The sequence below is a fragment of the Lysinibacillus sp. NPDC093688 genome, from assembly GCF_050280145.1.
Classification (GTDB): Bacteria; Bacillota; Bacilli; order Bacillales_A; family Planococcaceae; genus Lysinibacillus; species Lysinibacillus xylanilyticus_B.
On record NZ_JBNNUX010000024.1, the window covers coordinates 1 to 57,671 of the forward strand.

The window sequence follows — 57,671 nt, forward strand, 5'->3', positions numbered from 1 at the left end:
GTCAGCAACAAATGTTTTATCTGTGCGAAAGCGAAGCGTCAGCAACAAATGTTTTATCTGTGCGAAAGCGAAGCGTCAGCAACAAAGCGCCCAGCCGGAACGGAAATCAACCACACGTTTTGATGATGATCCTTCTTAGTAGGAATATGGACGTATTTGGAAAAATTACTTTGACAGGTAGAGTAATGTTTGCTAATATTACTCTGACAGATAGAGCAATAAAAAATAAGTAGGTGACTTATGGTTCGGAGTGACATCATCCGCGGACACTTGGATTCCATTATTTTAAGGCTAATTTTAGAGAAAGATCGTTATGGCTATGAAATTTCTCAGGAAATAAGTATCCGGACAAATAATCGTTTTCAAATTAAAGAAGCAACTTTATACGCAGTTTTCCAACGTCTTGAGAAAAAGGAAATTATCGAAGCCTATTATGGTGATGTTTCACACGGAGGAAAAAGAAAGTATTACCGTATTACCCCGTTAGGTAAGGCTTATTTAAATGAGCTAGTAAAAGAGTGGTCGGAAGTAAAAGAAATTATCGACTTATTTATGGAGGGCTTAGAATGAAAAAAATAAAAAACCATATTGATGAGCTTTTTAAAGACATTCCTCGTAACAAAGAAACAGAGTTGGTTAAACAAGAAATCATTCAAAATCTTGAAGAAAAAGTATTTTATTTGATGGATCAAGGGAAAGAACAAGAGGATGCCATCAACAAAGCCATCGTAGAGTTTGGAGATATTGAGGATTTAAAAAAGGAATTAGGTGTGAAAGAGCCCGAAAAGAAAAACATGGCTAAATTAAATTTAGAATTCTCTATATGGGGTAGCGGCTTAATTATTGCATTTTTTATATTTATTAATCTTTACTATACGCCACATACAATATGGGCAATCTATCCAATCTTCGCAATATTATGGTGGCCCCTATCTATGTACTTCGTTTGGTCACGTAAGAAATGGAGTGAATAAAACATGAAGAACTTTATTAGCTTTTCGATTGTTGGTAGTTTAATGACAATGATTTTTTTAGGAATCGTCAATTATACGACTTCACCTCAGACGATTTGGTTTATGTACCCGTGCTTACTGATTTTGCTATGGCCAATTACGTTAATCTTTATGTCTAAAAGAATGTATAAACAATATTCTCTTGTTTGTAGTGCTATGATTATTGCTTTCCTTATCATTGAAAATTATTTATACTCACCCGATTATTTATGGTTCATTTATGCGGTTTATCCAATCATCTGGTGGCCAATTCTTATGTATTTAGAGGAAAAAGCAAAAACATTAAAAATTGCACTAATAGGCTGTGCAAGTACCATCATTTATTACTCCTTATTAAATATTATTTTATCCCATCCATACCCTTGGGCGATCTACCCATCATTTTTAGTAATTTGGTGGCCCTTAGCTTTATACCACGCACAAAGAAAAACATTTGTAGCATTCTCTGTTACCGCTACAGTTCTTATCAGTATCTTTTTTATTACAGTAAATGTTGTCTCGTCACCAGGAGTAATATGGGCGTTTTATCCAATCTTTGTAGTCCTATGGTGGCCCCTTAGCATGTACTTTTATGTTTATAAAAGAAAAATGTACAATTCAACAACTCTTCCTAAAAGAGTCTGAAAATTACGATTATATTTCATGTTCGCAGGGGGAAATAGATGAAAAAGATAATGAAATTTTTTTTGAGGATTATTCTAATCTTTCATCAGACTTACTCGTAGATGACTTATTGGCCTTAACGGATTATATATCAGATCGACTTGGCAAAGAAAAAGTAATAGTAATTGGCCATTCTTATGGTACGTATATTGCAACACAAGCTGCCTCTAAAGCTCCTGAAAAATATACAGCATATGTTGGAATTGGACAGATGAGTGATATAGTAGGAAGCGAAATTGACGGTTTGAACTACGTTATTCAGCAAGCAGAAAAAGCTGGGAATACAGATGATGTTCAATATTTACAAGAGTTAACTGAACAAATTAAAAATGGTGAGCTGGTTACTCCACGGAATTATGTTGCAAAATATGGTGGATCTTCGAGACTTATTGATAACCCTGATGGGAATATCATAAATATGTTATTCAGTCGTGAGTATAACTTATTAGATGTGATTCGTTACAACTATGGGCTATCCTATTCTCAAAAAACTCTAATTGAGGAATTAACGAAAAACCAAAACCCATTACCTACTAAAGTAAAAAAACTTGAATTACCATTCTATTTTGTTATGGGTAAATATGATTATAATACTTCATCTAATGCAGCAAAAAAATACTTTGATATGATTGAAGCCGATAAAAAAGAATTTATTGCCTTTGAACAATCAGCTCATTATCCACAATTTGAAGAGAAGGAAAAATTTTATGAATGGATGTGCGATACTTTTATAGAATAAATGCAATTGTATTAATTTCATAATCTTGAATCCAGTCAAATTATTAATGAGGGAATTCTTACAATATGGTTTTTTCAAGAAATTAATCTGCCTTATTTATTTAATAAGATCGTGTTTTGATTAATCCATTTTTCATATACCCTGGATATAAGTTGATTGGAGTGGAGGCTGGGCGACTCCTTGGGGATTAGCGTCACAGATGAGACCCTGGAGCGAGCCTTGCGAGTGAAGCGGCTCATCGGACGCCCCCAGGAAAGCGCTCAGTCGGAACGGAAATCAACTACACGTTATGGTGGGAGCCACTCATCTTGTTAATATCATTAATATAATCAACCTTTATTTCAACAGCAATCGAAGTTATCGATATAGTCAATAGCAACGTTTGCTGTAGCCCATATTATTTATTTACTATATAATTTAATCATTAAATATTTTAATGGGCTGTGATACTATGTCAAAAAAAGAGCAATTGCACAATGTAGAAATGATTATGAAAGAGATGCTTGAAATACAACAAAAATCAAAAACGTTTGTAAATCTCTTATCTGAGGGAGAATCATTGTCGCAAAACCAAATGATCCTCCTACTTCAGCTAAAGAGTAATGATGGTATGAAGGCGACTGAAATTGCTGAGTTCTTTAGTGTGACGCCAGGAGCCGTTACATCCATGTGTGATAAACTTGAGAAATTAGAATTTGTAGAACGGATTAGAGAACAAGAAGATCGTCGTGTTGTAAAGATGGTGTTAACTAATAGCGGTGAATTAAAGGTTCAAGATTTATTTTTAAAGTTTCCACAGGAAAAGCTGATAGACATGGCAAAAGTATTGCGTGAAGTTAATCAGTTAATGAATAAAATTTTTTAGGATTTCATAAAATTGAAATCCTTTTTTATTGTCCAGAAAATACATAAAGGCTCATGGCTAATTTTTTGCTCTTGACAAAACAAAGCAATATATATTTTAATTAATATATATTTTAATAATTGAAATATATATTAATTAAATTAACATGAGGTGATTATCCGTGATTCAAAAACTACGTACAGTAACCCTTACTAACGGCACTATTAAAGACTTAGCAGCAGACTGTGAGCAATTAAACATCCGTGGATTTGTTACTTTACATCAAGAAATACGCGTAAAAAAAATCTCTACTCATGGTCATAGTTCTTTTCATTCCCGCGTTGAAGCGCAAGTTTTAAATAGTTCAGGATCATGCTCTATAAAAGATTTTTGTGAAATTAATGAGGTTAAAAGTGCCGGGAGCTTAACTATGCGCAATGGGCGAGTAACAAAATTGAATAGTTCTGGGAAGTTGATCATTGAACAAAACTTACAAGCAGAACAGTTTCATGCAGTCGGTCTTGTTAAAGCGAATGAAATAGAGGCTAAACATTTTCAATTAAAAATGTCTGGTGGAAATGAGATTGGAAAGCTTATTGCAGATGTGATACATGTGGAAAAAGATACGTTATCTATATCTTTTCTAAAGAAAAAGCTGACTTGTAAATGTATTAAAGGTGAACAAATACATCTTTCCTATACAGATGCAGAAATTGTTGACGGAGATATTGTAGCAGTAGGCGATAATTGTCATATACAAACACTTTATTATACAAAAAGCTATTCGATTGCTAAAAACGCCAAGGTGCAGCAAATTATACGGAGGGAAAAGGAATGACATTCATAAATATCATACAAGGCTTTTTTTGCTCATTAGCCCTTCTCGTATTATCTGTCCTCTATGCAGGGCTGATCTTAAGTGCATTACTATCAATAGTAGGCGGCATTTTGCGAACATTCGGCTTGGAACAAATACAAATGAGCATTTGGAATGGTGTTGAACTTCCGATCGCTTTCAGCATTCCTCTAGCTATCCTTGTATCCTTACTCCTGTTCTTTTGTTCAATATATGTTAAACGCTCTATCCGATTTTGTTTTTCCAAACTTAAATTTTAAAATTAGAAGCACACCTTTTGTTTGATAGTAAAAGATGTGCTTCTAATTATTTATTTTACTTTTAGATAGTCAAAAAATATTTGTTTAATAATCGATAATTGTAACGAGGGTCGAATTCATCTCCCAAAAATAGAATCCCTTCAAACTTTTTTAAATTCCTCAATTGCTATCTCTTCAACAATCGCTTGTTGTTGTTCTTCATTAAGAGTCGAATACTTCGTCATATACTTCATTAGTATTTTTCTCATCTTGCTGTCCATTTAACTTTTTTCGTTAAATCATTGTGATTTTGTCATTAATTAATGCCTATTTAAATATATTAATTAATATGGTTAAAAATTCTCACTACGACTTATTACCAAAAGTGGATATGACAATTGTTAAATCGTATACCAAGAAATATAAGGTGATTGGAGTGGAGACTGGGCGACTCCTTGGGGATTAGCGATAGGGGAACGAGGGCTAAAACCATCACATCCTGTGATAACGCCTTCGTGACCAACATCGTGTTGGCCCGAGACCCTGGAGCGAGCCTTGCGAGTGAAGCGGCTCATCGGACGCCCCCAGGAAAGCGCCCAGTTGGAACGGAAATCACTCCACGTTCTGATAAAAGCTTATTTTTTTTTGCAAAATACTCTTCCTTAATGATTTGTGAAATAAAAAAATAGAACCTTCCATCCAAAATTAGAATGAAGGTTCTATTTTATTTTGTAGAAACAAACGCTTAAATCCTTTGTTTCTACACTAATTTTATTTTAAACGAAGCGCTTCGTCCGTTGCGTCGTTAATTTCTTTAAGAAACTCTGGATTTTCTGCTAATGACTTGCCGTATGATGGGATCATTTCTTTAATTTTTGACTCCCACTCGTTAACATGTTGAGGGAAGCATTTATTGATTACCTCAAGCATAACGTGTACAGCAGTAGATGCACCTGGAGAAGCTCCAAGTAATGCAGCAATTGAGCCATCAGAAGCACTTACAACTTCCGTACCAAATTGAAGCGTTCCTTTACCACCAGCTTCAGTATCTTTAATAACTTGTACACGTTGACCAGCTACAATAATATCCCAATCATCGCTCTTAGCATTCGGGATGAAATCACGTAGCTCTTCCATACGTTGTTCTTTAGATAGCATAAGCTGTTGGATTAAATATTTTGTTAATCCCATTTCTTTAACGCCTGCCGCTAATAACGTTGTAAGATTATGCGGTTTAATAGAAGCAAATAAATCCATATTTGAACCTGTTTTTAAGAACTTAGGTGAGAAACCTGCAAATGGTCCAAATAGTAATGATTTTTTGTTATCAATATAGCGTGTATCAAGGTGTGGTACAGACATTGGTGGTGCACCAACTGCAGCCTTACCATATACTTTCGCATGATGTTGTTCAGCAACTTCTTGGTTTTTACATTGTAAGAACAATCCACTGATTGGGAATCCACCAATATGTTTCCCTTCAGGAATACCTGATTTTTGTAGTAATTCTAGGCTTCCTCCACCAGCTCCAAGGAAGACAAATTTAGCCGTATGGTATTCCATTTTGCAGCCATCTTTATCGTGCACTCGTACTTCCCATGAACCATCGCTAGTACGTTTCATGCTTTCAACACTATGATTGTAGTTGATGTCAACGTCTTTATTTTTTAAGTGGTCGAATAACATACGTGTTAATGCACCAAAGTTAACGTCTGTACCAGTGTCAATTTTTGTCGCAGCGATAGCTTCATCTGCTGGACGATCTTGCATAATAAGAGGAATCCATTCCTTTAGTTTTTCTGGGTTATCAGAAAATTCCATACCTTGGAATAAAGGATTTTTTGTCATCGTTTCATGACGTTTTTTTAGAAACTCTACATTGTCTTTCCCTTGTACTAAACTCATATGAGGTAAAGGCATAATAAAGTCTTGTGGATTACTGATTAGTTTATTGTTCACAAGATAAGACCAAAATTGTCTTGAAACATGGAACTGTTCATTAACGTTAATCGCTTTGCTGATATCGATTGATCCGTCTTTTTTCTCTGAAGTGTAGTTAAGCTCACAAAGTGCAGCATGTCCAGTTCCCGCATTATTTAATTCGTGAGAACTTTCTTCACCTGCTTTATCAAGTGACTCAAATACTGTAATTTTCCAATCTGGTGCTAATTCTTTAAGCATTGTCCCCAAAGTCGCACTCATGATTCCGGCACCAATTAAGATAACATCTGATTTAGTTTGTCTGTTACTCATTTTTACCTTCCTTATATGTTAAGATTTGCAGAAAGGATGTAAGCTCTTTCTCCTGCTGTCACAGTAAGCTCTGGAGTAACTTAGGAGTACACCTTTTCTGTATCAATTATTACCTTATTGCAGTGTATCATAATTACATAAAGATTAAAATATCAACTATCTATATGAGAGTTATGTGCATTTTTCGAGCCTTCCCCTGAATAAATCAAGAGAAAAACCTACTATTCCCTCCCTAAGAATGGCTACCTTTATTTAAGCGCTATGGAATAATCGTCCTAAAATTGGCTAGCATTTTCATAAAATAACGAGGTTTTTTTAATTATTATATTTATATAATAACATAAAAATATGGAACCAGTCTTGTTTTTACACCGGCCCCACCATATAGAATTTTTCCTCACTATTTTCTAGTGTTCTGTTTAATTTATTTCTTTTGTAGTCTATCCAAAGAAGTCACATCTCATCCTGTTCCTCGACAGGACTTTTTATTTTCCAACCATCTATATTAAAACCACCCATCTGATTCATTACATGGTTAGCTAACTCTTCGTATGCCTCCAGCATCTTCTGTTTATCCTCTTCTAATAACGCTATTAAAAACATTTCCTTAAATATTGAATCCGGGAAAACATTTTTTAAATATTTTTTAATATAGGCTGGATCTATAAGATAAGAATGCACTTGATAGTTTGGAATGCTTTCTAATCTCAAAAACCGACAGTACTCAGAAAATAAATTAGCTAATGCGTTAAAATATACAAAGTGAAAATCCACTCTTTTTTGTTCAAAACAATCCTTTAAATTATCTAATGAATCCCATAGTGAATATTTTTTTAATTCTACTATTGTTTTATTTAATTCATCATACTCATTGTTTAGCCAATGTTCAGCTTCTATTTTTAATTCATTAAGTATCCCCGTGTTATCAAATAGAATCTTTCCTGTCATCAATTGAACCATGGACATTGTTCTTTGGTTTTGAAAATCTTGTTGAAAGTATTTGCGAATTTGTTTTGGTGGATTGGCGAAATATTCTATAAGAAAACCATTAATAAGTTTATTCCCTCTCTCTCGCCACTCAACATCATCCGATAAAATAATATGTACATCAATATCAGAACGCATTGAAGGATCTCCCGTTATGTAGCTCCCACATACAAGTGCCCCTACTACATCATTTCTATTTCTCCAGTCCTTTAAAAACTTTTCAAGCGCTATCTTCCATTCATCCATAAAGTTATCATCACCTTCTTGAAAAATTTATACTTTAGCATATGTAATATATTCAAAAAATTTTTTTATAAATCCTTTCAGAAGAGATGAACTCTGTATATGAAAAAAACACAGCCATATTTGCTGTGTTAACGATGTGCCACTTTTTCCTATTGTTAATACAGTTCAGGGAGATACTAAAGTGATACCGTGATTTTTATGAGAACACCTATCTAACCTTTATTTTTTTCTAATAGCTGCTCCATTTTATAATCAGCACGTTGTAAGACTTGCTTTATTTGTTTAATCTCTTTTTCTCTTTGAATCATCTGCTTATACTTATTTTGAAATAATAATTTCATATGTTGAAGGTTTTGAATTTCCGCTTCTGTCAATTCATCATTTTCATCAGTATTTTGCGACCATTCAAAAAGTATTTTAATTTCTTGAAGTGAAAAACCACATTGCTTTAGTTTAAGGATTGTACTACTGATTTCGATATGATCCACGTTATACTCACGATGTTTGTTATTTATTTCTGGACGTAAAAGACCCATTTTTTCGTAATAACGAATAGTGTCTTTACTAAGACCAGTACATGTAGCAAATTCACCGATTTTTATGATCATCACCTACTAGTAAATAAATTATTTATCAATTTCGCCTTGGCGTAATTGCGTCCGAAGGCTTAGGCCTTGTGCGAAAGCGTAGTGCTAACGCAGCGGCAGCAAAAGGTTTGTCTGTGCGAAAGCGTAGCGTCAGCAACAACAACAACACGATGTTGGTCACTCAGTCGTTGCCACAGGACGTGGCGTTCCTAGACTGAGTTCGTATATTTTAGTAGGTGTTAGGACACTCACTGAAAAGGAAGCACATCTGCATTCATCTCAACCCCTTCAAAGGTGGAAGTCTTTACTGAATGAAGATAACCATTAATAGCAGTATACAATGGAATATGAAGCGAACTAAATGGTGACTATATCTTAGCTGTTTATTTTTCACTAGCCCTTCCGCAACTGCTAATACATGTAACAGAACAAATTCAAGAATTAGTAACATTAGTACCAGAGATTTGTTTGGTAAAAATAGCGTTACAAAAATACTGATAGATAAGACCACAAATAAGAATGTTCGTACTTGATATCCGTTCTCTTTCCATTGCTGCAAGCCTGCAACCCCTGTCAATAATGCATATAACCCTATCAATACATAAGTAATAAAAGCCATTCACATCACCCCATTCTTTTAATACTTTCACTTTAAAAGATGGAGTTAACTCCATGTCAACAGATTTATTTGAGATTAAATAAGAGAATTGGATAAAAATTCAATTCCAACTATGAATAGACGCATTTTTTAGCCCGTCTCTGTGTCCTAGAAAATACAATTCTACTTAGAAAATATTAGCTAAATAGTTTTGAACAGATTCCGGTAATAGTTGAAAGAATAATCCTTCATATTTGATATCGAGTATACCAGCAATGAAAATAATAATAATGATGAATATTAAAAGGAGTTTCTTATTTTTAGAAATCCACTTCAATAGGCTCCCCTCCTCTTAAAAATAACGTTTATAGTTTGTCAGTTAAGTATATATTGATTCATGCAATATATAAACCTGTCCTTTTGATAATAAAATCATTCTCTGTCACCCAAATCGGAGATATTACATAAATTAAAATGATGCTGTTGATTTTCTTTTAGTCATGAATTCAATTTAGCTTCTTCGGGTAAACAATAATTAATTAAAGCTTGTGTCTCACCAATGATTGATTGAAATTTTATAAAGAAAGGGATAGCAATGGTAAACTTTAAATCATTTCGTGGTGTCGTTACGCAGATTGATGATTTCCCAATTGGGCAAAATGGAGAAAAGGAAGGCTGTTATAAACTTATGACGGTAGAAGATAGTACTCAGGGCATCGTCAATTTTGTCATCTCACCTTCTACTTACTTTGTAAACCAAGAAATCGTGGCTCCCGGCGATCAGGTTACTGGATATTATGATGGGAATGCACCTGTACCTTTAATATATCCGCCTCAATATCGAGCACTTGTTGTTGTAAAGGAAAATAACAATCAAAATGTTAAAGTCGACTTTTTTAATCAACAATTAGTGAGTAGTGATGGCCAATTACAACTAAATCTTTCTGCTTATACACTTATCTTGCTCAAAAATGGGCAGCCTTTTTCAAAAAGCCTAGTCAATCGAAACTTAATTGTGATCTATGGCCCTACTACAAGAAGTATCCCTGCACAAACCACACCGTATAAAATAATCGTTTGGTGTTAATTTAAGATGAGGAACATGTAGTTGATTCCGTTCCGTCCAGGCACTTTCCATGGGCGCCCCTACCCAATCAATACTATTCATGACATAAGTAAGTATCATTCCAATTTTCGTGATAATACAAAAAAATAAACTGAACATTATAAATATACACAAAATATTTCCCGGGAAAGGTGCTCAGTCACCCCATCTTTTGCAACATTTCGCATAAAAGATAGACCCACAGTGAATAACAAAAGAAATAAAATTAAGCGGCTTAATCCTTTTATTATTGGATTTAAGCCGCTTAAAAATTATATTATTTCTTCTGTCACTGTTTGCCTTGCATTTCGTGTAATTGCTGCTTGATCTGCTCTAAGTATTCTTTATTTTGTTGGACTGTATCCAAATGCTCACCATATTCCTTTGCATTCATAAATGCATTTTCTGCATGTTCGATTTGATTAAAAGCATGCTCCATCGCTATTTCCTCTGGATGTGACTTTACATGCTTCAACAAACGCTCTGCCTTTTGGACAGAGTTCCCAAACAAAGTGCTCGGATGATCCTTTTTCCAACTCATATCTGAGTGCTTAGCCAATTCTACCTCTCCCCTTCCTGTCACTTTAATAAATAATCTAGATATAGTATTGTAAAATGCGCAGAAAATATGTACGAATAAAGTAACGAATATCTATGCAATCTAACTTTAATTATAAATACATCCTCGAAAAAATTAATAAATCTACTTACAAAAGATATTCATTTGCATCCAAAAATAAAATTTTCCTTACGGCTCAGTTTGACTTCTCAAAAACACAAAAAAGAAGCACTAATGAATGCTTCCTCTTTTACTTATGATACGATTTCCCATGACTAGTATAAATGTAGAATCAAATCAATCAATCTCACCTATAATTTAGGTAGAAACCTTTCATTTCACTCAAGGAGAATCAACATGAACAACAATAAGGTCAACACAGAAATCATCCAACTTTCTAATCCATCCCAATGTATAAAGCATCCATTTTATCATAAACAAATCGTCTTTACAGGGGCGCTTTCCACTATGACACGTTCAGAAGCTGCAAAAAGAGTACGAGCTTGTGGAGGGATTATGCAAGGGGCTGTTACACAGGATACAGATTTCCTTATTCTTGGGGACAAACGTCGTGGTATAAGTACGAAACAATTAAAAGCTGAAAAGTTAATGAGCCTCGGCTTAGACATTCAAATAATTATTGAGGATGACTTTATTTGGCTCATTTCAATGCAAGAAGAGCAACCTCAAATTTAAACACCTTTCTTTTATCCCATCTAAAAAGGTATGAAAAACAACTATGTTCACATACCTTTTCACCTATTTTATTACCTCAAACTTATGATAAAGATCCCCGTAATCATTCCAAATGATTTTAGGCTCACAATTCCTGAAAGACTAGAACAATAATCTAAACAAAGTTTTAAAAATAGCAAGGCTTAGTTTACTACACAATCAATCTCTACTATAAAGCATATCTTATAGTATTCTAGCAAAAGGAGGTGATAAAATGGTGCAAATCCTTGATTACCAAGCAGTTGAGCCTCTAAGTACGTTTAACCCAGCAACCGCTTTTCCAATTCCACAGGCTCCATTTAAAATTCTTTTAGCTTCGATTCAAATAAACATCCCAGGCACCGCTTCAAGAAATAATAACGTTGAGCTACTTGCAAGCGTCGGTGTGGCAGGAGTTACAAATATTTCTCAACTTGTATTTAGAATCTTCCGTAACGGGCAAGAAATCTATAATACTCAAAATGGAGCAGAATCAACTGGTTCAGAACAAAATTACATCTTTACATTCCAAGCTATTGATTCCAATTTAATAGCTGGAGCTAACTTCTATCAGGTTTTTGTTGAGAACGTTACACCTGGCACACAAGCAAACATTGTTGGACCGATTTCTTTTAGTGGCCTAGCAATAAAAAGTTAACGATAATAGCTCTGACTTTGCATTGATTATGTTTGTGCCCAGCACAAATTTGTGGCATACATGATCAATTTTTTAAGAGCGTTGATTGATAGAGTAAGATGCATGCTTTAAAGCACATTATATAAGGATTAAAAATAATAAGCTGTATAGAAGTTATTAAAAATTCTAACTTTCTATACAGCTTATTTTATTCATTTGTATTAAAACTTATAATATCTAAGTGAGATATTATAAGTTATTTTAAAAGAAGCACATTACCTCAATAAATCAAAATTCCTTTATCTAGCACAGATGTATTTTGCACCTGATTTCCTAAAATATATAGCTTTTTCAAATTAGGCAAATTCACCAAAGGCTCTACATTTGAAAGAGCGTTATTTTCCAAATGAAGCTCCTCAATTTGTTGCCACTTTTCCATAAAACTTAATGATTGGAGTGAACTATCTTGTATAGTGAATGAACGCAGAGCTGAAAGGCCAGCAAAGTAAGGCATAACCTTATCGACTTCGTGTACCCAGTCACCATTATCTATTCGGAAGGATACATCATTCAAAGTTAAATGTTCCAGTTTGTTGTTATTAAACGAATTTTGACTATTAATTTGAAACTTACACTCATTACAATTTAACGTTTTTACATGCTGTAAATTGAATAATTCACTCGTCTCTTCATAAAAAGTGGTCTCATTTAAATTTATTGTTTGCAGATTTGCTAGACGATTTAAAGAACGGATGCCTATAAAGTCGCCATCCTCCATCGCCGTAAGTTGTTCTAGCTGTGGGTATCTCAGTAATTCTGCTCCATTCAAATACGACTGCGCCCCACTTATATCAACAGTTAAATCTTTTAAAGCAGGTGCCTCTAACTTGGGTAGGAAGGAGCTTGTTAATTCCGCTTTTTTTAAACGGGGTGCTACAATCGATGCTATTTGACCACTATAACCAGTTATCGATAAATCGGTCAGTGAAGTCAGGCTGTTCACAACATCAAGCAATTCTAATTCAGAAAGATAAGTTAAACGCAGCTTTGTTAATGAAGACTTATTTCTAAGGCGTTCTACATTCGTAATATCCATATTTTCAAGATCAAGCGATTGCAAGTTGGGCATGTTTTGTATAAAATCAAGCGTTTTTAAATTTTTCACCGCTGTAAGTTTCAATTCTTGTAATTGATTCAGTGAATAGAACGAGTTAAAATCTGTCGCTTCACTCATATCTATTGTTAACGATTCTAAATCAGTTAATGAAGACAACCACTTCAAATCATTGGTAGAACGTAAAGACAATGATTTTAATGGTAGTTTATTCAGAAGAGGGAAGTCTGTAACCGACTCAGTGAAATACGAAATTTCAAGTGATTGAAGATTAGGAAACGCTAATAATAAAGCAAGTTCATCATTACTTCGAATTTGGATAGAGAGTTCTACAACAGTAGACTTATCACTAAAATATTCAGCAATTTTACTAAATGATTCATTAAAGCTACCTGTATAGCTTTTTAAACCTTCCAGATGTCTGAAGCTTACCTCTTCACTCTGTGATATTTCATAATTGCCCATCAAATTCAATACCGCCAGACCTGTAAAGGCTTCGAAATCTTTTTGTTCGATTTTTTGTGTATTTAATAACTTATCCATAATAGTATAGTTAGAAATTTCGGCTTGCTTATTTGTAAACGGATCTTCAAGACTGTAATCAAAATGCCATTGATCTTCAGCATAGTATGCCTTTAAATAACGGATACTTGCGATTTCTTCTTTAGTCGGCATAGCTCCACCTTTATCAAAAATATCTTTTAAAAAGAATAAAAGAACTTCGCTTTCAGGCATTTCTCGAACAGGTATTTCCTTACGCTTACCATATTCTGTTTGATTGTTGCTCAAAAGAAAATAGCCCAGGAATACACAAAGGATTACAATCGGTATTATGAAAAGCACTTTTAAATTCGGTTTTGGACGTGTAGCTTTATTCGAAGAAGTTGTACCATAATAATTATTAATCGTCTGATCAACATAATAGACTTTATTCTCTTTCAACATTATTTCCGTTTCACAAAAAGGACATTTGAATGCTTGTTCTTCTTTATATTCAATTTTCCCATTACAATTCGGACAATTTAATTTAATGAATTCCACTGGCAGTCCCTCCCCAGCTCTATTTTCAATTAAGCTTAGTTGTCTAAAAAATAAATGTCAATATTTCTATTAAATACTAATTATCTTCCACCTTTAGACCTGCAACAAAAGGTCCCCAAGTAGTTATAAAAGGCGATTAAAGCTGCTCACCCTGAATATAATCCTTCCCAAGTAGCAGCTGCCATCAGAAAAAGTGCCATTGATCTTGGTAAAGTCGGCCAAGATCCACTTTACGGGTCTGGTGAAGTTAATATTTATAATTTCTTATCGAATAAACAGTCTAAGTAGAAATAACTAATAAAAACAGCTGAGAACCTCTCAGCTGTTTTGTTGTGATAAAAATAAAGTTATTCATATCCATCCTTATTTTAATCACTACAGATACAGTCCGCTAACAATAGAATCTTTTCTTCTTTGCTGTACACAACTACAGAATCTGAAGCATGACTCCCCCAACATGTTGTATGACACAAGTTACTCCGGAATATAATAAAAGCAATAACGATATTAGATCCTTTTTAAATAAACTTTATAAAAGACTATTTTAAATACTGAAAAACCTCATTTACTTATGATAAGGTTCATCGTGATGTATCTTAGTGCGGTTTGCGGTTTGACCCCTACAATTCATAGCGGAATTTTCAACTAAAAAAGTGACCTTACTTGTAGTACCGCTCTTGCTTAAAAGCTCTATCATCGAAAAAATTGACTAGATCATACTCTCTTGAAAACGAAAAAGCTTCTTACACATTTTCAAACTGAAATAAATCAACTACAATGGTATGTAAATGGAGAAAATTCTAAATTATACCCATTTATCTTTATTTTACAAATATGATATAGAGGAGCACGAAGATGAAAAAGAAGTTTTTATCCTTACTCATGGCCACAATAATGGTCCTATCAGTTAGCGTATCGGTGTATGCCGATACAACGTCGCCACCAGCGACAAGAGGAGAGATTGTAAAAACCTTGTTGATGGCAGCAGACGCTTATCAAAAAGGAATTAATAAAGAAGCCGTTATGCAAGGCTCTAAAAACGGAGATTTAAGAGAGAATGAGCCAGCAAAGAAGGTTGAAGCTTTAATCATGTTGAGCAGGGCATTCGGCGAATTGCCAAAGCCTGTCGGAAATGATCTACGCAGTGGAACATTTGGCGTCGAGTTCACCGATGTACCCGCTTGGGCTAAGAAAGATATCGATAAACTGGCAAAAGCAGGCGTACTGACAGGTAACCCTGACGGTACATTAGGCGCAAATGACACTATTACAATCGATGAATTCCAAAACATTATCGCCAGAATTTGGTCGCTTCAAGGCTCCCATTTAAATGACGATTTTTATGAAGCAATCAATAAGAAATGGTTAAATAAATCGGCAATTCCAGCAGGAGAAATCATGGGCGGCGTATTTTCCGAGCTGCACAAGGAAAATAGCGATAAAATCGAAAAAATAATAGATGAGCTCGCTGGCAAACAACTTGCAGAAGGAACAAAAGAACAAAAAATTGCCGACTTCTATTCGACAGCGTTGGATTCAAAAAATAGAAATAAACAAGGGATTGAGCCCATTCAAAAATATGTAAAGGCAATTGACGGGGCTAAAACGCTTGATGAACTCGTTCAAGCAGATCTTACCCTGGAGAAAGAATTGGGTCTAAGCTCATTATTCGGCTTTGCAATCATGAACGATGCAAAGAACAGCAGTGAAAATGCTTTGTATTACTCTGGTTTATCTACTGGTCTGGATAAGAACAGCTTTGTAACGGAAGACGTGAAAGCGAAAAAAGCCTATATTCAATATATGAACAAACTTCTTGTGGCATCGGGCGCGGAAAAGTCTGCTGCGAAAGGACTTGCCGAGAAAGTTTACGAAATGGAGAAAAGCTTAGCTTCTGTATCACTTGAACCTCATGAACAAGGCGACGTCAATAAATACTATAATCCGTATACAATCGAACAATTCGATGACATGTTCAAAACAATAGATATGAAACAAGTCTTGAAATCGATGAAAGTCGACAGTGCTGATAAAGTGATCGTAACCGATGTGAAGCTGGCGCAAAAAGGCACGGAACTCTTGACTGAGACTAATCTTAACGTACTTAAAGCTTACTCCAAAGTGCAATTGCTTTCGGCAACAGGCGGATTGTTGTCAGATGAATTCGCAGATGCTGCTATTGAGTTAGACGCAAGCATATACGGCGTTACAGGTAAAAAAACAGATAAGGAAATCGCAGTAGCCAAGACAACTGGCACAATGAGCGGATATTTGGAGCAAATGTTTGCCGAGAAACATTTTTCACCACAAGCTAAAAAAGACGTTGAGCAAATGGTAGAGAAGTTAATTGCTACGTATGAGGAAAGAATCAAATCTCTTGATTGGATGTCAGAAACAACAAAAGCTAAAGCAATTAAAAAGCTGAATACGATGATTGTTAAGATCGGTTACCCCGATAAGTGGGATACGACATTAGATAAAGTAGCTATCAAGACATATGACGAAGGCGGTTCGCTGTTCTCTAATACTTTCACAGTAACCAAAGCATACATTGATGACGCGAAAGCGCAGTTAGGAAAACCGGTTGATAGAACGCAATGGAGAACGAACGTATATACCGTAAATGCTTTCTACAATGCTTTTAATAACGAAATTACGTTCCCTGCCGGTATTCTCCAAGCGCCTTTCTATGATATTAACGCTAAACCTGAAGCAAACTATGGTGCTATTGGTATGGTCATTGGCCATGAAATCAGCCATGCATTTGATAACAACGGATCTTCATACGACGAAAATGGAAATGCAAATAACTGGTGGACAGATGAGGACTTTAAGAAATTCAAAGAGAAAAACCAGAAACTGATTGAGTTCTATAATGGAATTGAGATTATTCCCGGTGTGTTGAGCGACGGTCAGCTTACACTAAGCGAGAATGTCGCTGATTTAGGTGGCATGGCGGCTTCATTGCAAGTTGTATCAGAAATGAGTAATCCGGATTATAAAGCATATTTCGAAAGAAATGCAGAAATATGGAAATCCACAACTACAAAAGAATTTGCAGCGCTATTAAGCAAAAACGATTTACATTCAGCCAATAAAATCCGGGTAAACCGCACGATTGTGAACTTCCAGCAATTCTATGATACCTATGGAATTAAACCTGGAGATGGCATGTATGTAGCTCCGGAGGATCGAGTTACCATTTGGTAAAAATTAGAGCAGATAGAGCTAATTCCGATAGCTCTTACATCAGTGTATAAAAGCAAAGAGGCAGTCTAGGACGTCCTTATTAGAGTAAATACACCGAAATAAAAAGCCCAAGAATGGTAATTTTGAACTGCTCCCTGTCAAGTAGACAGTGGAAATAAGAAAAATGCTTTAAGCGGCTTGGGCCCTGTACTCTAAGGGGCTCAAACCGTTTAATGTTTCTTGGTAACGTTCGTTATTATAGAACGTGATGTACGTATCGATGGCATGCTTTAACGCTTCAAATGAATCGAATTTATGTAAATTTACTTCTCTACTTGTCCCCCAAAACGCTTCAATCGGTCCATTATCGATGCAGCGGCCTACTCTCGACATACTGTGAACCATTTCTGCTTTCTCCATGATTCGCTTAAACTCTTTTGATGTATATTGATATCCACGATCACTATGTAACAGTGGAAACACATCTTTAGACAATTGATTAACCGCCGGTCTGATCGTCTTAAAAACAAGATCATTATTATTCGAATGTCCCAATACATAACTCACGATGGATTTGTCATAGAGATCGATAATCGCACTTAAATAAGCCTTTTTCCCGTTCCCATACTTAAACTCTGTGACATCTGTACACCATTTCTGATTCGGTTTTTCTGCAGTAAATTCACGTGCTAACACATTTTCAGCCACATAATCCGGCTTAACTTTTCGGTACTTTTTCGGACGACGTCGAATAACCGCCTCTAAACCGCAAATTTGCATTAGGCGATATATTCGTTTCTTATTCACTTTCTCTAATCCTTCTTTTTCACGTTTACGGTTAATTGTCATCGTGATGCGACGATAGCCGTATATGCCATCTACTTGCTTATATAAGTGTTGGATTGATTCCACGAGTTGTTCGTTTTCCAGTTCTCGCGCTACGGGTTGACGATTTACCCATTTGTAATAAGCTGCACGGGATACCTTGGCGGCTTAAGTGCGATTTTTATACAACGCTTAAATATAAATCGAATGTGTCCTCAGTTTTATGTATTTTGTGCAACTTATACACAGAATACATAATTAATTAATATATCACAGGTTGCTATGCTATATTAATTAAGTAGTAAACAACAATTATTGACACCGAATAATGGTAATTTCAGATTGAACAAATTAGCATCATTGGGTGCCAAACCCATTAGAGTTCTTCAGGAACAAAGAATTCTACCGCAACATCTCCTTGTGAGATGTTGCCTTTTTTGTTTCCATGAAATTTTTTGGGGCTATCAATTAAAATCATGAACAAAAGCGCTTTGCCATAAACGTAAATAATAGCATTTTCGATGTTACCTTCTGCGAAAATTTATATTTTCTTACTCAATAAATTAGGCTGTTTTAGTAAAGATTGTTGCTTAATACCAACGTGATGTTTGTAAAACATATTTGTAGCTAACGTGTACAAAAAACAAAGAGGGACGATGTCTTTTTGTACATTCGCCCTCTAGGAATTCTCTAATCTAATAGCCCTCTTCGAATGAGATTTGCCGTAATTGGTTCCCGTCCAATTTCTCTCGCCCATATTGATAACTGACCTATGTGATGTATCTCATGAACGGTGACATGTCTTATAACTTCACCGTATTTGAAATTAAAAAATTTATGAACTTCAAGTTCTCCCGACCAGTCCATAACAAATTTCTCTATGTTTGGGCGACAAGTATCTGATAGTTCTTTAACTGCTTCAAGTGATGTATAGTCCTCGTAAAAGCGCTAATCTATATTTGGATTAGCGCTCTCACTAAAAACCGCACTTACTTATGATACGGTTCACCGTTGCACCTTTAATGGAGGTTATTTTCAAAATGTTAATTTTCTAAGTCGCTGCTGAGGAAGCAGCTGCATGGTCAGCCTTCACACAATCAATTGCAACAACGAACGCAATAATGATGGCCTCCATCTCCTCATCCAATATTTGAACCTTATAGCTATCTCCCCAAGTGAACCACTCCTTGTTCACTTTACCGATGACTACACCATGCTGTAAGACCTGAAAATCCATATCCCACCAGTTACCATGTATCTCAATGTCTGCTGCATCAATCGTATAGCGTGCTTTAAAGAAAGAAAATTCTTTCTTTATCGTTAACACCTCTCGACCATTTACCTCAACAAAAAACTTCGGTAAAAAGCTGAACACCTTTTTCGTAATAAGCGCTACTTCATCTCTTGTTTTATTCATAATGGAGAAAGTCTTTGGAATTTGCATAAAACTACCCTCTACGTAATAAACATCCTTCTCCTGCTGATCCTTTACCGTAAATTTGCCACTTAGACTGAATACCTTTTGCTTTATATAAAGTTGCTTCATTCTATACCTCCTTCGAAATAGCATATCAATATAGCGCAGATTTCCTCATAGCTATTAATAATTATAGAAATAATTTTTTTAGATTTGGACTTATAAATTTATTCAGCGCATTATATGTAAATACCTTCATAACAAACAAGATATGCAAGTAAAGGAGTTTGCATATCTTGCTAATCTATTCAACACTACGGTTCTTCGTAACAACACTAAAGCAGAGTTTCATTTTTTCATATATAAGTAAATTTTACAAAAAAAGTAGTTCCTTCAGATCCTGTTTGAAATTCAATTTTTGCGTTATGACGGGCAGCAATTGCATAGCATATGCCTAGTCCTAAGCCAGTGCCATTATCTTTGGTCGTGTAAAATGGAGTACCCAATTTCTCTACTATCGCAGGACTGATACCTTCTCCTTGATCCCGTACTGCAAGAATTACACAATTTTCATCTCCTTTGTAGGTACTGATGGATAGAACCTTACCTGTGCTCATTGATTCTAAGCCATTACGGTATAGATTTATTATCAATTGTCGTATTTCGTTACGATTTAAAAGTAAATCTGGAATGTCTTTCAGATTAAAATGAATAATTTTATTTTGATTAAATGCATCTATCTTTATTAAAGGAGTAATATCTCGAATAATAGAATTTAAATCTAACATCTGTAAATCAGATGTCTTTGTATTACCTATAGAAAGGAATTCAGTAATAATAGAATTGGCACGGTCAAGCTCTTCGATCATTACATTAAAGTAATCATTATGTTTTTCGAATTCGCTCTCTTTTTTTAATAGCTGCAAAAATCCTCGTACTGTTGTCATAGGATTTCTAATCTCATGGCTAATACCTGCTGCCATCTGACCTATTAAGTCTAGGTTTGATAATCTTTTCAATTCCTTCTCATATTTCTTTTTTTCGGTTATGTTTTTTAAAAGGCAGCAGATTCCCTCATCATATGGGTAAGCAACTGCTTCGTACCAATAATCACCATATGCTGAGGTCATTTCGAAATGTACTGCTATTCGCTCTGACATCGCACGATGAAATTCCTTATACATGACCGTATCTACACATTTCGGGAAAATTTCCCATATATTCTGGCCTAATACATCTTTTGCCGTTTTCCTTTGCGGCAAATATTGATGTTTATTCATGTAAAGAAATTCCCACTCTTTGTTCAATGCAAAGAATCCATCCGTTATACTTTCAATAACACTTGTAACCTTTTCATTAGCAGCAGCTAGTTCCCTTGTTCGCTCTTCTACCATATTTTCAAGTTGGTCCATATATAACAAGTTTGAAATTGTAGGGGCTGTGGCATCGACTATCGATTTTGCTAATTGAATTTGAGATTCATGGAAATTACCTGTTTCCCCTCCTAAATTGACAACTGTTATAACCCCTAATACTTCCCCCATTGAAACCAGTGGCATCATAAGTAGACTCATACTATCTATATTTGGAGTGAGAATTATACTTTTTGTTTCAATAATCTGTTGAATCATAGCTTCGTAGCTTTGGTTCATTCTTATGCTTTTAAGATTCTCCATCCAATTGGCTTCTGTCCAATCACAGTCTTTATTAAACTTCATGAATGTGATTGTGTTTTTTCCCAACGGATCCAGGATGTGGGCTGCACTTTTTTTGCTACCTAAAACCTTTCCTAAGTAGTAAAAACATTTATCAAGACTTTTCTGTACGGAGGAACACATCGACAAATCACGTGTAACATTGAGTAACAACTGCTTTTCTGCAATAAGGTTTTCCTTTTGCTTTAAATTATTTGCGTTTTGAATTGCAACTGCAGCCATATTCACATATGCTTCAACACTCTGAATTTCTGATTCTGTTAAATTCATCGGCGTTCCATAATCAAATAAAAAAACTAAACCAAATATCTCTTGCTCATATGAGATAGGCAGTGCTAATAAGGATTTAATTTTGAAGGCTTCTACCGATCTCGGGTCCGGCCGATTATCCTTTGAGGTATCAGAGATATAGATGGTTTTTTTAGTTTCAATAACCTCTTTGGCCAGTAAGTCTGTTTCAATATCAATTACCTGTGTATCGAGCGTCATGCCCTTCATATCTTCTGGTTTTCCTACAAATCCTCTAAATGTGCCATCTTTTTTTGGTAAATAAATACCAACCGAGTTACATTGCACGATTTCCTCGGATATTGCCTGCGTTACACGCTGTAAAACTTCACGTAGTTCTAACTTTGTATTAATTACTTTGGTTATACTCGCGAGCCTAGAATATCTCGTCTGTTCTCTTAACATGCACAATGTCTCCAATCAAAGCCTACTAAAATTAAAAGTATAATTTCTAGCTAACAGTCTAGTTCTAGATCAGTTTACTATTTTTAATTTTATATCTGTATCCTATTATACATGGAAAACCTCTATTACTTATGATACGGTTTACCGTGATAGCGCTAGCCTGTTTCGACCCGATGATAGGAACGACCATAAGGACTTCTAATAACTTCAATTCACTTTTGTTAGGTCCTGATATCCTTCCATTGCCAGTCACCTTCAATGGCTCTATCCACTTAACAGACCATTCATATGATACCAATGAATAAGAACTGATTAAGAAAATTCCGATGAAATTGATGAGACTATTGCTGAAGAAATTGAAGAAACTTACCTAGTTAATAGTAAAAAAAAGAATAATGATTATATTAAATTACATTTAACTAAAAAAGATAAAGTTATTTATGACAAGCTTATTTATGGTACTCCCCTCAATGAAACCACATCAAATAGTAATATTATCAATAATTATCGATATTTTTACAAACAAATTAAAAGTCAAAAAATCAATATTGAAGAACTTTACGATGGGTTAGCTAAATTAGATATTGTAGAAATAGCATTAGAGCGAGATGTTGATGATCCTCAATTAATATTTGAAAGTTTGAACTCTACTGGAGAAAAATTAGTGGAATCTGACTTAATTCGAAATTTCTTATTGATGGGTTTAGAAAATGATATACAAACTTACATTTACTTGCGAATAAAGTTACCATCCCACCAACCAATGCTCCTATCACAGCTCCTATTACACCAAACCATGAATTATTAATTGTAACCTCTACATTAGAAAACAATTTGAAAATTATTAAACCAATTAACAAAATTAGCATTACTAAAGCCAACGTTGAAATTTTTTTGTGTTTATGAAACCACAAGTTGGTCTTTAAAATTTTTTGATTGAGCATATTAAATCTCCTTTAGTATATAGATTACACATAGAGTTAAATGTAATTTAATTATAACAAAATATGGTAGTATATAAATATTGGAGGTGATAAAATGAGTGACTTAAAAAAGCCAGGAATGGATAATCAACCACCAGGAAAATACAAAAAAGTTGGTCCAAGAGGTGGAGAAGTATCTAAACCTCGTATAATTGAAATTGATAGAGGAGATCGACTTCCACCAACACAAGAAAAAGGACGTAAATGGGAAAAACAATGATAAATAAAATTTAAACCACCTAAAACGCTCACAAATCAACGTTCTAGGTGGTTCTTTTTAAAAACCGCACTTACTTATGGTACGGTTCACCTCACCAGTTTAACTGGTAATTTTTACGTATTCAATATTTAGTACCCAAAATCTAGCCTAGTTACTAATACCTTTAACTCTTCTTGTAACGGTCTTTTTCGTTTAAATATATACAATTTATTAATAGGATTAGCGACTAAATATTACAAAAGAATTTTATTTAGCCCTTTAAAATTAAAAAAGCGTACTAATATGAATACGTCATTTGCTATTTTTAAATTTGATTTAATCCGTAATAAATTTAATATACGCTCTATCATCAAAGCTTAATTGTCCTTCTTCTACACCTTTTGTTGATTTGTATTGCTTGTAACATAAGGGATCTTCTACTAAAATTCCCTTTAAATTTAGTTCGCTTTCTATTAGCGTACTAAATAGCCTTGGGTAACCATCACTTGCTAAAATAACTTCTGCACCACTCTCAACGGCATATACATTTAAATAGTTTCTATTGATTGGTTGTCCATTTAATACACCGTATGAAAACTCACTATTTTTATTTTCTAAATATAATTGTCTCTGTATAAATACGTTAATTGCTTCTCTACTTAATGTATTTATTTTATTTTTCTCTACTTTTAAATTATTTTCTATATACGAATCAATAAAGAGGGCACGTATATTAGCAATATATTCATCTACTATTTTCGTATGAGGGTAATATTGTGTATCGATCATACACTGGCAATCACCATACGACCAAACTTCTTTATAATATCCACTATAGATAATTAAAGATGCTCGTAAATACTCGTTAATTGATTCAGAAATGTTTCTTTTAGCGCACTCATTTTTAAATAACTTGTTAATACTATTAAATAAAGCTACAGTCGAAATATCTCTAGGTATATTTTTTAGCAAATTCATAACTAAATCTTTCGCATATACACCGCTTTTATGACCATTCCATAATAATTCTCCTTTAGACGTAACACCATCAATAACAGCGATAAAATCATTACTTATAAAAATACCATCTTCACACAAAAACTGGTCTACATGCTTTCCTACTAAATTTTTCTCCACAATATTCATTGTTTTTCACATTCCTCAAGGTAATTCATTAAAATAACAATGGCTGCTGAAGCACTTGGCATTGTTAAATATGATTTACCTTCAAAAATAATCATTTCTGGCGTTATATAGACTTCTTTTAATCGATTACGATCAATGAAAACTAGTTCATTACCATCCATTGCTAATTTAGTTTGCAAATAAGCCTTCTCTGTTTTTTTCGTAGCATTTATAAACATTTCATTTACTTGGTTTGAAGATTTAGTAGTTTTTATATAAAACAATAGCTGTGGCTTTCCACCTTCTACTAAATCTCTGTATATTGCAATAATGTTTTTAGATGAAAAATTAAAATCTTTACGTTCCAGCTTTAGTTCATCATGTATTTCTTTAATCATACTTTCAACTAAGCCATTCTCCGTAAATTCTTTGTCTTCATTAAGCGCGTACATTGTTTTTAATGATGCTCCAACACTATTCCCTAATGTTCCTTTACCAATTGAAACATTATTGCTGCGATTTACGAATACAATTTTACCGTCTGATGTTTCAACAAAGCCATTAAAACCTAAATGGTTTGAAAGCTTGGATTCTTTTAATTGATTTACGTAGGGGCCGAAATCATAAATTTCACGATTACTAGTTTTTAATCCCCATTTATAATCCATTGCACGGTTCGTAACTAAAGAATCAAAATAAGTAGTTCTTGTGGTAACCAGCTTTAAACTATTTGTTGCTTTGTCATATTCATAATCATTTAATCGAATATTTAACTGGTTATATACGTCTGAAAACTCATGTGCCTGCATAATCGTTTCATAATTTTCTTTGATGCGCTCAGGTAACTCGTATTGCTCTTGAGGTTTGTCTTTTATTTCAAATTTAGCATCATGTAAAATGCGCTCTATAATTACAGGAAATTTTGCCGTGCCATCTTTATATTTTTTTAACGTTTTTCTATATAAAAAACGGTTAATTTCAACTGTATTATCATACTTTATTAAATTTTTCTCGCAAGGATACTGCTTAATTAAGTAATTATAGTCATCTGAAAGCTTATTAAAATCCTCAATTTTTTTACGAATAAATCTAGAAACCGATGTTTTTACCATATTAACGATAAATGCAACGATAACGGCTAAAAATACCGTTACATCGACTTTACTAAAAAAGTTTTGACCATTTAAATCTAATGAGAAATAGATAGCTACTAAAATCGCTCCCATGAACAACACTTCAATAACTGTTTCGGTGAAAATTTTATTAATGATTCTATAAAAAGATTTCCTTAACCTTACGAACATGTTAGTCATAACTCCCTTATAAATATAGTTTATCTTGCATTATAATAAATATTAACTAAATTTTTATACCTAATTATAGCCTATTTAACTGTATATTAAATTACTCTATATTACACTTCTTAAATCGGTTGCAAAATACAGTTTATATATTGACAACAACTATTCCCCTATAAATACGATTATGTAATTGAATTTATCGTATGATGAATGAGCAGAAAAAAAATTTATTACAAAACTTCCCCCTTATAAAACCTATTAAATAGACTAAAAAAGGGACATCAAGATTATTTAATTATAATGATCTTGATGTCCCTTTTATTAACAGCACTTATTTATGATACAGTTCTCCGTATCTAGGCTATATGCAATTTCACCACAAACGGCCTATCTATTTTAGACTAATAGAGGATGCACTCTAAAATTAATATGTTCGTACCAAATATAATTTGCAATATATTGTTCGATTTCGATGAATGGGTTGGAAAACAGCATTGCTTTTTTATCTATTTCAGTTAAAAACCCGTTTGTTACCATATCATCATAAAACTCTTTCTAGGTGGATCTTTTTAAAAACCACACTTACTTATGATACGGTTCACCCTTCATAATTCTAAAACTCCTATAAACCTGCTCCACCAAAACAAGTTTCATTAGCTGATGTGGTAATGTCATCTTTCCAAAGGATTGTTGCTCATCAGCTCGTTTTAACACATCATCATGTAAACCAAGGGAACCGCCAATGACAAACGCGATTTTGCTTTTGCCGTAGGTCATGAGGGATTCAAGATCTGCCGCCATTTGTTCCGAAGTCTTCATTTTGCCGTTAATAGCTAAAGCGATAACGTATGTATCTGAGCCGATTTTAGATAGAATACGTTCACCCTCTTTTTTCTTGACGATTTCCATTTCTGCTTCGCTTAGCTGCTCGGGTGCTTTTTCATCTGGTACTTCGACTATATCCATTTTTGCGTAGCCGCCAAGACGTTTTACGTATTCGTCTATGCCCATTTTTAAGTACTTTTCTTTTAGTTTTCCGACTGATACAATCGTTATATTCACACGTTATCCACCTTTACATTTCATTTACAAACAAATTATCCACAAAAGTTATCAACATATCCACAAGCTATTCCTATATCTTGTGTAAAGTTATTTACTTGATACAAGATATTCTGCAGGTAGTTCACAGTAGCTACATTTTGTGGATAACTTTTTATCCTCTTCGATTTTATCCATAATCGGGAACTCTTTTTGCTCTGCCACAAACATGTCTAAAGCGTGTTCTATATGGTTTTCACAGCTGTATTTTTCCATTTTTACACCTCTTCTTATTTTCCGAAATTTCCACAAACTTATTCACAATTCGGTCTATGTTATCCACAATCTATTGTAACAAAGGACAGGCAAGTATGGAAGAACAGGCTTCACACCGCCACTCGTTGTGTTAATGTTATTATTCACAATTTTCTAGTTATCCACACTATTTTCTAAATCATTCTTAATAATTCATTCAATTGCCTCTGAATATTTTTGGCTCCTCACAATAATGTGGGGTTGATTTCCATTTCGGCTGGGTGCTTTTCTGGGGGCGTCGGGGCAACAAATGTTTTCTGTGCGAAAGCGCAGCGACAGCAACAACAGGATGTTGGTCACGAAGGAGTCACCCAGCCGGAACGAAGATCAACTTATAAAAATGGCATACATTCTAACGAATATTAGCTCCAACTTTTGATGATAAATAATATCTTTAGATTCCCAAAAAAATCAGTGGAGATTATATAATCCCCACTGATTTTTAATTTACAATGAATCGCTATTTGTTAATGTTAGTGATAGATCCACTAATTTACCTTGGCGGTATACTTTCATCGTTAATTTATCACCAATTTTTTTGTCGTTATATAAATGTTTACGTAAATCGATGGCTGTTTCGATTTTTTGGCCATCCATTTCAACAATCACATCGTATTGTTTAGCGCCTGCTTTTGAAGCTGGAGAGTTCGCCACAACATCTGTAATAACAACACCTGTTGTTAAGTCTTTTGGCAATTGTAACGTTTGTTGTTGGTAGAATGCTGGAACATCCGTTAAGTCTACTAATGAAATACCCATTGTTGGACGTTTCATTTCACCATTTTTCTCTAATTCCTCAATAATCGGAATTGCTGAGTTAATCGGAATCGAGAAGCCTAAACCCTCAACAGAGGATTGTGCAATTTTCATGGAGTTAATGCCGACTAATTCACCAGCAAGGTTAACAAGTGCACCACCACTATTACCAGGGTTGATAGCTGCGTCTGTTTGTAATACTTCTTGTTGCCAATCTATTGTGCCATCACTGTTTATGTCTACTGGTACAGAGCGATCTTTACCAGAAACAACACCTGTAGTAACAGAGCCATAGAATTCTAAGCCAAGTGGGTTACCGATTGCGATAACTGATTCACCTTGTTTTAATACATCTGAGTTACCAAATGTCGCCACTGTCTTAACATCTTTAGAGCTGATTGAAATGACCGCTAAGTCTGTCCAAACATCGTGACCAACTATTTGTGCTACTTCTTTTGTTCCATCTGGCATTGTTACTTCTAACTGTTTTGCACCTTCAATAACATGGTTATTTGTCACGATAAAGGCTTTATCACCTTGAACTTTGTAAATAACACCTGAACCGCTTCCTGCAGGCTGTTCTGTTGAGGATTGTGGATTCCAGAATCCGCCGCTTGCCACTTCTTGAATATTCGTGATTCCTACAACAGCCCCTGAAGCCTTATCTACTGCTTTTGTAACATCAGTAGTCACTTCTGTTGCAACTTGATTAATCGTTGTTTCATTTTTAGCTGTGCTGCTTGTCGTTGTACCTGGCATTTGGTTGACAAGGCCAGGCATCATGAGCCAAACGAGTAAAGCGCCTATGATGACACCAATAAGACCAGTGAAAAAGTAACCACCCTTACCTCCGCCACCGCCTTTCTTTTTATGACGCTTCTCTTGCATTTCTCGCTCCTCTTGTTCTAGTCGCTCCTGAAGAGGTGATTTCTGTATTTCATCATTTTTTAGAAAATCATTGTTTTTATCATCATCTTGAAAATAGCTCATTCTCCTCATCCTTTCCCGTATCAGTATTTGTTAGTTGTTACCCTAATATTACAATTCAAACATTAAAATCAGATGAAAAATAAATAAAATGGGCATAAAAATAGCTGTTCAATCACATTTTATAGAAAATGTGATTGAACAGCCTCATTAGAATATATTATTAACTCACGTTTAGCCAAAACCACTTGTAACTGCCGTTTCACTTACGTTACAAAAAACATTTGCTGAAAGAAGTTAAACAGTTACTAATTTTGTCGGCTCTTCTGCATCTGTATCAAATAAATTTAAATACTCTCCGGCAATAATGCCGCAAGATTGCAAAGTTTGTGTGACACTCATGCGCGCAAGCTCTTTCATGTTATTATCCATACTTAAATGTGATAAATAAATATTTGTTGGTTTTTCAAATACTACTTCGCTCATTGCTATAGCTGCATCCTCATTTGAAACGTGCCCTACATCACTTAAAATACGACGTTTGATAGACCATGGATAGCGCCCCATTTGCAGCATATTCACATCGTGGTTACTTTCAAATACAAAGGAATCAGCACCTCGAATGATACCCTTCATACGGTCGCTAACATAGCCTGTATCCGTAATAACAACAAGCTTACGCCCGTTTTCATGAAAACTATAGAACATTGGATCTGCTGCATCATGTGATACAGCAAAGGATTCAACAGCTAATGAACCAAAATGCTTTACAGTATCCATGTCAAATTCAAAACGTTGCTCTAGAGGTATATCACCAACTAGCCCGTCCATCGCCTGCCATGTTTTGTTGTTTGCATAAATAGGTACATTATATTTCCGTGCCAATACACCTATCCCTTTAATATGATCACTATGCTCATGCGTAACGAAAATGCCACTTAGCTGTTTCATATTACGGTCGATTTTTGTAAATAGTTGCTCCATCTTTTTGCCACTTAGACCAGCATCGACAATAAATGCATGATCATCATTCTCTACATAAATCGAATTTCCTGTGCTGCCACTGGCTAAAACACTAAATCGCATCATTCAACTCCCCAGTCTTCCTCTTCACCTTGTTGCTTGTCTCCTTGAATTTCAATAATTTTCCCATCAATAGCATCAACGAAGTACTCTTCTATTTCTCCGTCCGATAATTCCACTTGTACTTCCCATGTTGGTATCAACACTTGCGTTTTATATAATTTACTAAATGTCGAGTAACCTAACTTCACTTGCGTAATACTCGAATCTGGCTTTAATAGCGTTTTATTATACAGTGTTTGGAAAATTTGAAGTGGTGGAATAACAGTTTCCTGTTGCTCCATCTCTTCAAAATTGTCAATCATTGTCTGCTCATACTTTATCACTTCGTTATCCATATTCCAGTGTACTTTTAATACAGCACTATCATTGTAATAGAACATTCGATTATTTTTCTTCTGGAAGAAGACTGCGACCCGTTCCTCACGGTCTACCTCCCATAATGCATAAGAATCTCCACTTTTAACGTTTGTGTGGACAAAATCGATAAAGCTTGTATCATCATTAATATTTCGTAATTTCACAGGATTGATAAAATTAGCACTTATTTGTGTATGTGTTTCATCAGTGAAACTCACTTTCTGATTATCATCAGGAGCAGTATTTTTAAAAATATGCACTTCGCCTGTAATGTAAGTAGCAGACTCGTTACTATTAGGCAGTGGTCCATACGTAATATTATCATCTTTTAAACGGGCTTCTATTGTTTTTTCACCTAGTATTTCTACGCTCTGCGCTTCATTATAGCGATTTAAATACAACCAATACAAGAAGATATTTAAGATTAAAAAAACGACTATAAAAATAGATTTTGTTCTATTCCAATCCATTTTTGACACCCCCTACTACTTCAGGCGTCAGATTCGTGGATACACCATTACGAATGACAAACCAGCACGGCTCTAATGTCACTATTGTTCTTTGATCTTGAGTCAAATTGAAACCCACAACAATGTCATCTATATCTGATAATGCAATGTTATCTAGCTTTTTAATTTTTTCAACGATTTCCGTTCCTGACGGAAGTTCTTTCATCTCTCTCTCGGATGTAATATCTTTCTCAAAAGAAAAGTATGGACGTTTGTAGCGGAAAATACGATTATCTCCCCAAACGGTTGTAATTCGATTTATAGCATGATCACTATAAATCGGTAATCCATGTAAATATAACTGATAATCTAATTGGTTATTGCTTGTACTTGTTGATACATAGCGATAATCATCTGTAAAGCCTCCGTGTTCATTGATAAATTCAAAACTATCCTTCAAGAGCTTGGAAGGTTCTATTCTTATACTACTTTCTGCAGCTGGATAGACATAAGTCAATGATTTCAATTTTGAATCAAGCACCATCCGTGACATTCCATCATGATATTTTTCAGTAGTTGTACTTTCATCAGTTCGCCGGACATTTTTTAGATTCGTAAATAATACATTTTTAAATAATTCAGGTTTCTCTTCAATAAAATACGTATACTTTGCTGCTTCAACTTTATCGTTTGCAATATATAGTGAGGTAAAGCCATCTCGCTCAACCTCTGTAAAAGTGCCATATGTTTTCGCTGGCTCAATAATATTTCGTACAAACTGATTAGCATTTTCTAAGCTTACATGCGAACGCATCAATGATTCATTATTGCCACTAATGAAAAACACCTGTAAATCTTTGTTACTATAAGTACTCCAATCTATAATCATACGATTAAAGGTTGTTTCAGGTAGCTCCTTATCGGCGAACTGAAAAATTGTGTTAAAGGCAGAGTAAGGAATCTCACCTGTAAAAAAGACAGTCATACAATTATTAGTACGAATCATCTCGTTTACAGAGTCGGCCGTAAGATTATTGTTTACAGGCATTAAATCTAGAACATTCCATCCCTCAAATGTTTGCATAATATCTTCCATGACACTATTAGAAACTGTTCCGGTAAATTCCTTATCAAAACGGTAAATAGCTTTATATGGACGAATAACATCCGCCACTTTTTTTTGTGGTCCAATCAGGATTTCTTTGCCCTCAGTCTGTTCAATATATTTATAATCTGGCGTGTATGTCCAAATTATAAAAGTTAAAACCACACTTAGCACAACGAGTAGAAATAATACAACTGATTTAACTGGTTCTATATATTTCATTCCCACTCACCTGCCTCGTCAAAATCATCTAAATTAAGTGGTAATGTGAAGAACACTGTTGTTCCATGTCCTTCCTCACTTTCAGCCCATATTTTACCGTCATGAGCTTCAATCATTTCCCTGGCAATAGCTAGCCCTAGACCAGTTCCTCCCATAGAACGAGCTCGAGCTCGATCTACTCGATAGAAACGGTCAAAAATACGTCCTACATTTTCCTTAGGAATTCCCATACCATCATCAGAAATCATAACCTTCAGAATATCTCCTTGCACTGTAAAACCAAAACGAATATTACCTCCATCTGGTGAATACTTAATAGCATTGGAAATGATATTATCAATAACCTGTGTCACCTTATCGGTATCAATCTCTACATAATAAGATGCCTCTGGTAATAAACGTTCAAATCTTACTTTGTCTGACTTAGACATTTCAAAACGATCGATAATACGGTTAAAGAATGAGTTGAATAGAACAATGTCTTTATTCAATTCATAATCTGAACTATCCATTCGTGATAACTGCAATAAGTCATTCACTAAACGGATCATACGCTCTGTCTCTGTTTGTGTGACATTCAAAAATGTTGGAGCAATATTTTCATCTTTCCATGCACCATCTGCTAACGCCTCTAAATAACTACGCATCGTCGTTAATGGTGTCCGTAATTCATGTGACACATTCGATACAAATTCTCTACGATCCATCTCTATTTTTTCCTGCTCTGTAATATCATGCAGTACGGTAATGAGCCCATTAATAAAGCCTGTTTCTTTTTGAATAACCGAGAAATTCGCACGTAAAATATACGGTGCGTCTGCTGTACTGAAATTTAGATTCACCGCATCATTCATATGAATTAAATCCTCAAAACTATACTCTTGGTCAATACCTAAAACAGATGCAATCGGACGACCTAATGTAATATCTCTTGAAATATGCAGCAGTTCTAGCGCAGGATCATTAATAAGAATGATGCGCCCTTTTCGATCTGTCGCAATAACACCATCAGTCATATTACTAAGGACCGAATCGAGCTTTCGCCGCTCTGCCTCTGTAGTAGATTGCGCCTCCTGCAAGCGATTCGTTAAATGATTAAAGGTGATCGCAAGCTGTCCTATCTCATCTGTACCATAAACCCGCACTTTTCTAGAATAGTTACCCTTTGCCATCGCCTGTGCCTGCTTACGCATATCTACAATTGGCTGTGTAATTGTTCGTGCCACTAAAATTCCTAAAAAGATAGTAATCACCAAGGATACTGCCGTACCCCCAAGGAAAATACCGTTAATGTCATTCACTTGTTTAAAAACAGATTCAATATTAGCTTCAATGTAGAGTACCCCTACGATTTCATCATCAGGACCTGCACCCTCTCGAATTGGAGAAGCTAACACCCACACTCGATTTCTTGTTTTATTATCAAGTTTAATGTTTTCAAATAAAGTTTCTGCAGAGATTGCACGGCGCACGAGATCATTATTCGAGCGCTGTCCAATCAAACTTTGATTGTCTACCTCAGATGTGGCGCGAATACGTTGTCTATTATCGATAACACGGATTTCTAAAATATCGCTATTAGAAACTTCCCTCAACCCCGTGGAAAACTCCATAACTATCGTTTTCAAGCTCTCTTCAAGAGACGGCATACTACTTTCATCGCGTTCTTTTAACATTTCTTCACGAATGCTATATTCCATCAAATCGACACGTTGAAAAATGGATTCTCGGAAGTTGCTTTTTAAATTTTTCTCTAATTCTTGCGCAAAATAGATTCCTATTATTTGCAATGCAAGTAGGATGAGTAAAATGTAAATTAGTACTAGCTTGACATGAATTGATTTAAAGAAGCTTACTTTCTGCATTCCTTTTTACTCCTGTTCAGGATTTCGTAAATAATAACCTACACCACGGCGTGTAACAATCCAAGCCGGATGACTAGGATTGTCCTCTATTTTTTCCCGCAAACGACGAATTGTTACATCAACTGTTCGTACATCGCCGAAATAGTCATAGCCCCACACAGTTTGCAGTAAATGTTCACGCGTCATTACTTGACCGATATGCTTACCTAAATAATGTAACAATTCAAACTCCCTATGCGTTAGTTCAATTGCTTCATCACGTTTCAATACTAAGTAAGCGTCTGGCTGAATAACAAGAGAGCCTACTACAATTTCATTGGATTCTTCCTCGACCTCTTCAGCAGTAGGGGCTACTACCTGTAAGCGACGCATATTTGCCTTTACACGCGCAATAAGCTCTCGTGTACTAAATGGCTTCGTCACATAATCATCTGCGCCCATTTCTAAGCCTAATACTTTATCAATCTCAGAGCCTTTTGCCGTTAGCATAATGATAGGGAAATCATATTTTTTTCGTATTTCTCTACAAACTTCCATTCCATCACGCTTAGGTAACATTATATCTAAAAGCATTAAATCCGGTTGCTCTTCCTCAACTTTCTCTAGGGCTTCATCTCCATCATAAGCACAAATAACTTTGTAACCTTCTTTTATTAAATTAAACTGTAAAATATCTGCGATTGGTTTTTCATCGTCAACAACTAAAATGGTTTTTTCCATATTTTTCTCTCCCTTTCGCTTTTTATCTATTCTTAAACGATTTGTATTTTATCAATTATGATTCGGCTTTGTGGTTAGGCCTGCATGAAGGCCGACACGATGTCGGTCATTTCGGTAATGCCACAGGACGTGGCGTTTTTACCGATGCAGGTCAGTTAGCCGTTATCACATGAATGCGATGATTTTAGGCTAACATCCTATAAGCACTCCTTTCGGAATCCGTGACATCCTCCGGAGGCTTTAGGCCAACAAATGTCTTTTGTGCGAAAGCGTAGCGCCAGCAACACGGTTTTAACTGTGCGAAAGCGAAGCGTCAGCAACACGGTTTTAACTGTGCGAAAGCGAAGCGTCAGCAACAACAGCACGATGTTGGTCACTCAGGCGTTTTCACAGGATGTGAAGTTCTTAGCCTAAGTTCTTCTATTTCAGCAGGCACCCGCTGAAAAATAACTTCAACTGGCATTCAACTCACCAGTGGGGGAATTTTGCTGAAAGAAGTTAAAGTCACTACTCTAACTCTACCATGCTTTTAGCTTCTATGCATTATTCTAAATCCTAAGACATTAAACGATATTGTATCGAACTATTTTTCGACAAATATTTCTTGGGAAATAACATAGATTTATATACAACGTATACAAAAAGACAGCCCTATTTTGGACTGTCTTCTATTCGAACTGATTAACGCCCTACATATGTTAGTGGATTTTCTAACGAACCATTTTTTTCAACTTCAAAGTGTAGATGTGTACCTGTTGAATTTCCAGTAGAGCCCATAATACCTATAACAGAACCTTTTTCTACTACTTGTCCTACTGTCACTTCAATTGAAGAAAGGTGTCCGTAAAGCGTTGTATAACCATTATGATGATCAATTACGATACGATTACCGTAGCTACCTGAGACACCAGCAGCGACAACAACACCATTATCTGAAGCTAAAATATTATAATTATTCGGACGAGCAATATCAATACCACGATGGAGCTCTCCCCAACGTTGACCCATTCCACTTGAAATATAGCCACCCACTGTTGGCCAAGTAAATTCACCCGTACCACGTGAAGAAATTACCTTCGTACCAACTACTTCAATTTCGTCAACTGGTTGTTGTATAATTTCTTCTTCTAACGCAACTTTGGATATACGAGTCCCATTTTCAGACGTTAATAAATAAGATGTTTCTTTTCTTCCATTAACGCCTTGTTGTTTAATCACTTTCTCACCTTTATACATCGTCGGATCTTCTTCAACTATTTTCTTAAACGGAATAGTATCAGTAACTTTCTTCTCCTGTTTTACCTCAAGTGTTACAAATGGTTTAGCGACTGTTACGTTTAATGCTTGTCCAATCTGTAAAACTGTATCAACAGTGATACCTGGGTTTAACGCTGCTAGCTCAGTTGTTGTTAATCCATGTTTTTGGGCAACCGATCCTAAAACATCACCTGATTGAACTTTATATGTTTCTTGTTCAAGAGAGCCTGTCATTAAATATTTCACGGCTTCCGTAGGCGTTACAATAGCATTTGGTGCTACTTTTTGTGTTGTACCTGAAACTTCCTGTTTAAAAGAAACATCTACAAGGCGCGCTTCACCAGTCTGTAATGGTGGAACGTTCGTTGATTGCTGGTTAACATATAAACTATTTAGCTCTTGCTGTGAAACATATTGTAGTTTTAGCATACGAATAGTATCTTCATAGTCTTTTGCATCTTTTAAAGAAACTACAGGCTTGCCATTTACAGATAATGTAAGTGATGAAGATTGAACTACTAAAGATTGCTCTAATTTCTCCAAAATCTCCACATCTTTAGTTTGATTACTAAATACTTTCTCTGGAATTACTTTGACAGAAGAACTAGCATCGATAGATAAATCTTTGTAGTTTTGACCTACTTCTTTTTCCTTTGACGCAATGATTTCTTCGATAGCTTTCTCATTAGAGACCGCACCTATATATTTATTTCCCACGTAAACGTGATAAATTTTATTCAAATCTTCATTATGATTTTCTTTTGCAAAACCTACATTAACCGTTAAACTTGTCATTAACACTGTAATAATGGATATCTTTTTAATTGAAGAAAAATTGTAAGTGAATCTACTATTTTTTCCTTTTCTTGACCAAGACGAACTCATCAATAAAGCCCCTTCCAACTTTAACCTACCGTAGGATTAATTACCCACAAGGATTTTTTGCACCAATTTACTGTACCATAAAGAAAATACAGTTAGATTGTTTTCATCTTTTTGTAATGTAAATGTATTATTTCTCTACTACTTGTTACATAATTCCTATTTTTGTAGCAATTAATAAAAATAATTTCAGGTGTGGATTTTCGCTCCAGTCGTGGCTTTTCAAAGGATATCTGGTGTGGGTCCACTCAATACGCTTCGCTTTCGGTCAAAAGACATTTACTGAAAGAAGTTACATTCTTTCAGTAAATTTGAGAAAAACGTAGTATTTCATTTATTTTTTGTATGATTTAAGACTTACCACTTTTTACTTTTTTAATATTCCGATAAAATAGAAGAGAGATATACTAGTTGATTGGAGCGATTAATTTGAATGATTCACAAACCTCTGGAATAACCCCTAAAGTAAGAAAGCCCCAAAGCAAAAATACTGTTCGTAAACTTATAATGAGGACCATTATGGTGTCATTAGGTGCAGTCATTATGGCACTCGGGCTGGAGCTATTTTTAGTACCAAACAACATTATGGATGGTGGAATCGTAGGCGTTTCCATTATCACTTCCCATCTATTAAATTTACCTCTTGGTATCTTCATCTTCATTTTAAACTTACCTTTTATCTTTTTAGGCTATAAACAGATTGGTAAAACTTTTGCACTTTCATCAGGGCTTGGAATTACCGTACTCTCATTAACAACACTTTTCTTACATAATCTAAAACCATTTACTCAAGATACACTATTGGCCACAGTTTTTGGGGGCATGATATTAGGTATTGGTGTCGGCATCGTCATTCGTTATGGTGGTTCGTTAGATGGGACAGAGATTTTAGCTATTTTATTCAATAGAAAAACACCGTTCTCCGTTGGTGAAATTATTATGTTCTTCAATTTACTCATCTTTACGTTAGCGGGATTTGTGTTCACATGGGAACAAGCCATGTACTCTATCCTGGCATACTATATTGCCTATAAAATGATTGATATCGTCATTCAAGGGATGGAGGAATCAAAATCTGTATATATCATTAGTGATGAAATTGATGAAATCGGACAGACCATTATGGACCGACTTGGTCGAGGTGTAACTTTCCTTCATGGTGAGGGGGCTTATACGGGTAACGATAAAAAAGTTATTTTTACCATCATTACTCGATTAGAGGAATCGAAGTTAAAATCAATCGTCGCTGAAATTGATGATAATGCATTCCTAGCAATCGGTAATATTGCAGAGGTTAAGGGTGGTCGCTTCAAGAAGAAAGATATTCACTAATGACAAGGGCGTACCGCATATGGTACGCCCTTTTTAATGTTGTTTGAAAAACATCTATGAAAGTGAACGCTTTGCAATAAGCAGATGTTGCTGCCGCTATATTTTCTCATATTATTACTATGAGTAATATGACAGAAGAGACACGCTAAGTGATGTGGTTGATTGGAGTGGAAACTGGGCGACTCCTCGGGGATTAGCGTCACAGATGAGACCCTGCAGCGAAGCGAAGCGGCTCATCGGACGCCCCCAGGAAAGCGCCCAGTCGGAACGGAAATCAACTCCTCGTTTTGCAGAAGAGTCATACTTAATTTTGAATATATAAAATATATCCTGCATTAACGAACAATAATTCGCATCTCATCTCAAACCAGCGTAAGTAAAGAGGTATAAAAAAGGACGTACCGCATATGGTACGTCCTTTTTTGATTTATAATTATTTTGCTTCCCAAACGTCCACTAAAACGTTCGTTTGTTCACGTGCAGGACCAACAGAGAAAGTAGCAATTTCAATACCAGTTAATTCACTCACGCGTTCTACATAGCGTCGTGCATTCTCAGGTAGCTCTTCTAATTTTTTGCAGCCTGTAACATCTTCTGACCAACCTGGAAGCTCTTCATAAATTGGTTCACATTGTTCAATAATATGAAGGTTTGCTGGATACTCAGTAATTGTTTCATCTTTATATTTATACGCAGTACAAATTTTCACTGTTTCTAAACCAGATAAAACATCAATTGAATTAAGTGCAAGATGCGTAATACCACTTACTCGGCGTGAATGGCGCACAACTACCGTATCAAACCAGCCTACACGACGTGGACGGCCAGTTGTTGTACCGTATTCACGACCAACTTCACGAATTTGTTGACCAACTTCATCAAATAATTCAGTAGGGAACGGTCCATCGCCAACACGAGAAGTATAGGCTTTAGATACACCAATAACATTTGTAACTCGTGATGGGCCAACACCAGCACCAATCGCTACTCCGCCGGCAACAGGATTTGAAGATGTTACAAATGGATACGTACCTTGATCGACATCAAGTAAAATACCTTGTGCTCCTTCAAATAACACTTTGCCGCCTTCATCTAGTACATCATTTAAGATTTTAGACGTGTCTGTTACATATTTTGCGATTTCTTGTCCATAGTTGTAATATTCCTCAAAAATCTCTTCGAATGTTACGCCTTCAACTTCGTAAAATTTCTCAAATAACTTATTCTTAATTGCTAAATTTTGACGTAGTTTTTCTTCAAATACATCCTTGTCTAGTAAATCAGCCATACGGATACCGATACGTGCTACTTTATCCTGATAACATGGTCCAATCCCTTTACAAGTCGTACCAATTTTATTATCGCCACGGCTTTCCTCATCAGCGATATCTTGCTTTATATGATATGGCAAAATAACATGCGCACGGTTAGAAATTCGTAAATTATCTGTATCAATGCCACGCTCTTGTAAACCTTTAAGCTCCGTCACTAATGACTTTGGATTAACAACCAGACCATTTCCGATTACTGAAGCTTTTTCTTTATAGAAAATACCTGATGGAATTAAGTGTAACTTATAAGTTTCACCATCAAATTTAATAGTATGTCCTGCGTTATCACCGCCTGCAAAACGAGCGATTGCATCGGCTTTTTGTGAAAGGAAATCCGTAATTTTACCTTTTCCTTCGTCTCCCCACTGTGTTCCTACAACTACAACTGATGTCATAGTCAGCACCTCCGTTAGATACGATTTGTATCTCAATTTTTAAGCCGTTAATTATTGTAACAATGATAGAAACGCCTAGTCAACAAAAATACTTAAAAACACGAACATAAAATCAAAAAATATGATTCAACGTTCGTGTTTAATAACAGAATGGTATGAATATTATCTAACATTCAGATTAATTCCGCTTTGGCGTAATCGCAAACGTTATGTTCCTCTTTTTCAATCAGTATTTGGCCAACATAGCGCACATGGCATACGTTTTAACAAATATCATCTCCAACTATTGGTGATGAGCCAAATAAATAGTTAATCACGTGGTGGTGGTGGCGGCATTTGCGACCAATCCACATTAATGAATTTATTGAATTCTTTTTTAAAAGCAAGTGTAACTGTACCTGTTGGACCGTTACGCTGTTTAGCAATAATAATCTCAATCATATTTTTACTCTCGGACTCCTTATCGTAATAATCATCACGATATAAGAAGGCAACAATATCAGCATCTTGCTCAATACTTCCCGATTCACGTAAGTCACTCATCATTGGTCGCTTATCTTGACGTTGCTCAACGCCACGAGATAGCTGTGATAATGCAATGACTGGAACCTTTAATTCACGCGCTAAATGTTTTAAAGAACGTGAAATCTCAGATACCTCTTGCTGACGGTTCTCCCCTGCTTTACCACTACCTTGAATAAGTTGTAAATAGTCAATCAAAATCATACCGAGGCCATGCTCTTGTGCTAAACGTCGACATTTTGCGCGAATTTCATTGATACGTACACCCGGTGTATCGTCAATAAAAATTCCGGAATTCGATAAACTCCCCATTGCCATAGTTAGTTTACCCCAATCTTCCGTTGTTAAAGCACCTGTACGTAAAACTTGCGCATCTATATTTCCCTCTGCACAAAGCATACGCATAACTAGCTGCTCAGCACCCATCTCTAAGGAGAAGATCGCAACATTTTCCCGTGCTTGAACGGCAACACTTTGTGCGACATTCAATGCAAAGGCTGTTTTCCCTACAGATGGACGTGCAGCAACAATAATCAAATCGTTACGCTGGAAGCCAGCTGTTATATGGTCTAAATCACGGAAGCCTGTCGGAATACCTGTAACATCACCTTTTTGAGATTGAAGCTTTTCGATGTTATCAAAGGTTTCCACCAATACGTCTTTAACATGCTTAAAGTCACCCGCATTTTTACGACTGGCTACCTCCATCATTTTCTTCTCTGCTTCACCAAGTAATGCCTCTACCTCATCTTCACGAGTATAGCCATCTTCTACTATTTTAGTAGCTACACGAATTAAACGACGTAATAGAGCCTTTTCTTCGACAATTTTCGCATAGTGTGCGACGTTAGCAGCCGTAGGGACAGCATTGGCGAGCTCTAGTAAATACGATAGCCCGCCAACATCCTCAATTTCTTTTTTAGCTGATAATTCTTCAGTAACTGTGACAACATCTATCGCTTTCCCTTGATCACTTAAACGTAGCATCGTTTCGAAAATTTGCTTATGTGCATTATGATAAAAATCATCTGCTAGTAAAATTTCAGATGCAGTGATTAACGATTGAGGATCGAGGAAAATCGCACCGATAACCGATTGCTCGGCTTCCCGGTTATGCGGTGGAACGCGATCCATCATCGGTTCGGTCATGGATTGTCGCCCCTTATTCTTCCGTTACATGAACTTTTAATGTAGCAGATACTTCATGGTGTAGTTTTACAGGTACATTTGTAAAGCCTAGTGCACGAATTCCATCACTTAAAGTCATTTTACGTTTATCAATTTTTATGCCATGCTTTTTTTGAAGTGCATCGGCAACTTGCTTTGAAGATACTGAACCAAATAGGCGACCACCTTCACCTGATTTTGCTTTTAATTCTACCGTTAAAGCTTCTAATTTTTCTTTAAATGCTTCCGCTTCAGCCAATTCGGCAGCAGCATTTTTAGCTTCTAAATTCTTTTGGCCTTCTAATTGACTTAATGCTTGTGCATTTGCTTCAGCAGCAAAACCATTTTTAATTAAGAAGTTTTGTGCATAGCCGTCTGCTACATTTTTTATTTCCCCTTTTTTCCCTTTTCCTTTAACATCTTTTAAAAATACTACTTTCATGATTCAGAACTCCCTTCGAGTACCTCATTTATGGCCTCTTCTAAATATTTTTTTACTCCATCAATGGAATTTGCTTCTACTTGGCAAGCAGCATTAGTTAAATGCCCGCCGCCGCCTAGCTTCTCCATAATAAGCTGCACGTTTATCTCGCCAAGTGATCTTGCACTTATGCCGACTTTGCCATCTGAACGATGCGCAATGACAAAAGAAGCACTAACATCCTTCATTGTTAGTAAAATGTCAGCTGTTTGCGCAATTAGTACAGAATCATATACTTTCGCTTCCTCACCTACAGCAATAGCAATACCTGGCTTCACGAACTTAACAGTCTGCACTATTTTAGAACGCTCAATATACGTATCGACACCTTCTTTTAATAATCGCTGTACTAGCACTGTATCGGCACCATTTGTCCGTAAATAAGAAGCCGCTTCAAACGTACGCGCTCCTGTACGTAGTGTAAAACTCTTCGTATCGACAATGATTCCCGCTAGCAATGCAGTAGCTTCTAGCATATTAATCTTTGCACGTTTTGGTTGATACTCGAGTAATTCTGTCACAAGCTCAGCTGTGGACGATGCGTACGGCTCCATATAAACAAGCGTTGGATTTTCTATAAAATCCTCACTTCGACGATGGTGATCAATGACCACAACTTTTTCAGCCAACTTCAATAGGTGCGAATCTATGACTAAATTCGGTTTATGAGTATCGACAATAACGAGCAATGATTTTTCTGTCATTTTTGTCGCAGCTTCCTCTGGTGTTAGGAAATGTTCATAGAAATCCGATTTACTCTCAATTTCATTCATTAAACGTGTTACACTTCCGTTTAATTCTTCAAAATTTATGATTACGTAGCCCTTCACATCGTTCATTTGTGCCATTTTACGTACACCAACAGAGGCACCAATAGAGTCCATATCAGGATTTTTATGTCCCATAACAAACACTTGGTCGCTATCCTGAATTAAATCGCGTAGTGCATGGGAAATAACACGAGCTCTAACGCGTGTACGTTTCTCAACCGGGTTAGTTTTCCCGCCATAAAATTTTAGCTTTCCTGTAGGTTGCTTGATGGCAACCTGATCACCACCACGACCTAAAACAAGATCTAAACTTGATTGTGCTAGTTCACCAAGCTCTATTAATGAAGATGATCCTGCACCAACGCCAATACTTAATGTTAATGACGTATTTTTTTGCGCTGTTTTTTCTCGAATTGTATCTAAAATAGCAAATTTTTTCTTTTCAAGCTCCATTAAAATGGATTCGTTTAATACAGCTAAAAAACGATCGGATGAAATTCGTTTCACAAATATCCCTTGCTCAGCCGCCCAATCATTAACAATTGATGTCACCATCGTATTCGTTATACTACGTGGTTGGTCGTCCATTGCTTGTGTAATTTCGTCATAGTTATCAACAAATAAAATCGCAATAACTGTACTATCAGCATAGTATTGTTTTTCAATAGCTATCTGCTCAGTAATATCAAAGAAATATAGTAAATTCTCTTCTTTTTTATAATAAACGCGGTACTTACGATCACGGAGCGTAATCGTATCTTCGTTTGTCTCCTCGGTCTTCATTAGCACGTAAATGTCGTCAGATATATTAACGATTCCTTCACCTACTAAATTCTCCATATTTAAAACACCTTGCATATATGGATTCGACCATTCTATTTCATATTGATCATTGACAAGCAAAATCCCAATTGGCATTTCAAGCAATGCCTCTTCCCCAACTTTTTTCATGCGGAAAGAGATGGATTCAATATGCTTTTCTGTTTCTTCAAAGGTAATCTTTTCTACCTTCCACGTATAGGCCATTAATAGAACAAAACCTACTCCATAACCGATACCTATCCCGATACTCCAAATACATAGAAGTACGAACGTCACAATGCCAAAAATGGAAAGAACAAAAAGCGGATAGCGGATTGGTCGTTTTCTAAAAGTTCCCATTACATCAGCCCCTTATTCTTTGGTTTTCCCCTTCACAAGTGAACGTAAGTCGAAACCTAAATCTACGATGCCTAGCAATATCATAATGGATGATAGCGGTAAGGCTAACAAAGTTGCTATCCATTTGACAACATTGGGCATTTCCTTTTTAGAAATAAAGTAATGTATAAAGGAAATTCCCTGCAGGATTAATAACATCCATAAGATAGAAGAAACATTTAAAACAATAATATCTAATGTAGATCCAAATTCTGGACGCATAAATAAATTAATGCATAAAACAATCATGTAATACCATAAAATAGATCGTGGTAGACGCATATTTTGGAATGGTGCAAATTTTGGTACGTCTAAACCAAGACGTTTTAATACAGGTAAATTTAACGTTATGATAATAAATGCTGCCATAAACGCAAAGATTGTTACTGTTGCAGGTATTGTCAGCTCAATTGTTTTTAACATAGCCTCAATTTGTTCTTGCTGAAACACTACTTGACCTGTCACATTTTTTGCAAGTTCATTTGATTGCTCATAATTTTCGCGTAAAAGATCTGTGCTCATGTTAATAATATTGATACCAGCAAATTGAACATAGGCTACATAGGCAATTGCCATTGACAGAAGAACAGAAACCCCAGACGACATGAATAGGTAAAGTTTGCTCTTCTTTTGATTTATTGCGCTTCCTATAACCATACCAAGTAATGCCAAAATAAAAGCAAATGGTAACATAGTTATGCCACTCGTTAAAGTGGTTAAAATACATCCTACTACTACTACGAGTATTGATGAAGAACGCTTGTAATTTGCGCTATACCAAGCAATCGGTAGTGGGGCAAATAGTAGACCTACTATAAAAATGAATGGTACATATGCAGAAATAAGCATTAGAATCGTAAAGATTGCGACCATCATTGAGCCTTGTACAAGCGCCTTTGTTTGATTATTCGGCATTGAAAACCTTCCTTTTTTTAGTCAAACTTACTGACCTTTATTGTACCATTTTTTCAGGTTATTGAACAAAAAACGCTAAGAACAACTGTATGCTTTGTCATTAATTTTGTAGAACCAATGACTAAAGCATAAAATACATAGCTATATAGGAGATTTTTTACCGAAAAAGCATAACAAATTCATTCATTGATTATGTTCTTCTATATATATATTTCAAAATTTCTCTAACAATAAAAAAAAGCAACTTACGACAGTTACTAATACATGAAAAAAGGCTTTTAATCGAAATGATTATAAGCCGTTTTGTTTTAAAAAATGTTACTTAGTCGATTGTTTCTCAATCTCTAAAATTTCATCTTTTCTTTATTTATGTCTATTAAGAGTGTAATAAATTCTTATCATAATAGCAAATGGTAATTTATAGAGCAATTACTGAGATAAACTAAGCTCATCACCATAGCGTGGGAGTTGATTTCCGTTCCGACCGGTCGCTTTCCTGGGGGCGTCCGATGAGCCGCTTCGCTTCGCTGCAGGGTCTCGGGCCAACACGATGTTGGTCACGAAGGCGTTATCACAGGATGTGATGCTTTTAGCCATCGTTCCTCTATTGCTGATCCCCAAGGAGTCGCCCGGTCTCCACTCCAATCAACATGACATGCGTTTTAACCATCCTCATCTTTTGATAATGAGCTATAAAATAAACAATATTACCGGAATCAGGATATTCATTCTCAATTTCCCTACCCTATGTGATTATTCACAAGTTCCACCTTCTAAAATTTCCATATTGGCGGTTATAAGATTAGCAACTCCATTTTCACAAATAAAAAAAGCACAATCAAAGCGATTAAACCTTGTTGTGCCTTTATTTTAAATATTATTTGTCTTCTGCTACGAATGGAAGTAATCCCATAATACGAGAAACTTTGATAGCTGAAGTTAATTTACGTTGGTACTTAGCGCTAGTGCCAGTTACGCGACGTGGTAAAATTTTACCGCGTTCAGAGATGAATTTTTTTAATAAATCCACATCTTTATAGTCGATATTCGTAATGTTATTAGCAGTGAAGTAGCAAACTTTACGGCGTTTGCGGCCTCCGCGACGTGGTGCCATAGTGTGTCTCCTCCTTATCATTTTTTATTTTAGAAGTATTAGAACGGTAAATCATCCTCAGATACTTCTATCGGTCCTTTGCTATTAGCAAATGGATCCTCATCTACACGTGTATAATTCGGCTGATTCACAGGTGGTTGATTTTGCTGATAAGCATCGCCGCCAAATGAACCCTGTCCTGGCATAGCACCACCAAACTGTTGTTGTGGTTGACCACCGCCATATGACGGTTGGTTATTACCGTAAGTCTGTCCACCGTATTGAGGAGATGCAGGAGCACCGCTACCATTACGAGGTTCTAAAAACTGTACGCTATCTGCCACTACATCTGTTGTGTATACTCGCTTACCATCTTGTCCTTCATAACTGCCTGTTTGAATGCGGCCTTCCACTCCAATTAAACTTCCTTTTCGCATGAAGTTCGCTAAGTTTTCAGCCTGTTTGCGCCAAGCAACACAGCTAATGAAATCAGCTTCGCGGTCACCTTGTTGGTTTGAGAATGTTCGATTTACAGCAACTGTAAATCTTGTAGACGCAACACCATTAGGCGTATAGCGTAGCTCAGGATCCTTTGTTAGTCTTCCAACTAATACGACACGGTTAATCATCAGAAATGCAACCTCCTTTTTCAGCATTTTGTTAAAAATAAATGATTATGCTTCTTGGCGAACAGCAATGTGACGAATGATATCTTCGCTAATGTTAGCAAGACGTGTGTATTCGTTAATTGCTTCTGAAGTAGCGTTTACTTTCACGATTTGGTAGAAACCTTCGCGGAAGTCTTGAATTTCATAAGCTAAGCGGCGTTTGCCCCACTCTTTTGATTCGATGACTTCTGCACCGTTAGAAGTTAAGGCTTCGTTGAAACGTTCAACTAAAGCTTTCTTCGCTTCGTCTTCAATGTTCGGACGTACGATGTACATTAATTCGTATTTTCTCATCTGTTTACACCTCCTTATGGACTTAGGCTCTCCTGTACACAGGGAGCAAGGAGCAAGTAATAATTATTACTCACATCAATGAATTGTAACATATAGATACATGTCTTTCAAGTCGCAACTAAACAATTCTTTCTATATAATGAACTTAATTCATGAATGAACGGAGGATCTTCATGCTACCAGATAAAGAACCTATCGTAATAGAGTTGGATATAAAAAAACTAATGATGGACAATATTGTTGTCACAAGTGGTCTCGTCATATTATTTGTAGCTATTCAATCTATTTGCTTTAAAGACTTTGATTTTTCATTTTGGAATATGATTATCGGATCTATCCTTTTCGTTATTCTGTATATTGTTTTCATTGTCTTACATGAAGCCTTTCATTTAATTGGCTTTATGGTCTTTGGAGGCGTACCCTTTAAATCGTTAAAATATGGACTGAATTTAGAGCTTGGCATAGCGTACGCAACAACTGAACAACCGTTACCGAATCATGCAATGAAAAAAGCTTTGTTACTTCCATTTTGGACAACTGGTGTTCTCCCGACAATTGCTGGTTTCTACTTTAACAGTACTATTTTAGTATTAGTAGGTGCTTTTTTAATCGCTGGAGCAGTCGGTGATTTTTCCATGTATAAAGAATTGCGTAAATACCCCAAAAATGCGTTAATACAGGATGATCCTCATTTACCCAAGCTTTATGTATATTTGCCCGAGGGAAAGAAATAACTTTGCTGAGAGTCACGTTACAAATAGAATCTGCTTGTCTCCAAGCAGATTCTATTTTTTAACACAAAGTTATGGCGTTAAAAAACTATGCTGTGCAGCTGTATATAAATTTCTCCAAATACGATTAATTGAAGATGTCTCCATAATCGCATCCATACCCAGTCTACGTATTAAGCTATTGGCAATGTCTACACAAGACGCTGCAATGTCTTTACCCATTTGTGAAAATAGGTGTAGTTCTTCTTCGGTCAACTCATGACCTTCTTTATGTTTTTGCCAGTATTCATTCAACTTTGAGTGAAATTTCTCTTCAAGCTGTCTAAAGTTCTTCTGTTTCTGCATCAATAAAAATTGTATTGCACCTAAACGTTCAGTACGGCTTGGATCATGCTTTCTTTGCTTTACTAAAATAGACGCCTCTTCTAAGAAATTTTCTGTTATCCCAAGACAAACACTTAGAAATGAGGCTTCTGCAAATGCACCAAACGGAAAACTATGTACCGCACTTCCATACTTGTTTTTAATTATGCCCAATTGGAATGTTTCCTCTTGTGGCACCCAAACATTTTGCACACGGATCGTATGACTAGCTGTCGCTTTTAGTCCCATTGCTCGCCAATCATGAAGAATCTCTACTTGATCACGATTTACTGAGCAACTAATTATTTCATCTGTTCTATTACCTTCATCCTCGACAAAGCAATTCATCGTAAAAGTTGTAGCATAATCTGCTCCGCTACAATACTTCCATTGACCCGTTAGACGATAGCCCCCATCTATTTTCACCGCTATCCCCGTAGGATAGCCACTGCCTGCTATGACTGCATTTCTTGGTGAAAATATTTTTTCACAAACCTCTTTGTTCAATGTTGGAATAAATGCGTTACCCCCTGCCCCTATTGTGACAAGCCAGCCAAAGTTGCCATCAAGTGCAGACATCTGCTGGAATACTTTAACGCCCTCTAGTAGATCTAAATCCTTACCGCCTAATTCTTTTGTTGTGAATAGCTTAAACAATTGATGCTCATAAATAAGCTCTATTATATCTTCCGGTAATCTACCTAGCTCCTCAATTTCTAAACCACGTTCTTTTATTTGTAATATATTCATACTAACCTCCCTTTTCGGATTGAAAATTCAGACAAGTATATAGACAAAAAAGGCAATCTAATTGAAAGATTGCCTCTGTTCGTATTTTACACATTAAAACGGAATAACATAATATCGCCGTCTTGCACAACATACTCTTTACCTTCAAGACGTACTTTACCAGCTTCTTTAGCAGCAGGTTGAGAACCAGCTTCTACTAAATCATCGAAAGCAACTGTTTCTGCACGAATAAATCCACGTTCAAAGTCTGTATGAATGACTCCAGCACATTGTGGTGCCTTCATACCTTTACGGAACGTCCATGCACGTACCTCTTGTACCCCAGCAGTGAAATAAGTTGCTAGCCCTAGTAAATCATATGACGTACGGATTAATTGGTCCAAGCCAGATTCTTTAATGCCTAGTTCTTCTAAGAACATTGCTTTTTCTTCATCATCAAGCTCAGAAATTTCTTCCTCGATTTTTGCACAAATTGTGATAACTTGAGCTCCTTCAGCAGCTGCATACTCACGTACCTTTTGCACATATTCGTTATTATCTGCGTCAGCTACTTCATCTTCTGAAACGTTTGCCACATAAAGCATAGGTTTAATTGTTAAAAGATGAAGTCCTTTAATAACCTTTAGCTCGTCTTCTGAAAGCTCTGCAGCACGTGCTGGTCGCCCGTTTTCTAATTGTTCTTTAACTTTTACAAGGATTGGTTCTTCAATCATTGCTTCTTTGTCTTTTTGTTTTGCCATTTTGCCGACACGTTGTAATCGCTTATCAACAGATTCTAAATCGGCAAGTGCAAGCTCTAAATTAATGACCTCAATATCATCAATCGGATCTACTCCACCTGATACGTGCGTAATATTTTCATCAACAAAACAACGTACAACTTGGCAAATTGCATCTACTTCACGAATATGAGCAAGGAATTTGTTCCCTAACCCTTCACCCTTTGAAGCGCCTTTTACGATCCCAGCAATATCTGTGAACTCAAATGCTGTTGGTACTGTTTTTTTAGGTGTTACTAATTCTGTTAATTTATCTAAACGTGCATCTGGTACTTCAACAATACCGACGTTCGGATCGATTGTTGCGAATGGATAGTTTGCAGCCAATGCGCCCGCTTTTGTAATTGCGTTAAATAATGTTGATTTTCCGACGTTAGGTAAACCAACGATTCCAGCTGTTAATGCCATGAATGGACACAACCTTTCTATGATCTGTTCAAATTTGTTCTTATTTCCCGTACTAACGGATACTGTGAGGTTACAGAAGTCCTCACTGATGAATCACTGTATAACCTTATCTATTATATTGATTCACTCATAAAAAGTCTAATACACATCAAACTAGTCTTCACTAGCTGAAATTAAAACCTTTTTCATTTTTTTCTCAAACTCGCGGCGTGGAATCATGACGCTATGCTGACAGCCTTCACATTTAATGCGTACATCCGCCCCCATCCGAATAATCTTCCACTTATTTGTGCCACATGGATGCTGCTTTTTCATTTCAACAATATCATTTAAACCAAATTTCTTTGCGTCCATATTACTCACTTCTCCCCTCTTCATTTCCATTCACACCATAGAACATCATTTTCGGATGAGCCATTGGTATATTATTTTCTTCAAAGAGTTTTGTAACATCACGACGAATAGTACGAGCCACCCCATATTGTTGCTGTGGTAATGTTTCTGCGGCTATACGAATCGTTACTTCTGTACCCTTAACATTTTGTACACCTAAAAAGGCAGGTACTGCTACAAGTTCCTTATGAATTTCAGGTAAAGTATTCAAATACTTTTGAATAATAGATTCAGCTCTTTCAAAATTGGCATCCGTCGTCATTTGTAAATCTATATAAATTTTAGAGTTGTTGACAGAGTAATTGACAACATCGCCAATCGAACCATTCGGAATAATAAACTGCTCCCCTGTAGAACCATTAATCTTTGTCGTACGTAAGCCTATCTCTATAACAGTTCCTTCAGCTGCATTGATTTTTATATAATCGCCAACACCAAATTGATCTTCAAAAATAATAAAGAATCCAGTAATGACGTCCTTTACTAAGCTCTGCGCACCAAAACCAACGGCTAAACCGACAATCCCTGCTCCTGCCAGTAACCCTGCTATCTTAATGTTTAATATAGAGAGAATAGCAATGATTGCTGAAAAATAAACAGCATAGGAAATGACACTTTGTAATAATCTTGAAATTGTTGTTTGGCGACGTTCTGAATGATCTAAAGGCGAACGCATACGCATTAAAAACACTTTTTTAATAAATTTTTTACCTAATCGAACAGCTAACCACGATGCGATCAAAATAACCGTTATCTTAATTGAAGCAGTCATTATCGTTTCCCAAAGCTTCTCTGACATCAGCTTATCCCATAAGTTACTTAATACCTTTTCACTAAACCAATCCATTATTACCACCTCTTGAATAACTTGCTAAAAATTTGCGTATACTGCATAAAAATCGAGCACTTCTTACAAATAAAAAGGAAAGCGAGTTTTTTTATGAATACTATACCAAAATTGTTACTCCCTTATTCTCTTCATCATGAAAGTAAAAATATCGTTTGGCAATTAAGTACATTATTTTTAGAACATATACCCTTTCATCATGAACGCCTTATTTTCTGTTGTATTGGAAGTGACCGTTGCACAGGTGATACACTCGGGCCATTAACAGGTAGTTTCCTAAAAAAGTCTGTTAGTTTTCCATATGAAATTGTAGGCTCTTTAGACAATCCTTTGCATGCTCTTAATTTAGACACTACTATGCAACAGCTACACAATCATACTACAAAACCTTTCATTATTGCGATTGATGCATGTCTTGGAAGTGAACAAAATGTTGGACATATTTCTGTACAGAATGGACCTATTTTTCCAGGAAAAGCTGTAAAAAAACAATTACCTCCAATCGGTGACATTTCCATTAAGGGGATCGTCAATGTTGGAGGCTTTATGGAAATGCTTGTTTTACAAAATACAAGACTTCATATTTCCTATGCAATGGCAGAAAAACTTTCAAGAGCTCTATTGCTCGCTGCACATCGTTACTCACTGAAACATATAGAAGATAGCAACCACAATACCGACAACAATGATACCTGGCAACAAGTTAGCAGCCTTGATCTTAGTTAAGCCTGCTATATTTAAACCAATGGCAAAAATCATAACACCGCCTACAGCAGTCATTTCATGAATAAACATTTGTAGTGCAGTCTCTGGTATAAAAGAGCTAATAACACCTGCAAAAAGTGCAATTAATCCTTGATAGACGAATACAGGTAATGCAGATAATAGCACGCCAATACCTAATGTAGATGTTAAAATGATCGATATAAATCCATCGATTAATCCTTTCGTAATCAGTACATTATGATCATTACGCAAACCGCTATCGAGTGCACCAATGACGCCCATAGAGCCAACTACAAATATTAGAGAAGCCGTCACAAAACCTTCTGCTATGCTAATTTGATTGTTATCAGTACGATTTTTACTGAATAAAGATTCTACCCATTGTCCAAGTCTATTCATTTGCTTGTCTAAATCTAACCACTCACCAATTACTGTACCGACCACTAAACTTATCATTAAAATAATAAAATTATCACTTTCAAAGCCCATTTTAATTCCTAAAAGTGCAACTGCTAAACCGATAATTGATAATACAGTAGTCTTCATCGATTCAGGTATATTTTTAAAAATGCGTCCTACTAATGCACCTGCCATAATCAGCAGAGCGTTAATTAATGCCCCTAGTAATACCACGTCCCTACCTTCCTTCTCTCTAGAAAAATAGAGAGCGCCTTGTAGTTCGGCGCTCTGATTACGTTATCGATCTTTCTTTTACTCTTCTTGTAAATTTAGTATTTCTAAAATGCGTTCTAAATCATCTTCGGAGTAAAATTCAATTTCAATTTTCCCTTTATTATTAGCTTTTCTAATTTGTACATTTGTTCCAAAATAATCACGTAACTGCGATTCTTTAGCTGCAACAAATATATCCTTTTTCTTTGGTTGAGTTGTTTCACGTGAAACTTCTTCATTTAAGTTGTGTACTAACATTTCAACTTGCCGCACATTTAAACCTTGTTTAATGACCTTATTTGCCACTTCTGATATTTGTCTTTTATTCTTTAATCCAAGTAACGCTCGCCCTTGTCCCATCGATAATGTTCCATCGTTCATAAACTCACGAACATCATCTGGTAATGCAAGTAAACGAACGTGATTGGCAATATGCGGCCTACTCTTCCCTAAGCGTTTGGATAGCTCCTCTTGTGTTAAATGTAAGTTTTCCATTAAGCTTTGGTATGCCTCAGCCTCTTCAATAACTGTTAGATCTTCACGCTGTAGATTTTCTAAAATAGCTAGTTCCATCATTTGCGTATCTGATAGCTCTTTTATAATAGCTGGAATAACATCTAACCCTGCTAATTGAGTTGCTCTATAACGGCGTTCCCCAGCTACGATTTCATATTTACGTCCCTTTTTACGTACGGCAATAGGCTGTAAAATACCATGTTCCTGTATAGAGTCAGCTAATTCTTGTAAAGTTTCTTCATCGAAAATTTTACGAGGCTGAAATGGGTTTGCGACGATAAGTTCTAATTGTATTTCTTCCACTTGCCCACTTTGTTCTAAAGACTCCCCAGGAAATAATGCACTTATGCCCCTTCCTAAACCTTTAGCCATTTTTAATCACTTCCCTCGCCATCTCTAAATACACTTCTGCACCTCTTGATTTTGCGTCATAAGTGATAATTGGCTGCCCATGACTTGGAGCCTCACTTAATCGCACATTACGAGGAATAATTGTTTTGTATACTTTTTCTTGGAAATATTTTTTCACTTCATCAATAACCTGTAAGCCAAGGTTTGTTCGTGCATCAAGCATCGTCAATAATACACCGTCAATGTATAATTGCTGATTTAAATGTTTTTGCACTAAACGGACAGTTGATAATAACTGGCTTAATCCCTCTAATGCGTAATATTCGCATTGTACAGGAATAATGAGTGCATCCGAAGCCGTTAAAGCATTAATTGTTAGTAGCCCTAACGAAGGCGGACAATCAATAATAATATAATCATAGTCTTCTTTTACATCTTGAAGTGCATGCTTTAAACGTACTTCCCTGGAAATGGTCGAAACCAATTCAATTTCTGCACCTGCTAATGAAATGGTTGCTGGAATGATTGCTAAGTTTTCAACATTTGTTTGTTGAATGACGTTTTCAACTTTTTCATCATCAATTAACACATCATAAATACAGCCGTGAAGTTCTCCCTTATTAATACCAAGTCCACTTGTTGTATTTCCTTGTGGATCAGTATCGATTAAGAGCACTTTCTTTCCTAAATATGCTAGACAAGCGCTCAAATTGACCGATGTCGTTGTTTTTCCTACGCCACCCTTTTGATTGGCGATTGCTATAATTCTACCCATTTAAAAGCACCTGCTTTCATCTATCAAAGTTCACTTTGACAAATCATTTGTAAAATCACTGATCAATTATGCCTCGGCATAATTGTGTCCGGATTCGGCTTTGTGCTTGCACAAAGCACTCCTTTCCGAATCCGTGACATCCGCCGGAGGCTTTAACTTCTTTCAGCGGATGTTTGGGCACCCGCTGAAAAGTAACTTAAACCCGCATTCAACTTACCACTTATAGAGGTGAGAGACTTCTGCTGAAAGAAGTTAAATACCTCTATCTTACTTTCATTCTATCAAAAAAACAGAAAAGAGTTGTATAAAATATTAAGAATATATGCAAAAAAGGAGACATCTCAGAAATATTACTAAGATGTCTCCTCCGTACAGAGATATAAAAGCGACTTTTCATCAACTTATATACATGGTATACGTTATAAAGATGACATCCTCAATTTTGATGATGTCACAAAAGTTAATTCTTTATTTTTCTAATAAAACTTCAATCACGACCTAAGACTTTTTCTTTTTAGGTATTTTCACCGTAATTTGATAATATTCCTCTGTATCTTCTTCTTCAGTCTTAACTGTAATACCGCTCTTTGTTACCATTGATAACGATTGTTTAATCGTGTTTAAAGCAATACGTACGTCTTTACTAATGGCTTTACGCTTCGGCTTTACTTTCTTCGGTTCTGCTTCTTCTTGTACTTCCAACTCTGGATGCAATAAAGAATAAATTTGCTCTTCTAACTGACGAACATTCCAATCATTTTCAATCGTTTGTTGTAAAACCTTTAGCTGTAGCGGCTGATCTTTAATTGCAATTAATGCTCGTGCATGTCGTTCAGAGATTTCACGTTTCAAAATAGCTTGCCGCACTTCTTCAGGAAGCTTTAATAAACGCAATTTATTGGCTACCGTGGATTGTCCTTTTCCAAGTCGTTGGGCTAGAGCTTCTTGTGTCAGCTCATGAAGCTCCAATAATTTTTGATAGGCAACAGCTTCTTCAATTGCTGTTAACTCCTCACGCTGTAGGTTCTCAATTAACGCGATAGAGGCTGTTTCCTTATCAGTTAAATTTCTTATAATTGCCGGAACTTCTGTCCATTGTAGCTTTTTCATTGCTCGATAACGACGCTCACCAGCAATAATTTCGTATTGGTTTTCTGCTGTTCTACGTACAACAATTGGCTGAATTACACCATGCGTATGAATGGTTCTTGATAATTCTTCAATTTTTTCATCATCAAAAATAGTACGTGGCTGAAAACGGTTAGGCACAATTTGATCAATCGGCAGCTTTATAACCTCTTCCGCTACATGAACCGTCTCTGCTTGTTCTACTTCATTTTCCACAATAGGCTCAGTTTTATTTCCGCCTCCAAAAAAACGTGAAAAAGGACTTTTCATCCAAGTGGCACCACCTTTAAGTAACTATCTTGCTCTGTTTTATTCTATTATTATTTATTATATTTCTTAAAATGTATATAGTTCGTAGATGTCATTTGCGTGAACCATCCATAACTAGTATGTATGCTCAAAATAGAAAAAATATTTTCTACTTTGAGAAGTTCCACATGAAACACTAATTATTGAATCGGTGATTTATTTGGTACACCTGGTTTACGCGGATATTTTTTTGGTGTTCCTTTTATTTTATCAAAGATATATAACATGCGGTCACTTTCTTCAACAGGTAGCTGGAAAGAAAACTCTTCTTTTAGCGCGACTCCTAATGTAGTCAATGCTTTTTTGGCATCTTTTAATTCCTCCGCACCAGCTGCTGCTTTTAAAGCAACAAAATAGCCACCTTGTTTTGCTAGTGGTACACATAACTCTGATAAGACCGATAAGCGGGCTACTGCACGAGCTGTTACAACATCAAACTGTTCACGATATTTCGCATTTTGAGCAAATTCCTCTGCACGTGCATGTACAAAATTCATATTCTCTAATTGTAACTCATCACTTAAATGATTTAAAAATGTAATTCTTTTATTTAATGAATCGACAATTGTTACACGTAAATGTGGGAAACAGATTTTAATTGGAATACTTGGGAAACCAGCACCTGCTCCAACATCACAAACTGTTGTTACTTTTGAAAAATCAAAATAGAAAGAGGCACTAATTGAATCATAAAAGTGTTTTAAATAAACACCTTCTAAATCGGTAATAGCTGTTAAGTTCATCTTTTCATTCCACTCAACAAGTAACTCAAAGTATTTTTTGAATTGAGCAATCTGCTTTTCAGAAAGTTCGATGCCCTTTTTCTTTAAAGCCTCGATAAATTGTTGTTCGTTCATGTAAAGTCTCCTTTTTCTAAATGGCCTTACTATCTCTATTATTGATTTGTAAGCATATAATCGTTCACATTCCCAAATCAACTATATAAAAATAGCATAACCATCAATTATGCCTCGGCATAATTGCGTCTTGAATCGGCTTTGCGCTTAGGTCTGCATGACGCAGGTCAGTTAGCCGTTATCGCATGGATGCGATGATTTTAGGCTAACATCCTATGCGAACTCCTATCCGATTCTGTGACATCCGCCGGAGGCTTTGGGCCAACAAATGTTTTCTGTGCGAAAGCGTAGTGCAACGTAGCGGCAGCAACATGATGTTGGTCACTCAGTCGTTGCCACAGGACGTGGCGTCCTTAGACTGAGTTCCTCTATTTCAGCGGATGTTTGGACACCCACTGAAAAGTGACTTGAAACCGTATTCATCTCACCACCTATGGAGATGGGAGATGAATGCTGAAAGAAGTTAAAAATAGGAAGCGGGCACAAAGGTATGCCCGCCTCATATTCACTTTACTGTTCTTAATTATTCGCGCTGACGCGTGCGATTCTACCTTGCTCAATATAAACAAGCAATATTGAAATATCTGCTGGGTTTACACCAGAGATTCGCGATGCTTGGGCAATGGAAAGTGGTATAACTTGTTTTAATTTTTGTCTAGCTTCTGTTGCTAGACCTGAAATAGCATCATAATCAATATTTTCAGGGATTTTTTTATTCTCCATTTTATGAAGCTTTTCAACTTGTTGCAATGCTTTTTCAATATAGCCTTCATATTTAAGTTGAATTTCAATTTGTTCCTTCTCTTCATCCGAAAACTCTATGTCTGCTGGAATTAATGAAGAAATTAAACCATAATGCATTTCTGTACGTTTTAATAAATCCGCTCCACGAATACCATCTTTTAGCTCACTGCCACCTACAGAGCGGATAACAGCTTGTGTTGCTTCATTTGGTTTAATAATAACTGCGCGAAGACGTGCAATTTCGTTTTCAATCAGCTCTTTTTTCTCATTGAATATTGCATATCTTTCCTCAGTAATCATTCCCATATTATAACCTAGCTCTACCAAACGTAAATCAGCGTTATCATGACGAAGTAGTAAACGATACTCTGCGCGAGATGTTAGTAAGCGATACGGTTCATTTGTTCCCTTTGTTACTAGATCATCAATTAATACGCCAATATAAGCATCTGAACGACCTAAAATTAATTCTTCTTTTCCAAGCACATTAGCAGCAGCATTCATCCCTGCCATTAAGCCTTGGGCTGCTG

At 35.9% G+C, this 57,671-nt stretch carries 54 protein-coding genes and 3 pseudogenes (1 of these 57 running past the window's edge); 16 read left to right on the forward strand and 41 right to left on the reverse strand.

Annotated elements, in window-relative coordinates:
- The 7 genes from ACQKN2_RS17325 to ACQKN2_RS17355 all read left to right on the forward strand — a co-directional run.
- The coding region (locus ACQKN2_RS17325) for a hypothetical protein (protein WP_427416051.1) at positions 1–233 on the forward strand (233 nt) is incomplete at its 5' end.
- 7 nt (positions 234–240) lie between these two features.
- Positions 241–570 carry a PadR family transcriptional regulator gene (locus ACQKN2_RS17330; protein WP_053482886.1) on the forward strand — a complete coding sequence of 110 codons (330 nt, stop codon included), beginning with the start codon at positions 241–243 and terminating at the stop codon, positions 568–570.
- Positions 567–974 (forward strand): permease prefix domain 1-containing protein, encoded by a 408-nt coding sequence (locus ACQKN2_RS17335; protein WP_323648468.1) that lies wholly within the window; start codon positions 567–569, stop codon positions 972–974. Before ACQKN2_RS17330 ends, ACQKN2_RS17335 begins: the two co-directional genes overlap by 4 nt.
- A 3-nt stretch (positions 975–977) precedes the next feature.
- The gene (locus ACQKN2_RS17340; RefSeq protein ID WP_427416052.1) at positions 978–1,637 is read left to right on the forward strand and encodes a hypothetical protein; all 660 of its coding nucleotides are present in this window, start codon (positions 978–980) and stop codon (positions 1,635–1,637) included.
- Positions 1,585–2,415 (forward strand): alpha/beta fold hydrolase, encoded by an 831-nt coding sequence (locus tag ACQKN2_RS17345; RefSeq protein ID WP_427416053.1) that lies wholly within the window; start codon positions 1,585–1,587, stop codon positions 2,413–2,415. The genes ACQKN2_RS17340 and ACQKN2_RS17345 overlap by 53 nt, the downstream gene beginning before the upstream one ends.
- A 451-nt stretch (positions 2,416–2,866) precedes the next feature.
- Entirely contained in the window at positions 2,867–3,280 is a 414-nt protein-coding gene (locus ACQKN2_RS17350) for a MarR family transcriptional regulator (protein ID WP_427416054.1), read from the forward strand.
- 160 nt (positions 3,281–3,440) lie between these two features.
- Positions 3,441–4,097, forward strand: coding sequence for a hypothetical protein (locus ACQKN2_RS17355; protein ID WP_427416055.1), 657 nt, complete (start codon positions 3,441–3,443; stop codon positions 4,095–4,097).
- Between the two features lie 1,028 nt (positions 4,098–5,125).
- Here the strand turns inward: ACQKN2_RS17355 and ACQKN2_RS17360 are convergent.
- The 5 genes from ACQKN2_RS17360 to ACQKN2_RS17380 form a co-directional block, all read right to left on the reverse strand.
- Positions 5,126–6,607 carry a malate:quinone oxidoreductase gene (locus ACQKN2_RS17360; protein WP_427416056.1) on the reverse strand — a complete coding sequence of 494 codons (1,482 nt, stop codon included), beginning with the start codon at positions 6,605–6,607 and terminating at the stop codon, positions 5,126–5,128.
- Between the two features lie 453 nt (positions 6,608–7,060).
- On the reverse strand, positions 7,061–7,840 hold the full coding sequence (locus ACQKN2_RS17365) for a nucleotidyltransferase domain-containing protein (RefSeq protein WP_427416057.1): 780 nt from the start codon (positions 7,838–7,840) through the stop codon (positions 7,061–7,063).
- A gap of 212 nt (positions 7,841–8,052) precedes the next feature.
- Positions 8,053–8,448 (reverse strand): MerR family transcriptional regulator, encoded by a 396-nt coding sequence (locus ACQKN2_RS17370; protein WP_427416058.1) that lies wholly within the window; start codon positions 8,446–8,448, stop codon positions 8,053–8,055.
- Positions 8,449–8,731: 283 nt separating this feature from the next.
- Complete coding sequence (locus ACQKN2_RS17375; protein WP_427416059.1) at positions 8,732–9,046, reverse strand: hypothetical protein; 315 nt, start codon at positions 9,044–9,046, stop codon at positions 8,732–8,734.
- A gap of 166 nt (positions 9,047–9,212) precedes the next feature.
- The gene (locus tag ACQKN2_RS17380; RefSeq protein ID WP_323648451.1) at positions 9,213–9,362 is read right to left on the reverse strand and encodes a hypothetical protein; all 150 of its coding nucleotides are present in this window, start codon (positions 9,360–9,362) and stop codon (positions 9,213–9,215) included.
- Positions 9,363–9,620: 258 nt separating this feature from the next.
- Here ACQKN2_RS17380 and ACQKN2_RS17385 point away from each other — a divergent pair, with 258 nt between their 5' ends.
- Positions 9,621–10,112, forward strand: coding sequence for a hypothetical protein (locus ACQKN2_RS17385; protein ID WP_427416060.1), 492 nt, complete (start codon positions 9,621–9,623; stop codon positions 10,110–10,112).
- Positions 10,113–10,419: 307 nt separating this feature from the next.
- Here the strand turns inward: ACQKN2_RS17385 and ACQKN2_RS17390 are convergent, their stop codons facing one another.
- The gene (locus tag ACQKN2_RS17390; RefSeq protein ID WP_427416061.1) at positions 10,420–10,689 is read right to left on the reverse strand and encodes a hypothetical protein; all 270 of its coding nucleotides are present in this window, start codon (positions 10,687–10,689) and stop codon (positions 10,420–10,422) included.
- 357 nt (positions 10,690–11,046) lie between these two features.
- Here ACQKN2_RS17390 and ACQKN2_RS17395 point away from each other — a divergent pair, with 357 nt between their 5' ends.
- Both ACQKN2_RS17395 and ACQKN2_RS17400 read left to right on the forward strand, forming a co-directional pair.
- A complete protein-coding gene (locus tag ACQKN2_RS17395) occupies positions 11,047–11,385 on the forward strand; it encodes a BRCT domain-containing protein (protein ID WP_427416062.1) in 339 nt (112 codons plus the stop codon).
- A 253-nt stretch (positions 11,386–11,638) separates the two neighbouring features.
- Positions 11,639–12,061, forward strand: coding sequence for an exosporium protein C (locus ACQKN2_RS17400; RefSeq protein WP_427416063.1), 423 nt, complete (start codon positions 11,639–11,641; stop codon positions 12,059–12,061).
- 259 nt (positions 12,062–12,320) lie between these two features.
- Here the strand turns inward: ACQKN2_RS17400 and ACQKN2_RS17405 are convergent, their stop codons facing one another.
- Entirely contained in the window at positions 12,321–14,195 is a 1,875-nt protein-coding gene (locus ACQKN2_RS17405) for a leucine-rich repeat domain-containing protein (RefSeq protein ID WP_427416064.1), read from the reverse strand.
- 371 nt (positions 14,196–14,566) lie between these two features.
- Positions 14,567–14,673, reverse strand: a pseudogene (locus ACQKN2_RS17410) (MBL fold metallo-hydrolase); the annotation flags it as partial.
- Between the two features lie 377 nt (positions 14,674–15,050).
- Here ACQKN2_RS17410 and ACQKN2_RS17415 point away from each other — a divergent pair.
- On the forward strand, positions 15,051–17,405 hold the full coding sequence (locus ACQKN2_RS17415) for a M13-type metalloendopeptidase (RefSeq protein WP_427416065.1): 2,355 nt from the start codon (positions 15,051–15,053) through the stop codon (positions 17,403–17,405).
- 168 nt (positions 17,406–17,573) lie between these two features.
- Here ACQKN2_RS17415 and ACQKN2_RS17420 read toward each other — a convergent pair.
- The 4 genes and pseudogenes from ACQKN2_RS17420 to ACQKN2_RS17435 all read right to left on the reverse strand — a co-directional run.
- Positions 17,574–18,374 (reverse strand): annotated as a pseudogene (locus ACQKN2_RS17420) (IS3 family transposase); the annotation flags it as partial.
- Between the two features lie 525 nt (positions 18,375–18,899).
- Positions 18,900–19,025 (reverse strand): annotated as a pseudogene (locus ACQKN2_RS17425) (DinB family protein); the annotation flags it as partial.
- Between the two features lie 235 nt (positions 19,026–19,260).
- Positions 19,261–19,755, reverse strand: a complete 495-nt coding sequence (locus ACQKN2_RS17430) for an LURP-one-related/scramblase family protein (RefSeq protein WP_427416066.1) — start codon at positions 19,753–19,755, stop codon at positions 19,261–19,263.
- Between the two features lie 227 nt (positions 19,756–19,982).
- The gene (locus tag ACQKN2_RS17435; RefSeq protein WP_427416067.1) at positions 19,983–22,034 is read right to left on the reverse strand and encodes a GAF domain-containing protein; all 2,052 of its coding nucleotides are present in this window, start codon (positions 22,032–22,034) and stop codon (positions 19,983–19,985) included.
- A 355-nt stretch (positions 22,035–22,389) separates the two neighbouring features.
- Between ACQKN2_RS17435 and ACQKN2_RS17440 the strand changes: the two genes are divergently transcribed.
- Together ACQKN2_RS17440 and ACQKN2_RS17445 are read left to right on the forward strand one after the other, a co-directional pair.
- On the forward strand, positions 22,390–22,842 hold the full coding sequence (locus tag ACQKN2_RS17440; RefSeq protein WP_427416102.1) for a DUF262 domain-containing protein: 453 nt from the start codon (positions 22,390–22,392) through the stop codon (positions 22,840–22,842).
- 230 nt (positions 22,843–23,072) lie between these two features.
- Positions 23,073–23,237 carry a YjzC family protein gene (locus ACQKN2_RS17445; RefSeq protein WP_427416068.1) on the forward strand — a complete coding sequence of 55 codons (165 nt, stop codon included), beginning with the start codon at positions 23,073–23,075 and terminating at the stop codon, positions 23,235–23,237.
- Positions 23,238–23,552: 315 nt separating this feature from the next.
- Here the strand turns inward: ACQKN2_RS17445 and ACQKN2_RS17450 are convergent, their stop codons facing one another.
- The 11 genes from ACQKN2_RS17450 to ACQKN2_RS17500 all read right to left on the reverse strand — a co-directional run bounded on the left by ACQKN2_RS17450 (position 23,553) and on the right by ACQKN2_RS17500 (position 36,627).
- Positions 23,553–24,362, reverse strand: coding sequence for a hypothetical protein (locus tag ACQKN2_RS17450; protein ID WP_427416069.1), 810 nt, complete (start codon positions 24,360–24,362; stop codon positions 23,553–23,555).
- The gene (locus ACQKN2_RS17455; RefSeq protein WP_427416070.1) at positions 24,359–25,645 is read right to left on the reverse strand and encodes a hypothetical protein; all 1,287 of its coding nucleotides are present in this window, start codon (positions 25,643–25,645) and stop codon (positions 24,359–24,361) included. Before ACQKN2_RS17455 ends, ACQKN2_RS17450 begins: the two co-directional genes overlap by 4 nt.
- A gap of 579 nt (positions 25,646–26,224) precedes the next feature.
- Entirely contained in the window at positions 26,225–26,704 is a 480-nt protein-coding gene (gene rlmH / locus ACQKN2_RS17460; RefSeq protein WP_427416071.1) for a 23S rRNA (pseudouridine(1915)-N(3))-methyltransferase RlmH, read from the reverse strand.
- Positions 26,705–26,794: 90 nt separating this feature from the next.
- On the reverse strand, positions 26,795–26,959 hold the full coding sequence (locus tag ACQKN2_RS17465; RefSeq protein WP_323648435.1) for a CxxH/CxxC protein: 165 nt from the start codon (positions 26,957–26,959) through the stop codon (positions 26,795–26,797).
- Between the two features lie 486 nt (positions 26,960–27,445).
- Positions 27,446–28,744: a S1C family serine protease gene (locus tag ACQKN2_RS17470; protein ID WP_427416072.1), complete on the reverse strand. Its 1,299-nt coding sequence runs from the start codon at positions 28,742–28,744 to the stop codon at positions 27,446–27,448.
- A gap of 234 nt (positions 28,745–28,978) precedes the next feature.
- The gene (locus ACQKN2_RS17475; RefSeq protein WP_427416103.1) at positions 28,979–29,767 is read right to left on the reverse strand and encodes an MBL fold metallo-hydrolase; all 789 of its coding nucleotides are present in this window, start codon (positions 29,765–29,767) and stop codon (positions 28,979–28,981) included.
- On the reverse strand, positions 29,767–30,594 hold the full coding sequence (locus ACQKN2_RS17480; RefSeq protein WP_427416073.1) for a two-component system regulatory protein YycI: 828 nt from the start codon (positions 30,592–30,594) through the stop codon (positions 29,767–29,769). The genes ACQKN2_RS17475 and ACQKN2_RS17480 overlap by 1 nt, the downstream gene beginning before the upstream one ends.
- Positions 30,581–31,900 (reverse strand): YycH family regulatory protein, encoded by a 1,320-nt coding sequence (locus tag ACQKN2_RS17485; RefSeq protein WP_427416074.1) that lies wholly within the window; start codon positions 31,898–31,900, stop codon positions 30,581–30,583. The genes ACQKN2_RS17480 and ACQKN2_RS17485 overlap by 14 nt, the downstream gene beginning before the upstream one ends.
- Positions 31,897–33,765: a cell wall metabolism sensor histidine kinase WalK gene (walK, locus tag ACQKN2_RS17490; protein ID WP_323648428.1), complete on the reverse strand. Its 1,869-nt coding sequence runs from the start codon at positions 33,763–33,765 to the stop codon at positions 31,897–31,899. Before walK ends, ACQKN2_RS17485 begins: the two co-directional genes overlap by 4 nt.
- A 6-nt stretch (positions 33,766–33,771) precedes the next feature.
- A complete protein-coding gene (gene yycF / locus ACQKN2_RS17495; RefSeq protein WP_427416075.1) occupies positions 33,772–34,485 on the reverse strand; it encodes a response regulator YycF in 714 nt (237 codons plus the stop codon).
- Positions 34,486–35,166: 681 nt separating this feature from the next.
- The gene (locus ACQKN2_RS17500; protein ID WP_427416076.1) at positions 35,167–36,627 is read right to left on the reverse strand and encodes a peptidoglycan DD-metalloendopeptidase family protein; all 1,461 of its coding nucleotides are present in this window, start codon (positions 36,625–36,627) and stop codon (positions 35,167–35,169) included.
- 516 nt (positions 36,628–37,143) lie between these two features.
- On the opposite strand from ACQKN2_RS17500, the gene ACQKN2_RS17505 reads away from it, so the two are divergent.
- Positions 37,144–37,956: a YitT family protein gene (locus ACQKN2_RS17505; protein ID WP_427416077.1), complete on the forward strand. Its 813-nt coding sequence runs from the start codon at positions 37,144–37,146 to the stop codon at positions 37,954–37,956.
- Between the two features lie 433 nt (positions 37,957–38,389).
- On the opposite strand, the gene ACQKN2_RS17510 is transcribed toward ACQKN2_RS17505, so the two are convergent.
- The 8 genes from ACQKN2_RS17510 to rpsF all read right to left on the reverse strand — a co-directional run bounded on the left by ACQKN2_RS17510 (position 38,390) and on the right by rpsF (position 46,792).
- On the reverse strand, positions 38,390–39,682 hold the full coding sequence (locus ACQKN2_RS17510) for an adenylosuccinate synthase (RefSeq protein WP_427416078.1): 1,293 nt from the start codon (positions 39,680–39,682) through the stop codon (positions 38,390–38,392).
- 309 nt (positions 39,683–39,991) lie between these two features.
- On the reverse strand, positions 39,992–41,353 hold the full coding sequence (dnaB, locus tag ACQKN2_RS17515; protein WP_427416079.1) for a replicative DNA helicase: 1,362 nt from the start codon (positions 41,351–41,353) through the stop codon (positions 39,992–39,994).
- Positions 41,354–41,366: 13 nt separating this feature from the next.
- Positions 41,367–41,813 carry a 50S ribosomal protein L9 gene (gene rplI, locus ACQKN2_RS17520; RefSeq protein ID WP_427416080.1) on the reverse strand — a complete coding sequence of 149 codons (447 nt, stop codon included), beginning with the start codon at positions 41,811–41,813 and terminating at the stop codon, positions 41,367–41,369.
- The gene (locus tag ACQKN2_RS17525) at positions 41,810–43,783 is read right to left on the reverse strand and encodes a DHH family phosphoesterase (RefSeq protein WP_427416081.1); all 1,974 of its coding nucleotides are present in this window, start codon (positions 43,781–43,783) and stop codon (positions 41,810–41,812) included. Before ACQKN2_RS17525 ends, rplI begins: the two co-directional genes overlap by 4 nt.
- 12 nt (positions 43,784–43,795) lie before the next feature.
- Positions 43,796–44,737 carry a YybS family protein gene (locus ACQKN2_RS17530; RefSeq protein WP_427416082.1) on the reverse strand — a complete coding sequence of 314 codons (942 nt, stop codon included), beginning with the start codon at positions 44,735–44,737 and terminating at the stop codon, positions 43,796–43,798.
- A gap of 877 nt (positions 44,738–45,614) precedes the next feature.
- Positions 45,615–45,851 (reverse strand): 30S ribosomal protein S18, encoded by a 237-nt coding sequence (rpsR, locus tag ACQKN2_RS17535; protein ID WP_049662616.1) that lies wholly within the window; start codon positions 45,849–45,851, stop codon positions 45,615–45,617.
- A gap of 38 nt (positions 45,852–45,889) precedes the next feature.
- Positions 45,890–46,459, reverse strand: coding sequence for a single-stranded DNA-binding protein (gene ssb / locus ACQKN2_RS17540; RefSeq protein ID WP_323648417.1), 570 nt, complete (start codon positions 46,457–46,459; stop codon positions 45,890–45,892).
- A gap of 45 nt (positions 46,460–46,504) precedes the next feature.
- Positions 46,505–46,792 (reverse strand): 30S ribosomal protein S6, encoded by a 288-nt coding sequence (gene rpsF, locus ACQKN2_RS17545; RefSeq protein WP_427416083.1) that lies wholly within the window; start codon positions 46,790–46,792, stop codon positions 46,505–46,507.
- Between the two features lie 173 nt (positions 46,793–46,965).
- On the opposite strand from rpsF, the gene ACQKN2_RS17550 reads away from it, so the two are divergent.
- On the forward strand, positions 46,966–47,526 hold the full coding sequence (locus ACQKN2_RS17550) for a DUF3267 domain-containing protein (RefSeq protein ID WP_427416084.1): 561 nt from the start codon (positions 46,966–46,968) through the stop codon (positions 47,524–47,526).
- A 69-nt stretch (positions 47,527–47,595) separates the two neighbouring features.
- Here ACQKN2_RS17550 and ACQKN2_RS17555 read toward each other — a convergent pair whose 3' ends face one another.
- The 4 genes from ACQKN2_RS17555 to ACQKN2_RS17570 all read right to left on the reverse strand — a co-directional run bounded on the left by ACQKN2_RS17555 (position 47,596) and on the right by ACQKN2_RS17570 (position 51,063).
- Positions 47,596–48,636, reverse strand: coding sequence for an acyl-CoA dehydrogenase (locus tag ACQKN2_RS17555; RefSeq protein WP_427416085.1), 1,041 nt, complete (start codon positions 48,634–48,636; stop codon positions 47,596–47,598).
- Positions 48,637–48,722: 86 nt separating this feature from the next.
- Complete coding sequence (gene ychF / locus ACQKN2_RS17560; RefSeq protein WP_068985809.1) at positions 48,723–49,823, reverse strand: redox-regulated ATPase YchF; 1,101 nt, start codon at positions 49,821–49,823, stop codon at positions 48,723–48,725.
- Between the two features lie 153 nt (positions 49,824–49,976).
- On the reverse strand, positions 49,977–50,177 hold the full coding sequence (locus ACQKN2_RS17565) for a DUF951 domain-containing protein (RefSeq protein ID WP_079563365.1): 201 nt from the start codon (positions 50,175–50,177) through the stop codon (positions 49,977–49,979).
- 1 nt (position 50,178) lies between these two features.
- Positions 50,179–51,063: a mechanosensitive ion channel family protein gene (locus tag ACQKN2_RS17570; RefSeq protein ID WP_427416086.1), complete on the reverse strand. Its 885-nt coding sequence runs from the start codon at positions 51,061–51,063 to the stop codon at positions 50,179–50,181.
- Between the two features lie 93 nt (positions 51,064–51,156).
- On the opposite strand from ACQKN2_RS17570, the gene yyaC reads away from it, so the two are divergent.
- The gene (gene yyaC, locus ACQKN2_RS17575; protein ID WP_427416087.1) at positions 51,157–51,789 is read left to right on the forward strand and encodes a spore protease YyaC; all 633 of its coding nucleotides are present in this window, start codon (positions 51,157–51,159) and stop codon (positions 51,787–51,789) included.
- On the opposite strand, the gene ACQKN2_RS17580 is transcribed toward yyaC, so the two are convergent.
- The 6 genes from ACQKN2_RS17580 to mnmG all read right to left on the reverse strand — a co-directional run.
- Positions 51,706–52,422: a DUF554 domain-containing protein gene (locus ACQKN2_RS17580; RefSeq protein ID WP_427416088.1), complete on the reverse strand. Its 717-nt coding sequence runs from the start codon at positions 52,420–52,422 to the stop codon at positions 51,706–51,708. The genes yyaC and ACQKN2_RS17580 overlap by 84 nt on opposite strands.
- 78 nt (positions 52,423–52,500) lie before the next feature.
- Entirely contained in the window at positions 52,501–53,349 is an 849-nt protein-coding gene (locus ACQKN2_RS17585) for a ParB/RepB/Spo0J family partition protein (protein ID WP_323648403.1), read from the reverse strand.
- A complete protein-coding gene (locus ACQKN2_RS17590; RefSeq protein ID WP_427416089.1) occupies positions 53,342–54,103 on the reverse strand; it encodes a ParA family protein in 762 nt (253 codons plus the stop codon). The genes ACQKN2_RS17585 and ACQKN2_RS17590 overlap by 8 nt, the downstream gene beginning before the upstream one ends.
- A 498-nt stretch (positions 54,104–54,601) precedes the next feature.
- Positions 54,602–55,501 (reverse strand): nucleoid occlusion protein, encoded by a 900-nt coding sequence (noc, locus tag ACQKN2_RS17595; RefSeq protein ID WP_427416090.1) that lies wholly within the window; start codon positions 55,499–55,501, stop codon positions 54,602–54,604.
- Between the two features lie 179 nt (positions 55,502–55,680).
- Positions 55,681–56,397: a 16S rRNA (guanine(527)-N(7))-methyltransferase RsmG gene (gene rsmG / locus ACQKN2_RS17600; protein ID WP_427416091.1), complete on the reverse strand. Its 717-nt coding sequence runs from the start codon at positions 56,395–56,397 to the stop codon at positions 55,681–55,683.
- Positions 56,398–56,916: 519 nt separating this feature from the next.
- Positions 56,917–57,671, reverse strand: the 3' end of a protein-coding gene (gene mnmG, locus ACQKN2_RS17605) for a tRNA uridine-5-carboxymethylaminomethyl(34) synthesis enzyme MnmG (RefSeq protein WP_427416092.1). It continues 1,144 nt past the right edge of the window; 755 of the gene's 1,899 nt are visible here — the last part of the coding sequence; its start codon lies off the right edge, out of view — the gene reads right to left on this strand; the stop codon is at positions 56,917–56,919.

Coding starts and splice junctions, on each gene's coding strand:
- ACQKN2_RS17590 (WP_427416089.1), bottom strand. CDS start 54,103: ATGGGTAGAATTATAGCAATCGCCAATCAAAAGGGTGGCGTAGGAAAA.
- ACQKN2_RS17345 (WP_427416053.1), top strand. CDS start 1,585: ATGTTTATAAAAGAAAAATGTACAATTCAACAACTCTTCCTAAAAGAG.
- yycF (WP_427416075.1), bottom strand. CDS start 34,485: ATGGAAAAAACCATTTTAGTTGTTGACGATGAAAAACCAATCGCAGAT.
- ACQKN2_RS17550 (WP_427416084.1), top strand. CDS start 46,966: ATGCTACCAGATAAAGAACCTATCGTAATAGAGTTGGATATAAAAAAA.
- ACQKN2_RS17565 (WP_079563365.1), bottom strand. CDS start 50,177: ATGGACGCAAAGAAATTTGGTTTAAATGATATTGTTGAAATGAAAAAG.
- rplI (WP_427416080.1), bottom strand. CDS start 41,813: ATGAAAGTAGTATTTTTAAAAGATGTTAAAGGAAAAGGGAAAAAAGGG.
- ACQKN2_RS17350 (WP_427416054.1), top strand. CDS start 2,867: ATGTCAAAAAAAGAGCAATTGCACAATGTAGAAATGATTATGAAAGAG.
- ychF (WP_068985809.1), bottom strand. CDS start 49,823: ATGGCATTAACAGCTGGAATCGTTGGTTTACCTAACGTCGGAAAATCA.
- noc (WP_427416090.1), bottom strand. CDS start 55,501: ATGAAAAGTCCTTTTTCACGTTTTTTTGGAGGCGGAAATAAAACTGAG.
- ACQKN2_RS17585 (WP_323648403.1), bottom strand. CDS start 53,349: ATGGCTAAAGGTTTAGGAAGGGGCATAAGTGCATTATTTCCTGGGGAG.
- ACQKN2_RS17340 (WP_427416052.1), top strand. CDS start 978: ATGAAGAACTTTATTAGCTTTTCGATTGTTGGTAGTTTAATGACAATG.
- ACQKN2_RS17470 (WP_427416072.1), bottom strand. CDS start 28,744: ATGAGCTATTTTCAAGATGATGATAAAAACAATGATTTTCTAAAAAAT.
- ACQKN2_RS17570 (WP_427416086.1), bottom strand. CDS start 51,063: ATGGATTGGTTTAGTGAAAAGGTATTAAGTAACTTATGGGATAAGCTG.
- ACQKN2_RS17465 (WP_323648435.1), bottom strand. CDS start 26,959: ATGGAAAAATACAGCTGTGAAAACCATATAGAACACGCTTTAGACATG.
- ACQKN2_RS17400 (WP_427416063.1), top strand. CDS start 11,639: ATGGTGCAAATCCTTGATTACCAAGCAGTTGAGCCTCTAAGTACGTTT.
- ACQKN2_RS17530 (WP_427416082.1), bottom strand. CDS start 44,737: ATGCCGAATAATCAAACAAAGGCGCTTGTACAAGGCTCAATGATGGTC.
- ACQKN2_RS17430 (WP_427416066.1), bottom strand. CDS start 19,755: ATGAAGCAACTTTATATAAAGCAAAAGGTATTCAGTCTAAGTGGCAAA.
- ACQKN2_RS17385 (WP_427416060.1), top strand. CDS start 9,621: ATGGTAAACTTTAAATCATTTCGTGGTGTCGTTACGCAGATTGATGAT.
- walK (WP_323648428.1), bottom strand. CDS start 33,765: ATGCAGAAAGTAAGCTTCTTTAAATCAATTCATGTCAAGCTAGTACTA.
- ACQKN2_RS17555 (WP_427416085.1), bottom strand. CDS start 48,636: ATGAATATATTACAAATAAAAGAACGTGGTTTAGAAATTGAGGAGCTA.
- rpsF (WP_427416083.1), bottom strand. CDS start 46,792: ATGAGAAAATACGAATTAATGTACATCGTACGTCCGAACATTGAAGAC.
- ACQKN2_RS17415 (WP_427416065.1), top strand. CDS start 15,051: ATGAAAAAGAAGTTTTTATCCTTACTCATGGCCACAATAATGGTCCTA.
- ACQKN2_RS17475 (WP_427416103.1), bottom strand. CDS start 29,767: ATGCGATTTAGTGTTTTAGCCAGTGGCAGCACAGGAAATTCGATTTAT.
- ACQKN2_RS17510 (WP_427416078.1), bottom strand. CDS start 39,682: ATGACATCAGTTGTAGTTGTAGGAACACAGTGGGGAGACGAAGGAAAA.
- ACQKN2_RS17525 (WP_427416081.1), bottom strand. CDS start 43,783: ATGGGAACTTTTAGAAAACGACCAATCCGCTATCCGCTTTTTGTTCTT.
- yyaC (WP_427416087.1), top strand. CDS start 51,157: ATGAATACTATACCAAAATTGTTACTCCCTTATTCTCTTCATCATGAA.
- ACQKN2_RS17480 (WP_427416073.1), bottom strand. CDS start 30,594: ATGGATTGGAATAGAACAAAATCTATTTTTATAGTCGTTTTTTTAATC.
- dnaB (WP_427416079.1), bottom strand. CDS start 41,353: ATGACCGAACCGATGATGGATCGCGTTCCACCGCATAACCGGGAAGCC.
- ACQKN2_RS17505 (WP_427416077.1), top strand. CDS start 37,144: ATGGTGTCATTAGGTGCAGTCATTATGGCACTCGGGCTGGAGCTATTT.
- rpsR (WP_049662616.1), bottom strand. CDS start 45,851: ATGGCACCACGTCGCGGAGGCCGCAAACGCCGTAAAGTTTGCTACTTC.
- ssb (WP_323648417.1), bottom strand. CDS start 46,459: ATGATTAACCGTGTCGTATTAGTTGGAAGACTAACAAAGGATCCTGAG.
- ACQKN2_RS17360 (WP_427416056.1), bottom strand. CDS start 6,607: ATGAGTAACAGACAAACTAAATCAGATGTTATCTTAATTGGTGCCGGA.
- ACQKN2_RS17455 (WP_427416070.1), bottom strand. CDS start 25,645: ATGTTCGTAAGGTTAAGGAAATCTTTTTATAGAATCATTAATAAAATT.
- ACQKN2_RS17330 (WP_053482886.1), top strand. CDS start 241: ATGGTTCGGAGTGACATCATCCGCGGACACTTGGATTCCATTATTTTA.
- rsmG (WP_427416091.1), bottom strand. CDS start 56,397: ATGAACGAACAACAATTTATCGAGGCTTTAAAGAAAAAGGGCATCGAA.
- ACQKN2_RS17450 (WP_427416069.1), bottom strand. CDS start 24,362: ATGAATATTGTGGAGAAAAATTTAGTAGGAAAGCATGTAGACCAGTTT.
- ACQKN2_RS17375 (WP_427416059.1), bottom strand. CDS start 9,046: ATGGCTTTTATTACTTATGTATTGATAGGGTTATATGCATTATTGACA.
- ACQKN2_RS17500 (WP_427416076.1), bottom strand. CDS start 36,627: ATGAGTTCGTCTTGGTCAAGAAAAGGAAAAAATAGTAGATTCACTTAC.
- ACQKN2_RS17370 (WP_427416058.1), bottom strand. CDS start 8,448: ATGATCATAAAAATCGGTGAATTTGCTACATGTACTGGTCTTAGTAAA.
- ACQKN2_RS17365 (WP_427416057.1), bottom strand. CDS start 7,840: ATGGATGAATGGAAGATAGCGCTTGAAAAGTTTTTAAAGGACTGGAGA.
- ACQKN2_RS17335 (WP_323648468.1), top strand. CDS start 567: ATGAAAAAAATAAAAAACCATATTGATGAGCTTTTTAAAGACATTCCT.
- ACQKN2_RS17445 (WP_427416068.1), top strand. CDS start 23,073: ATGAGTGACTTAAAAAAGCCAGGAATGGATAATCAACCACCAGGAAAA.
- ACQKN2_RS17435 (WP_427416067.1), bottom strand. CDS start 22,034: ATGTTAAGAGAACAGACGAGATATTCTAGGCTCGCGAGTATAACCAAA.
- ACQKN2_RS17395 (WP_427416062.1), top strand. CDS start 11,047: ATGAACAACAATAAGGTCAACACAGAAATCATCCAACTTTCTAATCCA.
- ACQKN2_RS17485 (WP_427416074.1), bottom strand. CDS start 31,900: ATGAAATATATAGAACCAGTTAAATCAGTTGTATTATTTCTACTCGTT.